Consider the following 57,671-nt stretch of genomic DNA (forward strand, 5'->3'; position numbering starts at 1 on the left):
AATTATCAAGACCCAGGCGCCGATCGCTACGAGCAAAAGTATCGGGAGCGAGTTGTGAAAGGTTTGTACCGGCGTGCGGCTGAGTTTGGCTTCACGCTACAACCGGCGAGTGGTGTTTCTTAGGAAGGCGGCGGTATTCTTTGCCAAAGAGTCCAGGTGAGATACGCCTTCGTCGCTGCTGAGCGGACTCAATACCCGGTGCGAGTGCTGTGTCGGGTAATGGAGGTCTCGGTTTCAGGTTTCTACGATTTCACGCACCGTCGGCTTCGTCCCGACCCAGACACTCAACTTCGCATTGATTTGCGCAGCATCTTTGTGGCCAGTCGAAATACCTATGGTCGACCACGGTTGGTGGCAGCCTTGCGCCAGAAATCGCATGCAGTCGGCCATAAACGGGTCAGACGATTGATGCACGAAGAGCGAATCCAGGCCAAATCCAAAGGCGGCTTCAGGCACTGTACTACTGACAGCCACCACTATTTGCCGGTCGCAAGCAATGTGCTGAATCGCCAGTTTTCCATCGATAACCCCACGCCGACCTGGGTCGGTGATATCACCTATCTGCCTACCAAAGAAGGATGGCTGTACCTAGCCATCGTTTTGAGCATTCAGACGCGCCAGATACTGGGCTACAGCCTCTCAGACCGGATGCCTGATACGTTGGTTGAGCGCGCCTTCCTGAACGCCTGGAGTACGTGCTCTGGCACGAGTGGAGCGGTCTTCCACTCAGATCAGGGCAGTCAGTACGCAAGCAGCAAGTTCCGTCTGACGCTCGCCAAAAAAGACTTCAAGCAAAGCATGAGTCGAAGGGGAAATTGCTGGGACAACGCGGTGGCTGAGAGCTTTTTCGCTACGCTGAAAAGAGAGGAGGCTCGTGGGGTCTACCCCACCAAGAAACAGGCACAGCTATCAATCGCTGGCTATGTGCATGGGTTTTACAACAGTAGTCGACTGCATTCAGCACTGGGGTATCGTTCTCCGAACGAATATGCAAAGTGCCTAAGGCAGGCGACTGAATAGCCTGCTTCTTGGCGTCCGTTGTCACGGTACAGGCCCATGCCCACTTTTGCCCCGACAAAAGTGGGTCGCCGTAAAGGCGAAACCAGCCAGTGGTGCCACCACATCAAACGGATATGCCCATCGACACACGAGCCTTATTCCGGTGCTCGCCCGCTAGCAGGCCCGGTGCGTAGTTCCCGGAATTCCGTGAACAACCAAAAAAAAGCCCGCAGTGTGAGCGGGCAAGGACCTACGAAGATTCTTCTAGCGACCAACTAGCTTCCACGATAGGTCGAGTAGCTGTACGGCGAGATCAACAGCGGAACGTGGTAGTGATCCTGTTCGGCGCTGATACCAAAACGCAGCACCACTACGTCCAGGAAGGCATGTTCCGGCAGTTGCACGCCACGGGCGCGGTAGTAGTCGCCGGCATTGAACTGCAACTGGTAAACGCCACTGCGATAATCATCACCCTGCAGCAGAGGCGCGTCGCAACGGCCATCGCTGTTGGTCAGGGTGGTATGTACCAACTCAAGCTGCTGGCCTTCAACCCGGTACAGCTCGACCTTGATCGAGCTGCCAGGGCAGCCATGAGCGGCATCCAGTACATGCGTGGTCAAACGTCCCATTGCTTGCGCGCCTCTGTTCTATCTATGGGCAAAAAAACCCGAACGGCACCGGCAGAAGGCTCGGCAGCGTACGGCTGTCGGATTATTAAGACATTTTAATGTAAAATTGTACACAATAATTCGGTATTCTTTCCTGGCATGCCTTCTACTCCCCGTAAATACGCCATCAGTCGCAAAACCATGCTACTGGCCGACGTCGGCGTCATTAACTGACCAAACAGGCAGGTTTCTTGCAAAGCCTTTACGGGTCGAAAAGTGTGAGAAATTCAAAAAAACAGGCTTACAAACCGCAAACAAAGTTGTATACAATCAATCCATCGTCGTGGGCATTACCCTGCACGGGCGCCACGCCATCCGTTTAAACGTATAAGAAGGAAGACTGCAGTGAGCGCTGATTATCCTCGCGACCTGATCGGTTACGGCAACACCCCACCACATCCGCGCTGGCCGGGGAATGCCCGCATCGCTTTGTCTTTCGTGCTCAACTACGAAGAAGGCGGTGAACGCAACATTCTTCACGGGGACAAGGAATCGGAGGCCTTCCTCTCGGAAATGGTCGCCGCCCAGCCTCTGCAGGGTGCTCGTAATATGAGCATGGAATCGCTGTATGAGTATGGCAGCCGTGCTGGGGTCTGGCGCCTGCTCAAGCTGTTCAAGGACACCGGCGTTCCGCTGACCATCTTCGCCGTGGCCATGGCCGCCCAGCGTCACCCCGATGTGATTCGCGCCATGGTCGAAGCCGGCCATGAGATCTGCAGCCACGGCTACCGCTGGATCGACTACCAGAACATGGACGAGGCGCAAGAGCGCGAGCATATGCTCGAAGCCATCCGCATCCTCACCGAGCTGACGGGCGAACGTCCACTGGGTTGGTACACCGGCCGTACCGGGCTGAACACTCGCCGCCTGGTGATGGAAGAAGGTGGTTTTCTATACGACAGCGACACCTACGACGACGACCTGCCTTACTGGGAACCCAACAACCCGACCGGCAAGGCGCACCTGGTTATCCCGTACACCCTCGACACCAATGACATGCGTTTCACCCAGGTGCAGGGCTTCAATTGTGGCGAACAGTTCTTCCAGTACCTCAAGGACGCGTTCGACGTGCTGTACGAAGAAGGCGCCGAAGCACCGAAGATGCTCTCCATCGGCCTGCACTGCCGCCTGATCGGCCGCCCTGCCCGCCTGGCTGCACTGAAGCGCTTCATCGAATACGCCAAGAGCCACGAGCAAGTATGGTTCACCCGGCGCGTGGACATCGCCCGTCACTGGCATGCCACCCACCCTTACAAAGCCGAGAACGCCTAATGACCGCTTTCAAAACCCTCAAGCCTTCGTCCCTGGAGCGCAGTGCTTTCGTTGAAGCCTTTGCCGATATCTACGAGCACTCGCCATGGGTAGCCGAGAAGGCCTACGACGTGGGCCAATTGCAGGAAGTCGATCAGATCGAGGCCCTGCACCAGCGCATGAGCGACATTCTCTTGAGCGCCGACCACGCCGCTCAACTGGCACTGATCAACGCTCACCCGGACCTCGCCGGCAAGGCCGCTGTCCAGGGTGAACTGACCGAATCGAGCACCAACGAACAGGCCGGCGCCGGTATCCACCAATGCACCGCCGAAGAGTTCGAGCGTTTCACTACGCTCAACGAAGCCTATAAAGAGAAGTTCAAGTTCCCTTTCATCATGGCGGTAAAAGGCAGCAATCGGCACCAGATCCTCGCCTCTTTCGAGAAGCGCATCCACAACTCGGTCGAGGCCGAGTTCAAGGAAGCCCTGGCGCAGATCAACCTGATTGCCTTGTTCCGCCTGCTGCAACTTTAAGGGAAGGCCCAGCCTTACCCTCCACAACACAGAATAAAGAGAATCCGCATGCGCACTTTAGTGATTGAGCCATTGACCAAAGAAGCCTTCGCCCCTTTCGGTGACGTGATCGAAACTGACGGCAGCGACCACTTCATGATCAACAACGGTTCGACCATGCGCTTCCACAAGCTGGCAACGGTTGAAACCGCCCAGCCCGAGGACAACGCGATCATCAGCATCTTCCGCGCCGACGCGCAGGACATGCCCCTGACCGTTCGCATGCTGGAGCGCCATCCGCTGGGCAGCCAGGCGTTTATTCCGCTGCTCGGCAACCCCTTTCTGATCGTGGTCGCGCCCGTTGGCGATGCACCTGTATCAGGTCTTGTCCGCGCCTTCATCAGCAATGGAAGGCAGGGCATCAATTACCATCGCGGCGTCTGGCACCACCCGGTGCTGACGATCGAAAAGCGGGATGACTTCCTGGTGGTTGATCGCAGTGGCACTGGCAATAACTGCGATGAGCATTTTTTCAATGAGGATGAGCAACTGATCCTCGCCCCCCACCAATAAGAGAAGGCCCGAGCACCCGACTACAGGGTGCCAGGGTAGAGGTAAAGACTGTGGAAGCACATCTGTTGGAATGGCTGAACCTGAGCGTGCGTTGGGTTCACATGATTACTGGCGTGGCATGGATTGGCGCGTCGTTCTATTTCGTATGGCTGGAAAACAACCTCAACCGCGCCAACCCGCGCGATGGTTTGTCCGGCGATCTCTGGGCGATTCACGGTGGCGGGATCTACCACCTGGAGAAGTACAAGCTGGCTCCGCCGAAAATGCCGGAGAACCTGCACTGGTTCAAATGGGAAGCCTACTTCACCTGGATGTCGGGTATCGCCCTGCTGTGCCTGGTGTTCTACTGGAACCCTACCCTGTACCTGCTGGCCCCAGGCAGTTCCCTGAGCGGCGCTGAAGGTATCGCTATCGGTGTTGGCTCGCTGATCGCAGGCTGGTTCATCTACGACTTCCTGTGCGACTCGCCACTGGGCAAGCGTCCTGGCCTTCTTGGCCTGGTGCTGTTCGTTCTGGTTATTGCTGCCTGTTACGGCTTCAGCCAAGTGTTCAGCGGCCGCGGTGCCTATCTGCACACCGGTGCGATCATCGGTACCATCATGGTTGGTAACGTGTTCCGCATCATCATGCCGGCCCAGCGTCAACTGGTAGCCGCTATCGAAGCCAACCAGACACCTGACCCGCTGCTCCCAGCCAAGGGCCTGTTGCGTTCGCGCCACAACAACTACTTCACCCTGCCGGTGCTGTTCATCATGATCAGCAACCACTTCCCGAGCACCTATGGCAGCCAGTACAACTGGTTGATCCTGGCCGGTATCGCAGTGGCTGCAGTATTGGTTCGTCACTACTTCAACACCCGTCACGACAGCAACAAGTACGCATGGACCCTGCCGGTCGGTGCCCTGTCGATGATCTGCCTGGCCTACGTCACTGGCCCTGCGCCAATGCCGACCGCACCTGAGCAGGCCGCCGCCAAAGTCGAGTACCAACCACTGCCGGAAACAGCATTGGGTGGCAAGACCGCTGCCGAAAAAGCTGCAGAGAAAGCCGCCGAGCCTGCCCAGGCTGCTGCGCCTGTCGAAGCCCCCGCTACTACCGTCGCCACACTCGACGACGCCGGCTTCAACAAGATCCACAGCGTGATCCAGGAACGTTGCGCCGTGTGCCATTCGGCCAAGCCGACCAGCCCACTGTTCAGCGCTGCGCCTGCTGGGGTAATGCTCGACACCCCGCAGCAGATCCAGCAGCAAGCTGCGCGTATTCAGGCACAGGCTGTTGCTACCCAGATCATGCCTCTGGGCAACATCACACAGATGACCCAGCAGGAACGTGAACTGATTGGCGCGTGGATCGCCAAGGGTGCACCAACAAACTAAGCAACAGGCTTTAAGCAACAAGCAACAAGCAACAAGCAACAAGCTGCAAGCCAAGCGCGCATTCCTGCTTCTACCCCAAGCATGGCGCTTGAGCTTGCAGATCTAAAGAATAAAAACAAAACCGAGGTGTTGCATGTCCGAGTCACGCAAGGCGTACATCCCTGTTGCGCCCCCACGACAGCCACTACCAATGTTCCAACTGTTCCTGGTGGGCCTCCAACATGTCTTGCTGATGTACGGGGGTGCGATTGCCGTACCGCTGATCATCGGCCAGGCCGCCGGCCTTTCTCGTGAAGAAGTCGCTTTCCTGATCAATGCCGACCTGCTGGTCGCTGGTGTCGCCACCATCGTCCAGTCGTTCGGCATTGGCGCAGTCGGCATTCGTATGCCGGTGATGATGGGCGCAAGTTTTGCTGCAGTCGGCAGCATGGTAGCCATGGCCGGTATGCCCGGTGTCGGCCTGCAAGGCATCTTTGGTGCAACCATTGCCGCCGGCTTCTTCGGCATGCTGATCGCCCCGTTCATGTCCAAAGTGGTGCGCTTCTTCCCGCCGCTGGTGACCGGCACGGTCATCACCTCGATTGGTCTTTCGCTGTTTCCGGTAGCGGTCAATTGGGCCGGTGGCGGCGCTGAAGCGGAAACCTTCGGCTCCCCTATCTACTTGCTCGTGGCCGCGCTGGTGTTGATCACCATCCTTCTGGTCAATCGTTTCATGCGCGGTTTCTGGGTCAATGTCTCGGTGCTCATCGGCATGGGCCTGGGTTACATCCTGGCCGGCTCGATCGGCATGGTCGATCTCTCCGGCCTCGACGAAGCGCCTTGGGTACAAGTCGTTACGCCGCTGCACTTTGGCATGCCGACCTTCAGCCTCGCGCCAATCCTGTCCATGTGTCTTGTTGTGGTAATCATCTTTGTCGAGTCCACCGGCATGTTCCTGGCACTGGGCAAGGTTACCGACCGTGAAGTCACCCCTGGCATGTTGCGCCGTGGCCTGATGTGCGATGCCGGTGCCTCCTTCGTCGCTGGTTTTTTCAATACCTTCACCCATTCCTCCTTCGCCCAGAACATCGGCCTGGTGCAAATGACGGGCGTGCGTTGCCGCTACGTCACGGTAGTTGCCGGCGGCTTCCTGATTCTGCTCAGCCTGCTGCCTAAAGCTGCGTTCCTGATCGCCTCAATTCCGCCTGCAGTACTGGGCGGGGCCTCGATTGCCATGTTTGGCATGGTTGCAGCCACCGGGATCAAGATTCTTCAGGAAGCGGACATCGCCGACCGCAGAAATCAGTTACTGGTCGCCGTCAGCGTCGGCATGGGCCTGATTCCGGTGGTCCGTCCGGAGTTCTTCGCGCAAATGCCACAGTGGATGGAGCCGATCACCCATAGCGGCATCGCCATGGCGACGGTCAGCGCGCTGATCCTCAACCTGTTGTTCAACATCCTCGGCGGCGCCGAGCGTGCGGCGCATAACGACGCCGCCCACCAGCACTGAGCCTTTGGGCGGCGCTTGCCGCCTGGTTTCACCCGAGCAACACGCAGGACCGTCGACTCGTGGGAGCGAGTCGACCGGGGCGCCTCGCGCCGAAACAACCCAAAACCAACAATAACAATGCCGGGAATCACAACATGAAAGGCATCACCACTTCCCTCCTGTTGGGTAGCAGTCTGCTGGCCGCTTTGCCAGCCACCGCAGGAGACCTGCTGCTCTGGCACACCGAAAGTCTGACGTATCTCTACGGCAAAGACTTCAAGGTCAACCCTGCCATCCAGCAGACCGTGACCTTCGAGCACGCCAACAAGTGGAAATACGGCGACACCTTCCTGTTCATCGACAAGATCTTCTACAACGGCGGAACCGACCGCAACAAGGGCAGTAACACCTACTACGGTGAATTCAGCCCACGTTTGTCGCTCGGCAAGATCTTCGATCGCAAATTTGAGTTCGGCCCGATCAAGGACGTGTTGATTGCCATGACCTACGAGTCTGGCGAAGGCGACAACGAGGCCTACCTGATCGGCCCCGGCTTTGACCTGGCGATTCCCGGTTTCAACTACTTCACCCTTAACATCATGCAACGCAACACCGAGGGCAGCCGCCCGGGTGACGGTGTCTGGCAGATTACTCCAACTTTTTCCTACACCATTCCAATGGGTAAGTCCGACATCCTGTTCGATGGCTACATCGATTGGGTAGTGGACAACGACGAGAGCCGACGTGGCACCTACCACGCCAACCTGCACTTCAACCCTCAGGTCAAATACGACCTGGGCAAGGCCTTGGACTTCGGTGCCAAGCAGCTGTACGTGGGTATCGAGTACAGCTATTGGAAAGATAAATACGGCATTGAAAACAACGGGCGCCTCGACACCAATCAGAACGTGACCAGCGCCCTGGTTAAGTTTCATTTCTAAAACCTGACCAAACGCACAGTTTTAGCTATACCTGCTCCATGACGGAGCACTTGAGGACCAGCGCGCAAGCCAGTAATCTGCGCGCCCTCTCGATCAGGGCAAGAGGGATCTTGCCTGCGTTTGCTGACCGCTCAGTCAATGAATTCGGGCGGTTGGCAAGCGTTACGCCAGCCTGAAATACCCCTTTTCATCTGTTCAGAACGATGTCGAGCAGGATTGTTGCGCCGTACGTGGAAAGTTGGCGCAGCTCTTGCCAAATAGTTGTGGGTAATCGAAAAAAACTGACTCAAAAGACAAGTATTTGAACCCAACGGTGCCACTCAGAGTACCGACCAACAGATTCAATCAAGGGAGCAACACAGCGATGCGCATGACCAATAGCCTGATTCTCGCCGGCAGCCTGCTGGCGGCCAGCACGGCCGCCACCGCCGGTGATCTGCTGCAATGGCAGAACAACAGCCTGACCTATCTGTGGGGCAAGAACTTTGCCGTCAACCCGGAAGTTCAGCAGACCGTGACCTTCGAGCACGCCGATGGCTGGAAGTACGGTGACAACTTCTTTTTCGTCGACAAGATCTTCTACAACGGTGACAAGGACTTCAACAACGGTCCAAACACCTATTACGGCGAGTTCAGCCCACGCCTGTCGTTCGGCAAGATCTTCGATCAGAAACTTGAATTTGGCCCGATCAAGGACGTGCTGCTGGCCATGACCTACGAGTTTGGCGAAGGCGATACCGAGTCCTACCTGATCGGTCCTGGTTTCGACCTGGCAATCCCGGGCTTCGATTACTTCCAGCTGAACTTCTACCAGCGCAATACCGAAGGCAGCCGTGCCGGTGACAATGTCTGGCAGATCACCCCGGTATGGTCCTACACCATTCCCGTGGGCAAATCCGACATTCTCATCGATGGCTTCATGGACTGGGTCGTCGACAACGATGCCACCAGCCGCCGTGGCACCTATCACGCCAACCTGCACTTCAACCCACAGGTCAAGTATGACCTGGGTAAAGCGCTGAACTGGGGTGAGAAGCAGCTGTACGTCGGTTTTGAATACGACTACTGGAAGAACAAGTACGGGATCAAAGACAGCGACGCCTTCGATACCGATCAGAACACCGCCAGTTTCCTGGTCAAAGTGCATTTCTGATAGCTGTACTCGCGGGGCAAGCCCCCGCTCCCACATCGAAACAATCGTTCCGTGTGAGAGCGGGCTTGCCCGCGATAGACGATCAGCCTTTCAGCGCTCGCCAGATCTTGCCGACCACAGCAACCACCGCCAGCACCGCGGCACCCGCCACGATTCCTACGCCGGCATTGAGCAAGGCCCCGGTCAACGCCCCGCCCCGCCCTTCACTGAATGCTTCGATGGCATGATGCAGGGGTGCAACGCCATGCACCAGAATCCCACCGCCGACCAGAAACATCGCTGCAGTACCAATCACTGACAGGCTTTTCATCATGTACGGTGCCGTGCGCAGGATACCGTTACCCAATGCCTTGGCCACGGCGGACGCTTTCTGGGTCAGCCACAAGCCCAGGTCATCGAGCTTGACGATGCCGGCAACCAGGCCATAGACACCGATGGTCATGACAATGGCAATGCCCGACAGCACGATGATCTGCTGGGTCAGTGGCGCGTCTGCCACGGTGCCCAGGGTAATTGCAATGATTTCTGCCGAGAGGATGAAATCGGTGCGAATCGCGCCTTTGATCTTGGTCTGCTCGAACGCCACCAGATCAACCGCAGGATCAGCCACTGCCTCGGCCAGGGCGGTGTGTTCGGCCTGATCCTGTTCCTTGCTGTGAAGAAACGTGTGCGCCAGTTTTTCAAAGCCTTCAAAACACAGGAAGGCGCCACCGACCATCAACAGCGGCGTGACGGCCCAGGGAATGAAAGCACTGATCAACAGCGCTGCCGGCACCAGAATCAGCTTGTTCAGGAATGATCCCTTGGCCACCGCCCAGACCACCGGAATTTCCCGCTCGGCGCGCACCCCGGTCACTTGCTGGGCGTTCAGGGCCAAGTCATCGCCCAGTACACCTGCGGTCTTTTTCGCTGCGACCTTGGTCATCACCGAAACATCATCGAGTACCGTGGCGATGTCGTCGATCAACACCAGAAGACTGCTTCCTGCCATGTTTGCTTGATTCCAGCGGGTTGAGAGGGAGTCAGTCTAGCTCAAAGTCGCTACCTTGAGCCCTTCACAAACGCGGTGCTACCATGCGCAACCGCCTTACAGGCCCGGCGCCGCCTACGGCCCGACACGAGGAACAGCGTTAACCATGAGCAGCATTCGCGAACGCAACAAAGAACTGATCCTGCGTGCGGCCAGTGAAGAGTTCGCCGACAAGGGCTTCGCCGCCACCAAGACCAGCGATATCGCGGCCAAGGCCGGGCTGCCCAAGCCAAACGTGTACTACTACTTCAAATCCAAGGAAAACCTCTATCGCGAGGTGCTCGAAAGCATCATCGAACCGATCATGCAGGCATCTACGCCGTTCAATGCCGACGGCGATCCGAAAGAAGTCTTGAGTTCCTACATCCGCTCGAAAGTGCGTATTTCCCGCGACTTGCCCTTTGCCTCGAAAGTGTTCGCCAGCGAGATCATGCACGGCGCCCCACACCTGAGCCCAAGCCAGGTGGAACAGCTCAACGTTCAGGCGCGGCACAACATCGACTGCATCCAGGCCTGGATAGACCGTGGGCAAATTGCCTCCGTCGATCCCCACCACCTGATGTTCAGCATCTGGGCGGCGACCCAGACCTACGCTGATTTCGACTGGCAGATATCGGTGGTCACTGGCAAGGCCAAGCTTGAGGACAGCGACTATGAGGCGGCTACGCAGACGATCATTCGCCTGGTGCTCAAAGGGTGCGAGCCGGATTTGTAAAGTTTTTTCGCGGGGCAAGCCCACTGCCAGAATGGAGGCGGGCTTGCCTGATGGTGGGTTTTAAGCCGCTACACCAGCATCCGCCGTCAATCCCGCCTCTTCGATCGCACTGATCGCGCACTGCTCATCGATATCCGATGTGTCGCCACTGATACCAATCGCCCCCAACACCACACCCTGCTGATTGCGAATCAGCACGCCACCGGGCGCCGGCACTACCGGGCTCTGACCCAGGCCATTGAGCGCAGCGAAGAACGCTGGGCGCTGCTGTGCGTCCAACGCCAGCAAGCGTGAGCCCTTGCCCAAGGCGATAGCACCCCAAGCCTTGCCCATTGCCACCTGCGGACGCAACAGGCTGGCGCCGTCTTCACGTTGCAGCGCCAACAGGTGGCCACCATTGTCGAGCACCGCCACCGTCAATGGCGCGGCGGATATCTTGCGACCCGCTGCCAGCGCGGTGTTCACCAGGCTGACAGCAACTTTCAGGGTCAATGCGTTCATGGAAAGGTCCTCTTATTGTTAGAAGCCCTGAGGGCAGGTGTGAAAGCAATAGAACAAATAGAACACAATGGCGAATATTTTTGTATACAATATTTACATCATGGCAAACCAATTCTGACGAAATGCCTTTTTTAAGGCGTTCCCGACGAAAGCACCTGCCGCTGATGAAAATGGATTGACCAGAGTCGCTTGGCGTGAATACACTCTGACGAAAAGCCACTTGTATACAATTACAAAATCAATGAGGCACAAAACCATGAGCAAAATGAGAGCAATTGATGCAGCCGTTCTGGTGATGCGCCGCGAAGGTGTTGAAACCGCGTTTGGTATTCCGGGTGCTGCAATCAACCCGCTGTACTCGGCACTGAAGAAAGTCGGCGGTATCGATCACGTCCTCGCTCGTCACGTTGAAGGCGCCTCGCACATGGCCGAGGGCTACACCCGCACCAAGGCCGGCAACATCGGCGTGTGCATCGGTACTTCCGGCCCTGCCGGCACTGACATGGTCACTGGCCTGTACAGTGCTTCTGCCGACTCCATCCCAATCCTGTGCATCACCGGCCAAGCGCCGCGTGCCCGTATGCACAAGGAAGATTTCCAGGCCGTCGACATCACCAGCATCGTCAAGCCGGTGACCAAGTGGGCGACCACCGTTCTGGAACCAGGCCAAGTGCCTTACGCGTTCCAGAAAGCGTTCTATGAAATGCGCTCCGGCCGTCCAGGACCGGTGTTGATCGACCTGCCATTCGACGTGCAGATGGCCGAGATCGAATTCGACATCGATGCCTACCAGCCGCTGCCAGTACAAAAGCCTGCGGCCAACCGTGTGCAGGTCGAGAAAGCCCTGGCCATGCTCGACACCGCCGAGCGTCCATTGCTGGTCGCCGGTGGCGGCATCATCAACGCCGATGCCTGCGACAAGCTGGTCGAGTTCGCCGAGCTGACCGGTATTCCAGTCATCCCTACCCTGATGGGCTGGGGCATCATCCCTGACGATCACCCACTGATGGTCGGCATGGTCGGTTTGCAGACTTCGCACCGCTACGGCAACGCCACCATGCTCAAGTCGGACGTGGTCCTGGGTATCGGTAACCGTTGGGCCAACCGCCACACCGGTTCTGTCGATGTCTACACCGAAGGCCGTCGCTTCATCCACGTCGACATCGAACCTACCCAGATCGGCCGGGTGTTCACCCCTGATCTGGGTATCGTCTCCGATGCCGGTGCAGCGCTGGATGTGTTCCTGGAAGTGGCGCGCGAGTGGAAAGCCGCTGGCAAGCTCAAGGATCGCGGCGCCTGGCTGGAAGATTGCCAACAGCGCAAGTCCAGCCTGCAACGCAAGACCCACTTCGACAACGTGCCAGTCAAGCCACAGCGCGTTTACGAAGAAATGAACCAGGTATTCGGCAAGGACACCTGCTACGTCAGCACCATTGGTCTGTCGCAGATTGCCGGCGCCCAGTTCCTGCACGTGTACAAGCCACGCCACTGGATCAACTGTGGCCAGGCCGGCCCGCTGGGCTGGACCATCCCTGCAGCCCTGGGCGTGGTCAAGGCCGATCCAAGCCGCAAGGTCGTGGCGCTGTCGGGCGACTATGACTTCCAGTTCATGATCGAAGAACTGGCCGTAGGCGCGCAGTTCAATCTGCCGTACATCCACGTACTGGTGAACAACTCCTACCTGGGGCTGATCCGCCAGGCTCAACGTGGCTTCGAGATGGACTACTGTGTGCAACTGGCGTTCGAGAACGTCAACGCACCGGAACTCAACGGCTATGGTGTCGACCACGTTGCGGTGGTCGAAGGCCTGGGCTGCAAGGCCCTGCGCGTCACCGAACCAAGCGAAATCGCCCCAGCCCTGCTCAAGGCGCAGAAGCTGGCCGAAGAGTTCAAGGTTCCGGTGGTGGTCGAGGTTATCCTCGAGCGCGTGACCAACATTTCCATGGGCACTGAAATCAACGCGGTCAACGAATTCGAAGACCTCGCCCTGGTCGGCAACGACGCGCCAACCGCGATTTCCATGCTCGACTGATCGCAGCAAAGGCCCTGTCGCGAAATGCACAGGGCCCACTTTTGCAAGGAGACAACCATGCCACGTTTCGCCGCTAACCTGTCCATGCTGTTCACCGAGCAGGACTTTCTCGCCCGTTTCAAGGCTGCAGCCGACGCCGGCTTCAGCGGTGTCGAGTACCTGTTCCCGTACGATTTCAGCTCGGCTGAAATCAAGCAGCAGCTCGATGCCCACGGCCTGACACAGGTGCTGTTCAACCTGCCTGCCGGTGACTGGGCCAACGGTGATCGCGGCATCGCGTGCGATCCGGCTCGCGTCGAGCAGTTCCGCGCTGGTGTCGACTTGGCCATTGCCTACGCTCAAGTGCTGGGCAACACCCAGGTCAACTGTCTGGCGGGTATTCGTCCTCAAGGCCCGGATTGCGCCACCGTGCGCAAGACCTTCGTCGACAACCTCAAGTACGCTGCCGACAAGCTGCAAGCCGCCGGGATCAAGCTGGTCATGGAAATGATCAACACCCGTGACATCCCGGGTTTCTACCTGAACACCACCAAGCAGGCCCTGGAGATCCAGGCCGAAGTGGGCAGCAGCAACCTGTTCCTGCAGTACGACATCTACCACATGCAAATCATGGAAGGGGATCTGGCCCGCACCATGGAAGGCAACCTGGCCAAGATCAACCACATCCAGCTGGCCGACAACCCAGGCCGCAACGAGCCGGGTACTGGCGAAATCAACTACCGCTTCCTCTTCGAACACCTGGACCGCATTGGCTACCAGGGCTGGGTGGGCTGTGAATACAAGCCGCTGACCACCACCGAAGCAGGCCTGGGCTGGTTGAAAACGCACAACGCGATCTAAGTACCCGCTCGCACCGGGTCACCCTATCGAACAATTACAAGAGGCATCTCTCATGGCTAAAATCGGATTTATCGGCACCGGCATCATGGGCCGCCCAATGGCGCAGAACCTGCAGAAAGCCGGTCACAGCCTGTTCCTGTCTACCCATCACGATGCTGCCCCGGCTGACCTGGTCGCCGCTGGCGCCGTCGCCCTGGCCAACCCGAAGGAAGTGGCGCAGGAAGCTGAATTCATCATCGTCATGGTGCCCGATACCCCACAGGTTGAAGCGGTACTGTTCGGTGACAACGGTGTCGCCCAGGGCGTGGGCCCGAACAAGGTCGTGATCGACATGAGTTCGATCTCCCCTACCGCCACCAAAGCCTTTGCCGAGAAGATCAAGGCTACCGGTGCTACCTACCTGGACGCCCCGGTTTCCGGTGGTGAAGTCGGTGCGAAAGCCGCGACCCTGAGCATCATGGTCGGTGGCTGCCCAAATGCCTTCGAACGCGCATTGCCGCTGTTCCAGGTCATGGGCAAGAACATCACCCGCGTTGGTGGTAGCGGCGACGGCCAGACCGCCAAGGTTGCCAACCAGATCATCGTCGCCCTGAACATTCAGGCCGTCGCCGAAGCCCTGCTGTTTGCCGCCAAGAACGGCGCAGACCCCGCCAAGGTTCGTGAAGCACTGATGGGTGGCTTCGCTTCTTCGAAGATCCTCGAAGTACACGGCGAGCGCATGATCAAAGGCACCTTCGATCCAGGCTTCCGCATCAGCCTGCACCAGAAAGACCTGAACCTGGCCCTGCAAGGCGCCAAAGAACTGAACATCAACCTGCCCAACACCGCCAACGCCCAGCAAGTGTTCAGCACCTGCGCGGCCATCGGTGGCGCCAACTGGGACCACTCGGCGCTGATCAAAGGCCTCGAGCACATGGCGAACTTCTCCATTCGCGGCGAAGAGTAAACAAAAGCGGCAAGCTTCATGCGGCAGGAAAAGGCAGGCCGCGCATCGATCTGCCTTTCTTGCAGCTTGGAGCTAGAAGCTAAAAGCGCACCACCGCCCCTGGGTATGCCTGCACGGAGGTCTGCCCAGGGGCGTTTTCGGTTTTGAAGAATAATAAGATGGGAGCCTGCCATGTCGGTCGATCCGCAACATTTTCTGCGCGAGCTGTTCGCCACGGCCATCGATGCCGCACACCCTCGCCAGGTGCTTGAAGCACATCTGCCCAGCGACCGCAGCGGTCGCGTCATTGTCATTGGCGCTGGCAAGGCCGCAGCGGCCATGGCTGAAGTGGTCGAACGCAATTGGCAAGGGCCGGTTTCCGGCCTGGTTGTGACCCGCTACGGGCACGGTGCCAGTTGTTCGAAGATCGAAGTAGTCGAAGCGGCGCACCCGGTTCCCGATGCCGCAGGCCTGGCAGTCGCCAAGCGTGTGCTGGAGATGGTCAGCAACCTCAGCGCTGACGACCGGGTCATATTCCTGCTCTCGGGTGGTGGCTCTGCCCTGCTGGCACTGCCCGCCGAAGGCCTGACCCTGACTGATAAGCAGCAGATCAACAAAGCGCTACTCAAGTCCGGCGCCACCATCGGCGAGATGAACTGCGTGCGCAAGCATCTCTCGGCGATCAAGGGCGGCCGTCTGGCCAAGGCCTGCTGGCCTGCAACGGTCTACACCTATGCAATTTCCGACGTACCTGGCGACCTGGCCACGGTCATCGCCTCCGGCCCTACCGTGGCCGACCCGAGCACTTCGGCCCAAGCGCTGGCAATCCTCAAGCGCTACAACATCGAAGCACCCGCTGCAGTCACCGCCTGGCTGAACAACCCAGCCTCGGAAACCGTCAAGGCTGATGATCCAGCATTGGCGCGCAGCCACTTCCAACTGATCGCCCGCCCCCAGCAGTCGCTGGAAGCTGCAGCGGTCAAGGCCCGCCAGGCTGGCTTCAGCCCACTGATTCTTGGCGACCTGGAAGGCGAATCACGGGAAGTCGCCAAGGTTCATGCCGGTATTGCCCGTCAGATCGTGCTACACGGCCAACCGTTGTCGCCGCCCTGCGTGATCCTTTCCGGTGGCGAGACCACTGTCACCGTACGCGGCAATGGCCGTGGCGGACGCAACGCCGAGTTCCTCCTGAGCCTGACCGAAAGCCTGAAAGGATTGCCCGGGGTCTACGCCCTGGCTGGCGACACCGATGGTATCGATGGCTCGGAAGACAACGCCGGTGCCCTGATGACCCCGCAAAGCTATGCGCGCGCTGCAGCCCTGGGGCTGTCGGCCAGCGATGAACTGGACAACAACAATGGCTATGGCTACTTCGCCGCGCTCGACGCCTTGATCGTCACCGAGCCGACGCGGACCAACGTCAACGATTTTCGCGCCATTCTGATCCTTGAGAGTGCCAAACCATGACGCCTGACAAAAAAGTCAAAATCCTCGCTACCCTGGGCCCTGCCATCAAGGGTATCGAGGACATTCGCCAACTGGTCGAGTCGGGAGTGAACATCTTCCGCCTCAACTTCAGCCACGGCGAGCACGAAGACCACGCCCTGCGCTTCCAGTGGATTCGTGAAGTTGAGAGCCAACTCAACTACCCGCTGGGGATTCTCATGGACCTGCAGGGTCCGAAGCTGCGCGTCGGCCGCTTCGCCGAGGGCAAGGTCCAGTTGCAGCGTGGCCAGGCCCTGCGCCTCGATCTGGACAGCACCCCCGGGACCCTGGAGCGGGTCAACCTGCCGCATCCGGAAATCATCGCGGCCCTGGAACCTGGCATGGACCTGCTGCTCGATGACGGCAAACTGCGCCTGCGCGTTACCGCCAAGCACGAAGACGCCATCGAGACCGAAGTGCTCAACGGCGGCGAGCTGTCCGACCGTAAAGGCGTCAACGTACCGCAAGCCGTGCTGGACCTCAGCCCCCTGACCGCCAAAGACCGCCGCGACCTGACCTTCGGCCTTGAGCTGGGTGTGGACTGGGTGGCACTGTCGTTCGTGCAGCGCCCGGAAGACATCGTTGAAGCACGTCAGTTGATTGGTGATCGTGCCTACCTGATGGCCAAGATCGAGAAGCCCTCGGCCGTCACTCAATTGCGCGCCATTGCCGAGCTCAGCGACGCAATCATGGTGGCCCGTGGTGACCTGGGTGTGGAAGTGCCGGCTGAAAGCGTGCCGCAGATCCAGAAAAGCATCATCAACACCTGCCGTGAATTGGGCAAACCCGTGGTAGTTGCCACGCAGATGCTCGAATCGATGCGGTTCTCCCCGGCCCCGACCCGCGCTGAAGTTACCGATGTGGCCAATGCTGTGGCGGAAGGCGCCGATGCAGTGATGCTTTCGGCGGAGACGGCCTCCGGCGACTACCCGCTTGAAGCGGTGCAGATGATGAGCAAGATCATTCGTCAGGTCGAGAACGGTCCGGATTATCAGGCCCAACTGGATGTGGGTCGACCCAAGGCAGAAGCTACGGTTTCCGATGCCATCAGCTGTGCGATCCGTCGCATCAGCGGCATTTTGCCGGTGGCTGTGCTGGTCAACTACAGCGAGTCGGGGGCATCGACCCTACGTGCCGCCCGCGAGCGGCCACGGGCACCGATCCTCAACTTGACCCCGAACCTGGCCACCGCGCGACGTTTGAGCGTGGCCTGGGGTGTGCATTCAGTGGTCAATGATCGCCTGCGTCAAGTCGATGAAATCTGCTCCACCGCACTGGAAATCGCCCAGGCCCAAGGCATGGCGAGCCGTGGCGATACCCTGTTGATCACTGCGGGTGTGCCTTTTGGCAAACCGGGGTCGACTAACACGCTGCGGATCGAAACCTTGGTCTGACGTAACAATCATCGCGCGGCAAGCCCGCTCCCATAGGCACTTGAAGCTTGCTGGGAACGGGCTAGCCCTGCGATGGCTACGACACACTACCTACGTGGGAAAACCCAGCCCGATAGAGGCCGCCCCACTCCACATCAACCCAGACTGCCCCCATGTACACCAAGAATTTCGTCAATCCGTGCCCCGACTGGGCCACGGCCTTGCTCAATGGCTTCAGCCAAGTGCTACTGCAGCGAAATCCGCTGTGCGGCCTGTCATGCCTGCTGGCCATCACCCTGACTGCCCCCGACCTGGTCGGTGGCGCCTTGCTCGGCGCCCTCGCCGGCCTGCTCACGGCCCAGCGTCGTGGCTACAACCGCACGGATCGCCAAGCCGGTCTGTATAGCTACAACGGCGTACTGATCGGCCTGCTGCTCAGCTACGCACTTCCCTGGTCGGCCATCCTGCCACCGCTGATCATCGCCGCTGGCGGCCTGAGCAGCATGATCGTGCATCAGTGGCTCAAGCGCGCCAGCTCCAACTTGCTACTGCCTGCCTACACCGCACCGTTCGTGTTGATCGGCTGGGCGGTGTTGTTGGTCAGCGAGCCGAGCAGCGCCGCTTCCAGCCCGATCGAGCACAACGCGCTTTATGCGCTGGCATGCGGTCTCGGACAGGTCTTCTTGCTGGACAGCCCTTTCGCCGGGCTGCTGATCGCCATCGGCTTGTTCATCTCCAATCGCTACGCCGCCACCTGGGCGTTACTCGGTGCAGCGCTGGGAGGAAGCGTCGCCCTGCTCGGTGGCGAGGCCAACGCAGCCTATGCAGGCCTATACGGCTTCAATGCCGCCCTCGCAGCCCTGGCCTTCAGCCAGACGCGCAAACAGCCGTGGCTGCCGCTGCTGGCGATTATCCTGGCAATCATCCTGCAACCGCTGGTTGCGCAACTGCCAGTGCCAGGCCTGACCGCTCCCTTCATTCTCGCCTGTTGGCTGGTGCTGATCGGCCAGCGCCTGACACGTCAGCCGCTCACCCGCAGGACCGGCCGCTTGCATAGCTGAAGCGCTGCCCCTAGGCTCAGCTGCATTGTGCAATGGAGCTGAGCATGGACACCCCTTCGAGCTGGCGTGAGCGGCTCTTCGTTATCGTTTTTCAAACCGACACCGTGGCCGGCCGACGTTTTGACAGCATCTTGTTGCTGATCATCCTGGCCAGCCTGATCACTGTAATCCTCGATAGCATTGATGACGTCCACCAGAACTACGCCGGACTCCTGGCCTTGATCGAGTGGGGTTTCACCGCCATCTTTCTGGCCGAGTACCTGGTGCGCTTGTATTGCTCACCCAAGCCGCTGCGCTATGCCTTCAGCTTTTACGGGTTGGTCGACCTGCTGGCCATCGTTCCGGGGATCATCGCCCTGTACTACAGCGACGCCCAGTACCTGCTGATCATTCGGGTCATCCGAATGCTGCGGATCTTTCGTGTGCTCAAGCTCAGTCCTTACCTCAAGCAAGCGCATTACCTGCTTTCAGCCCTGCAAGGCAGCAAGCAGAAAATCATCGTTTTTCTGATCAGCGTCTCTACCCTGGTGACCGTCTTTGGCACCCTGATGTATGTGGTCGAAGGACCTGAACATGGCTTTACCAGCATCCCCAAGGGTATCTACTGGGCGATCGTGACCCTGACCACGGTCGGCTTTGGCGACATTGTTCCGAAGACGCCACTGGGCCAGGTGATTTCCTCGATGGTGATGATCACCGGTTACTCGATCATTGCCGTGCCCACGGGTATTTTCACCGCTGAACTGGCCAATGCCATGCGTGGCGAGCAACTCAAGCACGATTGTCCGGTCTGTCGCAAAGGCCACCATGAACATGGCGCGGCCTTCTGCTCACGCTGTGGCAATGCACTGTTCAAGAAAATGGAATAAGCAAAGCACTTTTTAATCTTTTAGCGCCTAAGCTTCACCCGCTATAGTCGCTGGCATAATGCCTTTAACGCTAATTCGAACAAGGAATGCGCAGTGAAAAAACTCTTTAGTGCCTCGCTCCTGGCTGCCGGTCTTGCTGTCAGCGCCCTGGCTCAAGCCGCGCCGCCTCTGTTGAACGTTTCCTATGACGTAATGCGCGACTTCTACAAAGACTACAACGTCGCCTTCCAGAAGCACTGGGAAGCCGAGCACAAAGAGAAGCTCACCGTACAGATGTCCTTTGGTGGTTCGAGCAAGCAAGCGCGCTCAGTGATCGATGGCCTGCCGGCTGACGTCATCACCATGAATATGGCCACCGACATCAACGCCCTGGCTGACAACGGCAAGCTGGTGCCGGAGAACTGGGTAACCCGCCTGCCGAACAACAGCGCGCCGTTCACCTCGGCCACCGTGTTCATCGTGCGCAAGGGCAACCCCAAGGCCCTCAAAGACTGGCCTGACCTGCTCAAGGACGGTGTTCAGGTCATCGTGCCGAACCCGAAAACCTCCGGCAACGGCCGTTACACCTACCTCTCTGCCTGGGGCTATGTCCTGAAGAACGGCGGTGATGAGAATAAGGCCAAGGACTTTGTCGGCAAGCTGTTCAAGCAGGCCCCTGTACTCGACACCGGCGGTCGCGCGGCAACCACCACGTTCATGACCAACCAGATCGGTGATGTGCTGGTGACCTTCGAGAACGAGGCCGAGATGATCGCCCGCGAGTTCGGGCGTGATCAGTTCGAGGTGATCTATCCAAGCGTTTCCGCCGAAGCAGAGCCGCCAGTGACGGTGGTCGACAAGGTCGTGGACAAGAAAGGCACCCGTGCCACCGCCGAGGAATACCTCAAGTACCTGTGGTCGCCAGAAGCTCAGGAGATCGCCGCCAACAACTACCTGCGCCCGCGTGATGCAACCGTGCTGGCCAAGTACACCGACCGTTTCCCGAAAGTCGACTTTTTGTCGGTTGAGAAAACCTTCGGTGACTGGCGCACTGTGCAGAAAACCCACTTCAACGATGGTGGCGTGTTCGACCAGATTTACACCGGGCAGTAATGCCTGAACAGCACCGGCAAGGGCAGGCCCGCCCCTGCCGGTTGCGTCTGTAGCTGCATTGAAAAGTCCTTCAACGCTTCGCTATTTCCAACCTGTCGGCGTTCATTGACTACCCTTTCCGTGGTCCACGGTTTAAGGAGTACCCAGTGATCCGATCATTCCTCGCCTTTGTGCTTGGCTGCCTGCTGAGCCTCCAGCTGGCGACTGCCGCCCCTCTGCTGCCCGCCGCCGATAAAACCGCAAAGCCCGCCGAGCCAGTGGTTCAAGGGGGCTTGCTGGGGGCCATTGCCGATGGTTTGGATGATGTCAGTCAGGAACTGGATGTCGACAACCACCTGGTCGACAACTGGCGCCTGCGTGCCGATCGTGCCGCCGATGAAGTCGATCAATTGGTCAGCCAACCCTCAGGGCTCAGCTCACTGGAGCTGTGGCGCGATTTTGCCACCCTCACAGTTACCTGGCTGATCGCTTTTGTGGTGCTGACCAACTTGGGACGAGTACTCGCCCGCCTCTGCAGCCGCACCCGCCTGCTTCGGACCCGCCCGCGCCCCAGCCGCGTCTGCAAGGACCTGCTGGCCTACACCTTGCCCGCCCTGGCGAGCTTGGTGATAACCCTCTACGTCAGCCACTTTCTGGCCATATCGCCTGGACGTGCCTTGGGCATGAGCCTGGCCTACGCAACCAGCAGCGGGATTTTCTCGACCTCGATCATTCTTTGCCTGATCACCCTGTTCGACACCGGACACAAACGCACAGCTGTACGCATCATTCGGCGGTTGGGGCCGCGGCCGTTGTTCCTGATCGGCTTTCTCGCCGCCTGGAGCGATGCCCTGACCAGCCCGCAGATCGCACGCCAACTGGGCGGCAACATCACCAGCAGTATCGCCGCCTTCACCGGTTTGCTGGCGACCCTGGCCTTTGCTGTGTTGATACTCAAATTGCGTCGACCGGTGGCTCACCTGATTCGCAACCGGGCCCTGCCCGACCGCCTGCAACATCGCGCCGTGCAAGAGACGTTGAGGATCTTCTCGGCGTTGTGGTTCCTGCCGATACTGATGATGATCCTGGTGTCGGCGATTCACTTGATCGGCGCCGGCGAAGAGAGCCAGCGCGCCCTGCAAAAGGCCCTGCTGACTTCCATTCTGCTGATCGGCACGGTGTTTCTCAGCACTGTCCTGCAACGTATGTTCAAGCATGAGGAACAGAGCGATAACCGCCAACGCCTACGCCCCTATAAAGAATTGCTGCGCAACCTGGTCCATGCGCTGTTACGTATTGCCATGGCGATAGCGTTCATCGAACTGCTGGGGCGCATCTGGGGCTTTTCGGTGCTCGACTTTGCCCTGCGCAACACCCTGGGACGCGCGATCAGCGATTCGCTGAGCAGTATCGGTCTGATTTTGCTGGTCACCTGGCTGCTCTGGGTGGTTATCGACACCGCGATCCAGGAAGCGCTCAAACCCACACCCGGGCGGCGCACCTCGCGCCAACCCAGCACCCGGGTGCGGACCATCCTGCCGATGCTGCGCAACGCGATCAAAATTATCCTGGTGGTCATCTGCACCATCACCACCATGGCTAACCTTGGGATCAACGTTTCGCCGTTCCTCGCGGGCGCCGGGGTAGTAGGCCTGGCCATCGGCTTCGGCTCCCAGCAACTGGTACAGGATGTGATTACCGGCTTGTTCATCCTGATCGAAGACACCATCGCCATCGGCGATTGGGTGGTGCTCGATTCCGGCCATGCCGGTACGGTCGAAAGCCTGACTATCCGCACCCTGCGCCTGCGCGACGGCAAGGGCTTTGTGCACTCGGTGCCGTTCGGTCAGATCAAGGCGGTAACCAACCAGTCCAGACAATTCGCCTACGCGTTTTTCTCGGTGCAGTTCAGTTACGAGACCGACATCGACAGCGCCTTGAAATTGATTCGTGAAGTCGGTCACTCCATCAGCGAAGACCCGATGCTGCGCCACAGTCTGCAAGGCCCTCTGCAGGTGTTCGGGGTCGATAGCATGAACCTCAATGGCATTACCCTCACCGCACAGTTTCGCACCACATCCGGCGGGCAGTACGCCGTCAACCGTGCGTTCAACGAGCGTCTGAAAAAGCGGGTGGACCAGACTGACGATGTCAGCTTTGCACAATACAACCCACCCCCTGCGCGAGGCGCCGATGGCCCGGCCTGAATCGGCTTTCTTGTGCGCGAATATCAGTGCTAAAGTCGCGCCCATGAACGCCTCGCCCACCAACCGCCCATTGATTGCCTGGACCCTGTATTTCTGTGTCCTGTTCAACCTGTTCGCCTGCGGTATCGGTCACGGGCAAATGATGGGTTTGAAACTCAACGGCATCGGCGGCGCGTACTGCTCGGCCATGGGCAGCGCAGGGCCAACCCTGAAAAGTGATTTCAGTGACCAGTCGGTTGCTGGCTGGGACAGCATGCAAAGCTGTCCGGTATGCGCCGCCGCGGTGGTCTGCCTAGGGCTGCTACTGGTCATAGGCTGGCTCCTGGCGGCTGCACGCACCCGCCGCTACCACCGCGAACTGCGCAGCAAAGCGCCGCCGCGCTACTGCTGGCCTGCAGCCAATCCGCGTGCCTCTCCCTTTCTGGCTTGATCCATACAGCTGTCTGTAATCGGCCTTTTTGCCGTGCCTGACTGACACGCACGGCTGGCCGTTGGCTCAAATTCCAGAGTTCGACTCATGCCCTACTCCTATCACCTTTGCGGTTGCGCGACGCTGCTGTGTGCGCTGTCCTTCAATACCTCGGCACAAGTTCCGTTGACCCTGCCCGACCTGCGCATCGACGGCCGCGCCGAAAACGAAGAGGGCGTGCTCCTCGACACCCCCTCGCAAACCGGCTCGCGCCTGGGCTTGACCCCACGGGAAACACCCGCTTCGGTGAGCGTCGTCAATCGCCAGCAAATCGAACAGCGTGGCGCCCAGACCACCCAGGACATGCTTGCCGGGGTGCCAGGCATGACCGCTGCCTCACCTCCCGGCTCGGCCGGCTCGGTTGCCTATCGCGGCTTTTCCGGGGCACAGATCACCCAGCTGTTCAACGGCATCAGCGTGCAGTACGACGCCATTGCCGCCCGTCCGGTGGACAGCTGGATCTACGACCGTGTCGAAGCCATCGGCGGGCCTTCAAGCTTTCTCTTCGGAGCCGGCGCCGTGGGAGGCTCGATCAACTACATCACCAAGCTGGCCAGCCGCGACGAAGACTTCAACGAAGGACGTATCAAGTATGGCTCCTACGACAGCAGCGAAACCTCGTTTGGCTTCAACCATGCCCTCAATGAGGGTGACGGCATGCGCAATTACGCACGCCTGGACTTCAGCCATACCCACAGCAATGGCTACGTCGACCGTGAGGAACGGGACGCCTGGAGCGTGGCCTTCTCGCTGCTGACCGACATCAACGATCAGCTCTCCCATACCCTGGCGCTGGAGTATCAGAACGAGAGCGTCGACAGCCCCTACTGGGGCAGCCCGGTGCTCAACCCGCTTGGCGGAGAGATGAAGGTCGACGAGAGCCGACGCTTCGAAAACTACAACGTCGAGGACGGCCGCTACGAGCAACGCGTGCGCTGGCTGCGCTCGATTACCGAGTACCGCTTCAACGCCGATACCTCGCTGCGCAACACCCTTTATCACTACAACACCGAGCGCAACTTCCGAAATCTGGAGACCTACGCCTACAGCGCCGACAACAGCAAGGTGAACCGTTCCAACGCGCTGTTGCAGCGTCATGATCAGGAACTTAATGGCAACCGTATCGAACTGCTGCACCAGAACCAGTTGTTTGGCATGGACAGCCAATGGTCGAGCGGCGTTGACTACAGCCACAACGTGCAAACCAACTATCCGCGCTCGGTGACCGGTGTGTTCGACAGCGTCGATCCGGACAACTTCGACCCCGGGCATTTCTACAACTTGAAGGGCATGTTCCCGGGCTACCAGAAAAACCGCCAGAACACCGTCGATACCTGGGCAGCATTTGTCGAAAACCGCCTGCAAATCACCGAACGTCTGTCACTGCTGACGGGCCTGCGCTACGACCATATTGACCTTCAGGTCCACAATTATCGCGTCGTTGATGCCAATAATCCGCGCGACTTCAAACGCATCTACGAACCCACCACCGGACGCGTCGGCCTGGTCTATGAACTGACCCCCGCAGCCAACGTCTACGTGCAGTACAGCACCGCAGCCGACCCACCTGCCGGCATACTTACTACCGCCAGCTTCGCCCAGGTACGCGACTTCGACCTGAGTACCGGAAAGCAGGTCGAGGTGGGCAGCAAGTTCAGTTTTCTCGAAGGACGTGGAGCTGCCACGGTTGCCGCTTATCACATCGAGCGCAAGAACCTGGCCACTGCCGACCCTGCCAACCCTGGCACCACCCAGCCGGTGGGCAAGCAATCGTCACGCGGTATCGAACTGGCGGCGTCGCTGCGCGTCACGCCGAAGCTACTGGCAGAGGGCAACTTCGCCTATGTCGATGCCCAGTACGATGAATTCAACGAGAACGTCGGTGGCACCAGCGTTTCACGCAAGGGCAATACACCGACCAACATCCCCGAGCGCGTGGCGAATTTGTGGCTGATCTACGACATCGACCCCAGTTGGCAAGTAGGCGCCGACAGCCGCTACGTGTCGTCGGTATATGCCGATGCCGCCAATACTCGCCACGCACCTGCCTACACCGTGGTTGGCGCCTTTGTCAGCTACAAGGTCGACGAAGACACGCGTGTCAGCGCACGGGTGCGTAACCTCACCGATGAGGTCTACGCCCGCTGGACCAGTTCGAGCATGCTTTACCTGGGGGCGCCACGCACCCTGGAAGTAGCCTTGCAGACTCGTTTCTAGGACACGATCGATGAAACGCTACCTGTATCTCTGGCATCGCTGGCTTGGCATCGGCCTGTGTCTGTTCATGGCCCTGTGGTTTTTCTCGGGCATGGTCATGCTCTATGTCGGCTATCCAAAACTGACGCAAAAGGAGCGCCTGGCGCATTTACCCGTCCTGCGCCAGGCCGATTGCTGCGTAGACTTGGCCACTGCTTTGCGCGCCGCCGATCCACAGCGCAGCCCGGCGAGCATTCGCCTGAGTACGGTAGCGGGAGAACCGCGCTACCTGTTCAGTTACCCAGGACGCAATAATGTCGCGGTGGATGCTCGCACCGGCCTGCGAGTCGGCTTTACCGAGCCAAAGCAGGCCTTGGCTGCCGCCCACCAGTATGACCCGCTGGCATTGCCCAGCTATCAGGGGCCGGTACAGGAAGACCTCTGGAGCCATTCGCGCGCCCTGGACGCAGACCGACCGTTGCAACGGGTGCAGCTTGATGATGCCGAAGGCACCCTCTTGTATATCTCGGGGCACACCGGCGAAGTGGTCCGCGATGCCAGCTCGCTGGAGCGTGGCTGGAACCTGGTAGGTGCCTGGCTGCACTGGCTGTATCCACTGCGCGGCATCGGCCTGGACGGTTTGTGGAGTAACCTGGTGATCTACCTGTCGCTGGGGGCCACGCTCATGGCCGTCCTCGGCGCGGTGATCGGGGTACTGCGCTGGCGTATCAGAAAACCTTACCGCAGCGGTTCGCGCACGCCTTATCGTGGGTTTGCTCGCTGGCACCATATTGGCGGCTTGCTGTTCGGTGTGCTGGCTATCACCTGGATTTTCAGCGGTCTGATGTCGATGAACCCTTGGCGAATCTTCAGCAGTTCAACGCCTCTGGATACAGCGGCGTACCAGGGTGGACCGTTGCAAGCCAAGGCCTTTGCAATTTCCGCCCCCCAGGCACTTTCGCGCTTTGCCGATGAGGGACTGCTCGCGCGGGAATTGGAGTGGCGCTTGATTGGCGGCCAGGGCTACCTCATTGCACACGGCCGCAGTGGTCGCACCCGCGTACTTTCCATGGCCGACGGGCAAGTGCTTGAACGCTTGCCTGTAGAGGTACTGCAACACGCTGCGCAAGCAATCCGGCCGCAGGGAGCCATGCACAGCGAACAGCTGCAAGCCTATGACTTCTACTACTACGCCCGAGCTGAACACAGCATGCTGGGGCACCTGGAAAAACGCCTGCCGATGCTGCGGGTGCACGTTGATGATCCGCAACAGACCTGGCTGCACCTGGACCCTTACACGGGCGAAATAGTGGCGGTACTGGATCAACCCAAGCGGGCGTCGCGCTGGCTTTTCGCACTGTTGCACAGCTGGGACTGGCTACCGCTGCTGCAACGACGCCCAATCTGGGATGTATGGATGATCGCTTTCAGCGTCGGTGGCATGGTACTGAGTGTCAGCGGCATAGTGCTAGGCTGGCGGCGACTGAGCTCGAAAGCATTGAGCAACACCCGACCTCGCCGGTAGCAACGGGCTGGCCCCGCTCCCTGGCAGTTGTCCGCCGCCCCCCCCCTACTGATGGAACACCAACGCCTTGAGCCCACCTGCCGGATCGATATCGGGAAACTCCGGCGGGTTGGCCAGGCGCTCGACAAACTTCAGCACCGGGGCTTCCTCGGCCATGCCTTCGATGAGAAATTGCGGTCCGATGGCCGGGTCGTTCACGCAGGCCAGCACCGTCCCACCTTCATTCAACAGCTCAGGCAGGCGACGCAGAATCTTGCGGTAGTCCTGGGTCAACACGAAGCTGCCTTTCTGAAAGGTCGGCGGGTCGATGATGATCAAGTCGTACGGGCCGGACTTACGCACCTTGCCCCACGACTTGAACAACTCATGCCCAAGGAAACTCACCCGCCCCACCTCGTGACCATTGAGCCTATGGTTGTCGCGCCCACGACTCAGGGCCGAACGCGCCATGTCGAGGTTGACGACCTGCTCGGCGCCACCAGCAATCGCTGCCACGGAAAAGCCGCAGGTATAGGCGAACAGATTCAATACGCGCTTGCCCGCGGCCTGCTCGCGTACCCAGCGCCGCCCATAGCGCATGTCGAGGAACAAGCCGGTGTTCTGCTTCAAGCCAAGGTCGAGTTGATAGCGCAAGCCGTCCTCATCGATTAGCCACTGCTCGCTGGGTTCGCCCAGCAACCACTGGCCCGGGCTGTCTGGCAGGTAGCGATGCTGAATCAAAATGGCCTGCCCGCTCCAGCATGGGGCCTTGGACAAACCCGCCAACATCTGTTCCAACGCCGGTAATTGGCCTGCGGGCGGCTCGCGAAACAGGGACACCAACAGCACACCTTGCAACCAGTCCACAGTGATTTGCTCAAGCCCCGGCCAGCAACGGCCACGGCCATGGAACAAGCGACGGGTTTCGGCCGGCGCCGGGTCAAGCGCCAGCAGCAAATGTTGCGCGAGGGTGTCGATCACAGAAGTCATGGGCAGATTCAATACGGGAAAGCGCCCTATTCTACCCTGACCACACGCCGTCGGTGAGCCATCTCGAAGGTCGGCAGGCTGGTCTACACTGGCACTCCCTACTTACATTGCGGGACGACCATCATGAGCGAACTGCCGAAGTGGCAGCGCTGATCGATCGCGCAGCCGTCAGTCTGGCTTGACCGCAGCCACCTTCGCCCCAGGCTTGAACCACCAGCCTTGTTGCATGCCGGCGGCGGCCAACAGGATCGCCGCCACGCCCAACCACTGCAGTGGTTCCAGGCGATGACCGAAGGCGAACCAGTCAACCAGGATGGCTGCAATCGGGTAAATGAACGACAAGGCCCCGGTCAAGGCGGTGGGCAGTTTCTGAATTGCGCCATACAGCAACACATACATCACCCCGGTGTGAACGACCCCAAGGGTGATCAGCGAGGCCAGTGCGCCAGCTTCGCTCGGCAAGCCCGAGGTATTGGCCCAAGGCGCCAGCAGCAGGATGCCGGTGCACACCTGGATCAAGGCAATCAGATGAGGTGGTGTGCCGCTGAGGCGCTTGATGACCAATGCTGCAATTGCGTAGAGCAGCGCTGCCCCCAGCGCCAGGCCGATGCCCAGCAGGTAGTCACTGCCGCTGCCACTCTGACTACCGTGGGCACTGACAATTGCCAGCATTCCGATAAAAGACAGGGCAAGCCAGAACACCTTCTGCAGGGTGATTTTCTCGCCGAGAAACACCGCAGCCAGCCCTACCAGCATGAAGGGTTGCACGTTGTATACCGCGGTACCAATGGCAATCGACGCCCGCGAATAAGAGGCAAACAACAACACCCAATTCCCCACGATTGCCACGCCGCTGAGCACCGCCAGGGCGAAGGTCGCCAGCGTCAGAATCCCGGGCTTGAGCAAGCCCAGGGCCACGCAGATAAGCAACAACGTCGCGGCGCCGAACACGCAGCGCCAGAACACCACATCCAGCACCGCCTGTCCGGACACCAGGACGAACCAACCGATGGTCCCCGAAATCAACATGGCGGCGACCATTTCCAGCGAACCACGGCGTATTGAACTGTCCATCACTCACCTCCTCGACAATGGCTAAATTATGCGAGGCACAGGAGCGCCGCTCCAGCGTATAAATCAGGCTAAACTGCCAATCTACCTTTACTATCAAGGCAAATCGTAACCGTCGCCTAACGAGGCTAATATGACCGACGATATCGACCAGTTGTTGATCAAGGCGTTGATGGAAGACTCGCGCCGCTCGCTCAAAGCGTTGGCGCAATTGAGTGGCCTGTCCTCGCCCAGTGTCAGCGAGCGCTTGCGGCGTCTCGAAGAGCGCGGCGTGCTCAAAGGCTACACCGTGGAAATCGATCCACGCTGTTTTGGCTATCAGCTTCAGGCCATCGTGCGGGTGCGGCCATTGCCAGGGCAATTGCAGGTGGTCGAGCGCCAGATCATGGCCATTGCCGAATTCACCGAGTGCGACAAGGTCACCGGTGACGACTGCTTTATCGCACGCCTGCATGTACGCTCGATGGAGCAATTGGACACGTTGCTGGACAAGCTCAACAGCCATGCCGAGACCAACACCGCTATCGTGAAAAAGACGCCGGTAAAGCGACGCCTACCGCCGATGGCCTAAGTGCTGGCGAGCTAGCTCGGGCAGCTGTGCTCGCCATTGTTCAGGCCCTGCTTGTAGTTGCGACTGAGCAGACTGGCTTTGCCATCGTGCCAGGTCAGGGTGAGGACATACATGGAGTCGAAATCGCCGCCATCCCAATCTTCGGTGATGACCTGCTTCTCACCCACAGCCTTGCCAGCCACGGTATTGATCAACTCAGGCAGGTAGCCATGGGACCAGGCGGTGTACACGGTGGCGTTGCGGTATTTGTCTTGAAGCAGTTCGTCAGCCAATTCGCCCGTGTCATTGGCACCGAAGTCGATGTTCACCGGCAAACCGAGTTTGATTGCGCTGGGGCTGATAGTCATCAATGGACGAATGTAACTATAAGCGTCGTCCTTACTGCCCTCTTCAACATGACGAGAAGGGTTGGCAGCAAAGACGTAATCGGCTTTTCCGAACTTTTCCGGCAGCAAGGTGGCCAAGTCCAACGCGCGGTTCAAACCTTGGCAATTGAGCTGTCCGAGACCTTCGCCGGGTTTTTCGGCATGGCGTAGAAACACCAGGGTCTGGATACCGTCCACCGGTTCGGCGCGGCTTTCGACGGCCTCCAGGGCCAGCATGGTCACGCCACCGAGCAAGGCCAAGGAACACAAGGCGTGGCGGTGACGTTTGAACAGGGTCAACAACTTCATGGAGCGGGCTCTTCACGGCAAAAAGGGGGTGAGGCTGACCCGCCTGTGACACGCCGCGGCCGAAGCCGCGGGTGATCCCTGTCTGACGTTCCATCCGTGGAGCGGGCTAACTAAGAGTGCGTCAATCCCGTTTGGTTCGATCCCTGAATGCTCTACCCTGAGCAAGAGTGACTTTAGAGTCGTGGTGTTACCGAATTAAGACAAGGGCGAGTCAATCGTCGCGGGTAAGCACTTCCAGCAACTCGATCTCAAACGTCAGGTTCGAATGCGGGGTTATCGCCCCCATGCTGCGCTCGCCGTAGGCCAGGTGCGACGGCACCACCAGCTTGCGCTTGCCACCTACTTTCATGCCCATAAGGCCTAGATCCCAGCCCTTGATTACCCGCCCGGTGCCAATGACACACTGGAACGGCTTGCCGCGATCATGGGAAGAATCGAATTTGCTACCGTCCTCCAGCCAACCGGTGTACTGGGTGGTAATCAGGGCGCCCTTGACCGCCTCCTTGCCTTCACCCAGTTGGATGTCGGTAATTTGCAATTCGCTTCTCATGCTTGACCTCGTTGACGCGTGGACGCTGTTTCGTGGCAGCCTTTTCTCAAGAATGAACCGGTTTGGCAAGCGTCACTGGGCTGCCATGTTGGCGCATCGACCAACACACGCCGCCAATAACCAGAATGATCGCTGCTGCTTCCAGCACTGTCGGTGGACTTTGCCGCCAGATGAAGGCGTAGAGCAAGGCGAACAAGGTTTCAAAGACAATCAGTTGGCCACTCAAGGTCAATGGCATGCGCTTGGAGGCAGCATTCCAAAGCAATGCGGCCAACCACGAACCGAATACTGCGCAACCCAGGCTATATGCCCAGAACAACCACCAGCGTTCGCCGGGCGCTGCGACCTGCAGTTGCGCAGGCTGCCACAGGGCGATAATGACTACTAATGCCAGGCTGAATACGCCCGTCATCACCCCACACAATACTGACCATTGGTGGCTGTCAAAATGTCCGCACTGCTTGAGATAGCGGCTGTTATTCACCGCATACCAGGTCCAACACGCCAATGCCGCCAGGGCATAGAGCACACCGACGAGTTTGTCGCCTGTCTCGCCCGCTTCAACCGCGAAGGTCTGCAGGTTGATACACAGCATGCCGGCCAAAATCAGCAGCAAAGGCGCAAACAGCTGTTTGAGCGTAACGCCGCCGCTGTCATGGCGACCATACAGGGTGATGGTCAGCGGCAGGACACCAACAATCAATGAGGCCGGTGCCACCCCGAGCCGCTGGATTGCAGCCACCAGACAAATGAAATACAACACGTTGCCGATCAGCGCCAAGCGCCCAAGCATCCACAGGTCAGCGCAAGTCAGTCGACCCACCGCTTTACGCATTGGCACCGCCAATACCAGGGTCACCAGGCCAAACAGTATGAAACGCGCGCAAGTGAGCAGCACTGGACTGAACTCTGGCAACAATTGCGGCCCCATCAGCACCATTCCCCACATCGCGCCGGCTATCCCGGCGTAGGCCACACCCTGTTTCACTTGCCTGCTCCTGTTCGAATATGAGCGCAGGCTATCCTTTGGACCACATCGAAACAAAAGATCATTGGGCATGCAGGCATTCCCAGGGGGAATACCTTTGCGCATCAGGGCTTCGACTCTATGATGTAGCCATTCCTAAAGTCGGATCATCAGCATGAGTCGATTCAGCCGTCACCTGCCTCCATTGGACACTTTGATCGCATTTGAAGCCGTGGTGCGCACCGGCAGTTTCACCCGCGCCGCCAGTGAGCTTTACCTGACCCAAAGCGCTGTCAGCAAGCAGATCAAACTGCTGGAGGAGCATCTTGGCGCAGTACTGTTCGAACGTCGCGCCCGCGGTATCGCCCTGACGTCGGCCGGGGAAGGTTTCAGTGCGATCGTCGAACCGATGCTGGAGAGCCTGCTGAACAATGTGCTGCGCCTTAAAGCCGGTCACAGCAGCCGCAATGTCAGTGTCATCTGCACGCACGCCGTCGCCCAGTACTGGTTGTTCCCGCGATTGCTGCGTTTCAACGAGCAACATCCCGAACTGACCGTGAATATCCATGCCAGTAATGAAATCGGTGAGAGCAATATTGCCAACTACGACTTCGGCATTCTGTATGGCCATGGCCACTGGAGTTCACTGAAGGCCGACAAGCTCTTCGATGAGGCCATATACCCGATCGCCAGCGTCAAACGCCTCCTTCCTGAAGTCGATTCGCTCGAGCAACTGCGAACCTTGCCGCTCATACAACTGGATGCCTCCGCTTGGAACTGCCTGGACTGGCAGGACTGGTTCAGCCACCAGGGCCTTCGTTACCAGGCCCCTGTAGAGGCAGTGACGTTCAATCAGGTCAACCTGGTCTTCGAAGCAGTGCTGCAAGGCATGGGGGTGGGCTTGGGTTGGGAGTTCATGGCACGTGAGCGAATTGAACAAGGGGCAATCCGTCAGGTTTCGGCCTATGTCGTGCACACCGGGCAGGCCGACTATCTGGTGCACGACAAACAGGTGTCCCGATCGCCCGCCGCCCAGGTGTTCGCCGACTGGCTGCTGACGCTCAGTTGAACAGCGCCTCGACTTCGGCGCGGGTCATGGTCGGCGTGTCGTTGGCGAAGCAGTAATAGTTGGGCTTCTCGTCGATGTACACCTGCAGGTCGAAAATCCAATCGGTGTCACCTTGCAGAACGCCGACCGAAACAGAATCGAACTGGCCGTTTTTCAGTCGGTACAAAAGATGTGTGCCGCACTGGCCACAGAAGCAGCGCTCAGCCCATTCGGAAGAGCCATAAACCACCGGCTGACCGGCAGTGAAGGTTACCGGTTGCAAGCAGTGCACGGAAAACAACGGCCCTCCTCCCCACGTACGGCACATGCTGCAATGGCAAGTGCTGACGCTGGCTTTCTCCAGGTTGGCGCTCAGTTTAACGGCACCACACAAACAGCTGCCGTGCATTATCAGAGACATGGTCAGGGCTCCTTGCAGGGAAATGGTAGAGCACAGTCTAGCAGGGGTATCTGCTGCCAAAAGCGCCGTTACTGCGCCATTTAGCGCCCTATACCTAGCATTTTTGTCAGGTTACGAGGGAATGCGCCACGCGTATAAAAGACAGGAGCACCGCAAGAACGAAGACATAAACAACTATCGTGCACTTCTCAAAGGGCCCTGAAATGACCACTCATATTACTCCGCATAGCGGAGAACAATTACGAAGAACCGTCCAACTTGCCAGGCAAGAACGGCTTCGCCAGCAAAATCGCGATATTGGCACGCGAGCGCTTAGTGCGATTGTTTTACCTGACGCGCTGCCTAATGACGAAGGCACTGAAGAGAACCTGATTGAAACAGCCAAGTTATCAGAGGATCTCAACGCCCAAATTTCAACTGCCTGGAATGGAACGGGGCGTTCGAGGCTGCGGGTTTATTTCAACGAAGGGACAACACCATTTTTCAGCCAGGATTATGTGACGACGCCAAGTTTCCCTCTCGCGTTCACCTTACCTTCCAGTAATTTTCAGTCGGATGGGGTTTACAGTCTGCATTACACCTTGCAGAACAATGCAGGGCTCGAGGAGTCGGATCGTATTACATTTACCGTTGATAAAACCGATCCGAATAGAAACATTACACCCGCCGCGCTTCGGTTCAACACTGATCGGATCGATCTGCAGTATCTCACCGATAACAATGGCCTGCCCTTCACCTTACCAGTCTTCTCCCGCCCCCTACCTGGAGACCGTGCGGATATTTTCCTTCTGCCGCCAAATGGCGCATCTGCAGTCCTGGTGGCGCAGATCCCGGCTCGCCCCGTGGCAGGCTTCGACCCAACGACACCAATGGGAGGCATTATTGCCAAAGATAAATTCGTCGATGCCAATGGCGATCCGTTGTATCCCGATGGCGTCCTGCAGTTTTACTATTTTGCCTATTCACGGGCGGGTAATGAAACCCGGCGACCTGCCGACTCTATTCTTTCTGTAGCGTTCAAGCCGTTGCCGACTGGCCTGGCTGATCCGGTAATTCCATTGGCGGTTGAAACGACCCCATTGATCGACCGCGCCGACGCCATTGTCGGTGTCAATGTGCAGATTCCGGCATTTACCAACCATCAACCTAATGACGAAATCACCGTCATCTGGGGCAGCCGTAGCTTGGCGCCTTTTAAAGTCGGCACCAATCCGGTCTTTCCGCTGGAATCGCCACTCATTCCATACACCACTTTACTAAGTGAAGGCACAGAAACCGGAGAAGGCCCGAAAGATGTTACAGCCACCTATCGGGTTCTGCGTGGTCTACTGCCGTTTACCCCACCCGCAGGAGCGACTACGGAGGTAGATCTACGCATTCCAGGCCCGGAAAATCCTGGCCCTGGCCCAGAAAATCCCGCGCTCGGTGAATTAAAGGTGTTTGGCGGTGGTCCTTCGCCGGAAGAGAACAAGATTCGGGTGGAGGACATCAATCTTCCTGTCTCCGTTCGATTACCAGCGTACGCCCCATTAACGGCGGGCGAAGTGTTGCAGGTATTCTGGAACGATAAAGAGGTTCCGAGTGCATCGCACACCGTAATCGGTGACGAGACCGAGTTCGATATTGAGGTGCCCTTCGCGTTTGTCGCCGCGCAAGGCGATGGTCCGCGAATTCCCGTCTACATCCAGTTGACTTCCCCAGCCCTCCCCCCTGGCAATGCGCCAACTACCGTAAAAATCTATGTGGAAGTTGACACTTTTCAATTAGGGGCCATGACCCCGGCAGCATTCCCGGACATGGACGACTTCTTTATGTCTATCGGTTGCTGCGAACGAATCTGGGAAGGGGCTAAACTGCAAGTCCTCGGGGATCCTGTCAACTTTTCGAAAGACGACACTATTACGGTTTATTGGCAAGGCCGGGCCACAGATGACAGCGAGATCCCGGACACTTCAGGAAGCGAAGTATTTACATTAACCGAGCAACAGGCCACTGACGGATTCGAATATCGAATTGCGTTCAGTGAGTTTGTGCAACCCATCGCTGATGTCGACGGACAATTGCATGCTTGGTACACCCTGAAGAAAACCGGTGGGCAGACAGCCACGGCCGACCCCGTCAACACCGGCGTCGCATATGTTATGCCCAGTGGGTGCAAATGCACTGCTGCCGGGGCTTGCGACATTAGTCTCTGCCCGCCAACAGCGAAAAACGCGAATCGCTAGCCGATTTTCATTGTTGAAAAGTCCGCATCGGCATAGGAATTACCCTACATAACGGACGGACATCTCGCCTTATAGTTCTGGACACTTACGCGAGGCCAGGCATTGCCAGCTTTTGCAACGCCTGGCCTCCAATTCATGAGAAAAAGAAGGGACACTCCATGTCAACTCATTGTAAGTTGAAAGCAACTACCAAACTAAGGTTGAGACATGCAATATTGATTGGCCTCGCACTTTCAACCAGCCCTACCGTGGCGGATGAGTTACTTGATGGCGAACAAAAAACACTGCCAGCAGATACCGAGTCAACCAACTACAGTTTGATTAATGGTTCGGTCCTTACGGCGGATTCAAGTAATCTCCTCAACGTTCGCATGACAGACTCAACATTGAATTTCAGTAACGGCAGTGCCGGCACAATTTCCGGTATTGGCGCGACAGTCAACGTCAACAACGGTCAGTTGACTGGCAATGGTCAGTTTGAAGAGGCACTGTCGCTGACGGCAGGTACTGCGACCCTCAGTGGCTCGACCTTGATCAACACCGGCACCGAGGGTGCTGCGATGGCGGTGAACAGCAGCCTCGCCGGGGTAACCTCCTCCGTGCGGGCTACTGACAGCTCTTTACGCGGCGCCGACGAAGCCGTCAGAGTCACTGACCGTAGCTTCCTTGAACTGCGCGATACCACCCTCGACACCAGCTTGGAAACAGGCACTGGCTTGAACCTGTACGCCGCCAGCGCCAGCGCCATTGGCGGCAGAATAGAGGGTGGCCTGCACGGTGTGGATTTCCATACCGGACGCAACGACACTAACGACAGTACACTGACACTGACAGGCACCGCAGTCGTCGGACGCAATGGCTCGGCCATCCGCGTTTCCGAGGGTAGCGCGGCGACAATCGACTTGGTCGACGGCGCCACGCTTGCCGGCAAGAACAATCACATCATTGAAATCGCAGAGGCATCGACAGCGGCAGTCAACACCCGCAACAGTGGACTTCAAGGCAATATCACCGTGGTCGGCAGCAGTGCTGCCACCTTCGCCTTTGATGGCGGGTCGCTGAAGGGCAACATCGATAACGAAGCCGGCAGTACCACCGACGTCAGCTTGAGCAACGGATCTGGACTGACCGGCACGCTGAGCAATGTTTCCAGCCTGACCATCAATGATAGCCAGTGGCAGATGAACGGCGACAGCAGCGTTGGTGCGCTTGCACTCGGCAACGGTACAGTCAACCTCGGAGAAGCGGGAGAGTTCTATCGTCTGTCGATGGAGTCACTTTCGGGCAACGGCACCTTCGTCATGTCCGCCGACTTCTCCCAGCAACAAGCCAGCTTCCTCGACATCAGTGGCACCGCCACTGGCGACCATACGCTGGTGGTACGCAGTACAGGCGCCGACCCACTCGCAGATACCCGCCTACAGGTAATCCATGCCGAAGCGGGCGATGCGCAGTTCGCGCTCGCAGGAGGCACAGCTGATCTCGGCGCCTGGTCGTACAAATTGGTGCAGGACGACAACGGCAAGGACTGGTATCTGGACGGCAGCACTCGCACCGTAAGTCCCGGTACTCGCACGGCCATGGCGCTGTTCAATACCGCACCGACCGTGTGGTACGGCGAGCTTGCCTCCCTGCGCAGCCGCATGGGCGAGCTGCGCTACAGCGATGGCCGCAATGCCGGCGTCTGGATGCGCACCTACGGCAACAAATACAACGTCGCAGATACCTCCGGCGTGGGCTACAGCCAACTCCAGCGCGGTATCTCGTTCGGCGCCGACGCGCCGTTGCCCTTTGGCGATGGCCAATGGTTGGTGGGCCTGCTGGCAGGTCACAGCCGCTCCGATCTCGATCTGACGCGCGGCTCCTCCGGGTCGATAGACAGCTACTATGCCGGCGCCTACACCACCTGGCTCGACGCCAAAAGTGGCTACTACTTCGATGCAGTGCTCAAGTTCAACCGCTATCAAAACAACGCCAAAGTGATGTTCAGCGATGGTGCCCGGAGCAAAGGCGACTATGACAACCATGGCCTTGGCACCAGTGTGGAGTTTGGTCGTCACATCAAATTCGACCAGGGCTACTTTGTCGAACCCTATGCACAATTGTCGGCGGTTTTCGTGCAGTCCAAGGACTACGCGTTAAGCAATGGCCTGGAAGCCGAAAGCGATCAGACCCGCTCCTACCTGGGCAAACTCGGCGCCAGCGCAGGACGTCGCTTCGATCTCGACGAAGGACGCAGCCTGCAGCCCTATGTCAAAGCGGCCTATGCCCATGAGTTCGCCAACAACAACAAAGCACGAATCAACGACAACGTGTTCAACAACGATCTGTCCGGCTCGCGAGCGGAGCTTGGGATCGGGGTTGCAGCACAGCTTTCACGAAGCGTTCAGGTGCATGCCGACTTCGACTACAGCAACGGAAAACATATCGAACAACCTTATGGCTTGAATGTGGGCTTGCGTTATTTCTGGTGATTCAAACCCTGAGCACGGCGTGCTCAGGGTAGCTCAGTGCGCCGCCCCGACAGCCGTGATTCTTCAGGAAATGCATAATGTCCAACACCTACCGCGATGGAACCAGCGCTGCGCTGATTGCTCCCTCGCTCCCCGACACCTTAGCGCCGCTGCCAGGCGAAACCTCGTTTGTGCTACCGGTAGTCAAAAGAGCAGGACCGCTGAAAGTCGTCATCGAGAAAATCTGGCCGGGATACATGGCGCGTAACCGAGTGACCTTCTTCAGAGCGCATCAGGCCATACAGACACTCGAGGTTATCAACCCCGATCCAACTCAGTTCCCCATGACCTTCAACGTTACTCAGATCGCCCTCACCATGGGCGGCCTGCACGAACTGTTCTATACAGTAGAGACTTCAGGCGGGATAAGCACTTCGGATAGCGTCCACCTCGACCTCGACAATATCCCGCCTAACCTGGGAGTGCGCCCCAACTCACTTCAGTTTCCGCTCGAAATTATTGAGCATGGCGTAACTCAGCAGTACCTCGACACCAATGGCGACCGCGTCACCGCAACGGTTACATCCTGGCCTGACATCAAGCTTGGGGATGAACTCTGGTTTTATTTACAGGCCTCGGCCAAAACCGGTAATAGCACGGCCGCTGAAGCAGGACGCAAAATCATCACCGCCTCGGACCTGGCCTTACCTGAGATCGAGGTAGCGTTCGCCGGGGATGTCTTCCGCGCCTTGGGCAAAGTCAATTGTTATGGCTACTACTTCCTCAAGGACCGCGCTGGCAATGAAGGCCCGAACAGCTACGACAGTCCCATCTTCCCGATCCACGTAGACCCGCCACTACACTTGCTGGCACCACAAGTGCCGCTCTACGATCAACATGGCCTCATCGATGAACAGATTGCCCGCACCCCCGTCCAGGTGGTGATCGCGGGGATGACAGGCATTGCTCCGAATGACCAGATCCAGGTTCATTGGGGGGCTGTGGATTTACCATTGCAACCTGTGCTCGACCCGGCGGCAAATCCGCTAGTGCGCTTGAACGTGCCTTATAGGGTGGTTCAAAACGCCGGAGATGGCACGATTCTGGTCAGCTATGACCTTTGGCGCGGCGGCGCCTCTATCGGGCACTCCCCCGCCACCCGGGTACTTGTCGACATCACGCTGCCCGCAGGGCCAGATCCAGACCCGGAAACACCTGAGCATGAAAACCTCATGCTCCCCACGGCCTTGGGCGAAAGCGGCGTACCCAATGTGATTTCGCCCGCAGATCAGGAGCAACCCGCAGAGGTGATCATCGAGTGGTATGGAGCAGATGGAACTGAAGTTTTCATGGTGGGTGACGAAATCGTCGCCAATTGGGCGACGGTCGCCCTGCTGCACACAGTCGATGCAGGGGAAGCCGTTGCCAAACAGCCGCTGCGCCTCCCGATCAGTAGCCCCCAGATCAAGCAAGCAGGGCAAGGCACCCTGCAACTGCGCTACAGCGTAACCCGTGAGTTGCCGGGGCATCCGGGTTATAGCAATACGGTTTATTCAGCCTCGCAGGTTCTCCTGGTCTCGGACGGCACAGAATTACCTGGCGGTGGAGACGAGCTGTCCGCTGGAGACTTTCCCGAGAAGAACCAGAACAATGCAATCAACAACGACGCCGCCATCGATGGCACGCCTTACGAGGTGAAACTGGACTACCGCAATGCCGCAGTAGGCGACATCATCACCTTCAAGTTTCGCGGCCATCTTGGATTTGGCGACGATCCGGCACTGGAGCCCGGCCGACCAATTGCCGGTTCGTACACCGAGGGGCAGCATGTGGTCACCCAGGAAGACCTTGATCATGGCAGTTACGCTTTTACAGTCGAACGTCAGTACCTTGCCGCCATCCGTCAGGCCTCCGCCAATGGTTACCACTGGATCCGCAACTACGCAGGCGAGACACCTGCAGCGTATTACCATGTGTTCGTCGATGTGACCCTAGCCCACTGATGCGTTCATCAACACCGTCGACCACAAAGAGGCCGAACAGCGTCAAGCCACTCAATGAACCGGCGTAAGCACCGGTTCTCCAGCGAAGAACGCCTGCAGGTTGGCCAACACCAAGCTAACGGTGTCGCGCGCAGCCTCAGGCGACTGACCCGCAACATGGGGAGTCAGCACCGTATTGGTCAGGGTCTTCAGTGCAAGGGGAACATCGGGCTCGTCATCGAACACATCCAATGCCGCCCCGGCGATACCGCCCTTTTGCAATGCCTGCACCAGCGCCTCGGTATCTACCACGCTGGCGCGGGCGATATTCACCAGGTAGCCTTCACCGCCCAGTGCTTCGAGCACTCCAGTATCCACCAGATGCTCAGTGCCCGCTCCGCCCGGCGTTGCAACCACCAGTATATCCACGGCTTCAGCCAGCTTCAGCGGGCTTTCGTAAAAGCTGTAGGGCACAGCCTCACGCGGGCTGCGGTTGTGATAGCTGACACGCATGTCAAAGCCTAGCGCCGCACGTTTGGCAATGGCCAGACCAACCGCGCCGAGACCGATAATGCCCATGCGCTTGCCCGATACCGATGGGCTGATCACCCGATTCCATTCGCCTCGTCGGGTACTGGCATCCGCGCGTGGAATGTCTCGCAGCAGCGCAAGCAGCATGGCCATGGCATGGTCGGCCACTGCCGTGGCATTGGCGCCCGCACCATTGGTGACGGTAATGCCCCGGGCTGCAGCGGCGGCAAGATCCACCTGTTCATAGCCGGCGCCGATTACACAGATGATTCGCAGCCCCGGCAATGCGCCGATTTCCGCAGCGGTCAACCCTAATGGACCGCGGGTCAGTACGGCGTCGATTTCGTGGCCGTGGCGGATAACAGCGTCGGCGCGCAGCGGGGGCGTCTGGGCACGAATCAGTCGATAGCCTGCCTGCTCCAGCAAGGGCAGGTAATCGTCAACAGTTTCTACCAGTACCAGGACTGTCTTGCTCATGCCACCCTCCGGATCAATGCGAAGGGGCATTATGCGGGCTTGTGGTTACTGGGCGAAAGCCCGTCCCAAACCACCTGGAACACCACTGCTGTCGGTTTCCTGCCAAGGGCCGTTGAGATTGGTCGACCAGCTCCAACCGTTGTTCCAGCGATAGTAGGTGCGCTGGCGGTAGAACGTGTTGGTCTGGCCTTCGAGCACGTAGACGCCCATGCGCGGATCCCAGTGGCTGGTACCTCCAGGTGGTGGCGCAAAGCTTGCCGAAGTTCGTGGCATGGGCTTGGGCGCCGGGGTAGCGACCGGTGGTTTGCTCGGCACCGTGCTTGGGCGCGGCGCCGGTTGGGTACCGGGTCCCGGCGGCAACCTTTCGATCGGCGGTGTCGTCGGTTCCGAGGGCTGATGAACAGTACACGCACTCAGGCCTACGGCCAGTGAAATAAGGGCAAGGCGAGCGATACTGTTCATAGTGGTTCTCTTACTGGTCCGGGCTGTCGATGGTCAGGTGCTGCGCCGCGGTAGTGCTGCTGGCCAGCGGGCTGCTTTGACCGATCCACTCACCCTGGGTCGGCTGGCCAGCGCGAGATACGCGCGCAACCAGTTGGACTTCAGGGAAGCTCGACAGTTTCATGCTCGGCATCATTGCGTCACTGTCGCCAAGCTCCACCTCGATGGGCAGTTGGGCAACGGTCACACGCTTGGCCGCCAGCGGCATGGGTGGACCGGAGCTGGCACGGGCGAAGATAAACACCGTGTCGTCCGGCTTGACCTTGTCCTTGAGCGCGGCTGCAAGCTCCACGCGTACCTTGAGCCTGGCTCCCGTTGTCGCTACTGCCGGCGCCGTTGTCGGTGCTGCTTGAGCAACTTCGCCTTCACCCGCCTTGAGCTTGTCCTGGGCGCGCTCTATACCGCCTTGCAAGGCAGCGCGTGATGCATCGCCTTCAGGTAACTGCGCCAGTAAACGGTTCCAGTAATCGATAGCCTGCTGGAAGTGCTCACTCTCGAATGCTGCAATACCGAGCAGGCCAAGGCTGGTGACCTCGTTTGGATCGGCCTTCAGTGCCTCATCGGTAAGCGATTGCAGTTGCTCGTTCCATTGTTTGCCATTGGCAAAATACAACGCCTGGGCCCATTGCCCGAGCAGTTCCGGTTGGCGACCTGCAAGGTTGGCGGCACGCTTGAAGACTTTGGCGGCATCGGCTGGACGCTCCTGGGCCATGTAGGCTCGACCGAGGAAGTACAGACCTTCAGCCGAATCGGGTTGCATCTCGACCGCCCGCTCAAGGCGCGCGGTGATCTCCTCCATGGACTGCGGGGCCTTGGCAAACTGCTGGGTCAACTCGACCTGCGCGCTGGAGCCAAAATGCAAGTACAAGCCCAGGCCCATCAAGGGCACCAGCACCGCAGCCAGCAACGGCAGTGGCTTACCCAGGCGCCCCAGACGCTGGGGTTCGGCATTTTCGGTATCGCTCAACAGCTCCCGAGCTGCTTCGTCGCGCCCTTTAGCCAACTGAGCGTCATCGAGCACGCCGGCGACATGTTGCGCGGTCAGTTCAGCGACCCGCTCCTGGTACAGCGCAACGTTGAGTGCGGTGCGGTCTTCTTCCAGTTGCGCACGACGGCCACGCAACACCGGGATCAGCAAAAAGCTCAGGGCCACCAGCAACAGCAGGCCTGCAGCAAGCCAGAAATCAGTCATGGGTCTGTTCTTTGTCCAGCAATTTGGCGAGGCGCTCACGCTCCTCGGGGGAAAGGTCGACAGGGCCACCAGCGCTCTGCGCCCGACGCTTGCGCACGATCAGCGCCAACAAGCCGAAGCCGCCAACCAGCAATACGCCAGGGCCGAACCACAGCAACCAGGTCCGCGCAGTCAATTCAGGCTTGTAGCGCACAAAATCACCATAGCGATCGACCATGAAGTCGATGATCTGCTGATTACTCTTGCCCTCGCCAAGCATGCGGAAAATCTCCCGGCGCAAGTCGGCGGCAATCGGTGCATTGGAGTCAGCGATATCCTGGTTCTGGCACTTGGGGCAGCGCAACTCCTTGGTCAGGTCGTGATAACGCGCGCGCTCGGCATCATCGGCGAACTGATAAGTGTCGATGGCAGCCTGGGTCACTCCGGCCAGGCTCAAGCCCAGCACTGCTGCAGCTAGCCAGCGCTTCATGGTTTGGCCTCATCGACCAGTCCCTGGTACATAGGCGCCAATTGCTCGCGCCAGACCGTCGCATCGACGACACCGACGTGCTTGTAACGAATGATGCCCTTGGCGTCGATCAGGAAGGTTTCCGGCGCCCCGTACACGCCCAGGTTCAAGCCCAGCGAGCCCTGATCATCCTCGATATTGAGCCGATAGGGGTTGTGGAACTCGGCCAGCCATTTGATCGCAGCGGCGTTGTCGTCCTTGTAGTTGACCCCATGGATAACCACGCCCTGCTCGGCCAGTTTATTCAGATACGGATGCTCGACCTTGCACGATGGGCACCAGGTGGCCCAGACGTTGACCAATGCCGGCTTGCCAATCAGGTCTGCCTGGGTAAGCGCCTTGCCGTCCTGCACCGATTTAAGCGCAAAGTCCGGGAACGGCTTGCCGATCATTGCCGATGGCAGCTCGGTGGGATCGAGGAACAGGCCCCGGTAGAGAAACACTGCCACCAGCAGAAACACTGCCAGCGGCAGCACCATGATCCAACGCTTCATGCCGTTGCTCCAGACATGCCCAGTACTTCACGCACGCGGGCTTTGACCTTGACTCGATAACGTCCGTCCATGGCCGCCAGCAGGCCACCCAGGCCAGTCAGCAGGCCGCCCAGCCAGATCCAGCGCACGAATGGCTTGACGTGTACACGCACCGCCCAGGCACCGTTGTCCAGCGGCTCGCCAAGGGCAACATAAAGGTCTCGGGTGAAGCCGGCGTCGATGCCCGCTTCCGTCATCATCGATTGCTGCACGGTATACAAGCGTTTTTCCGGATGCAGCACGCTGATCTCGCGGCCATCCTCGATCACCCGTACCGTGCCCTTGTCGGAGGTGAAGTTCGGCCCTTCGAAGTGCTTGGCGCCTTCGAAGACGAACTGGTATCCCCCCAGCTCAACCGACTCGCCCGGTGCCAGGCGCAGGTCACGCTCGGCGCTGTTGTTGCTCGACAACACCACACCCAGCGCACAAACCGCCAGGCCCAGATGCGCAACATGCATGCCCCAATAGCTGCGATTTAGGCCACGCAGCCCCTTGAACAGCCCTTTGTGACGGGTCTTGTCGAGGATGTCCCGAGCACCTGCAAGCACGATCCACGCTGCCAGGGCGAAGGTGGTCAGTACTTGCCAATCGAAGTCATCGACCAACAGGCCACCAACCGGCGCCAGTACGGCGCTGCCAATCAGCACGGGAGTAAGCATGCCCAGCAGCCATTTGCTCGGGGTGTCTTTCCAGCGCACCAGCACACCGATTGCCATGACCACCATGAGCAACGCCATGAGCGGGATGAACAACGCATCGAAGTACGGCGGGCCGACCGAGAGCTTGGCGCCGGTGAGCGCATCGAGGATCAACGGATACAGCGTGCCAAGCAGAATCATCGACGCCGCGACAACCAACACGATGTTATTGGCCAGCAGCAATGTTTCTCGCGACCACAAGGCAAAGCCAACCTGGCTCTTGACCACCGGCGCGCGCATGGCGAACAGCGTCAGCGAGCCACCGACGACAAACAGCAGGAAGATCAGGATAAACACGCCGCGTTCCGGGTCGGAGGCAAAGGCATGCACCGACGTCAGAACCCCGGAACGAACCAGGAAGGTGCCAAGCAGGCTCAATGAGAACGCGGCGATGGCCAGCAACACAGTCCAGCTTTTGAACACCCCACGCTTTTCCGTGACGGCCAGCGAGTGAATCAATGCTGTGCCCACTAGCCACGGCATGAACGAGGCGTTTTCCACCGGGTCCCAGAACCACCAGCCACCCCAGCCCAGCTCATAATAGGCCCACCACGAGCCCAGCGTGATACCGATACCCAGGAATGCCCAGGCGACCAGCGTCCACGGCCGCGACCAGCGAGCCCAGGCGGCGTCCAGGCGACCGCCAAGCAAGGCGGCAATGGCAAAGGCGAAGGCAACGGAGAAACCTACATAGCCCATGTACAGCATCGGCGGGTGAACGATCAGGCCAATGTCCTGCAACAGCGGGTTGAGGTCAGCACCGTCGGTCGGCACCTGCGGCAGCAAGCGCTGAAAAGGGTTGGAGGTGACAATCAGAAACGACAGGAAGCCGACGCTGATCATGCCCATGACGGCCAGCACCCGCGCCAGCATGACCTGTGGCAACTGCCGGGAAAAGATCGACACAGCGAACGTCCAGCCACCGAGGATCATTGCCCAAAGCAGCAGCGACCCTTCGTGGGCACCCCATACAGCACTGAACTTGAAGTACCAGGGCAAAGCACTGTTGGAGTTGTTGGCAACATAGGCGACAGAGAAGTTGTCAGTCATGAACGCATGGGTCAGACAGCCAAAGGCAAACGCCAGGAACGCGAATTGCCCCCAGGCTGCCGGTCGTCCCAGGCTCATCCACAGACTGTCGCCGCGCCAGGCGCCGAGCAACGGTATCGTCGCCTGCACGCAAGCGAAGCAGATGGCCAGAATCATCGCCAACTGGCCAAGTTCCGGAATGATCAGCGCCGCGTTCATGGTTTGACTCCAGCATCGGTAGCAATCTGGCCACTTTCCTGCAGCGCCTTGGTCACTTCCGGTGGCATGTATTTTTCATCGTGCTTGGCCAGCACTTCATCGGCCACCACTACGCCATCAGCGTTGAGTTTGCCCAGGGCAACAATGCCCTGCCCTTCACGGAACAAGTCCGGAAGAATGCCGCGGTAGGTAATCGGCACCGACTTGCTGAAGTCGGTCACTACAAAACGTACATCGAGCGAATCGCCCGAACGTTGCAGCGAACCCTTCTCGACCATGCCGCCCGCCCGAATGCGGGTATCGAGCGGTGCCTCGCCATTGGCGATCTGGGTCGGGGTATAGAACAGGTTGATGTTCTGCTGCAGGGCGCTCAAGGCCAGGCCCACAGCGATGCCTACCCCGGCCAGCAGGCCGAGGATGATGAACAGGCGCTTCTTGCGTTGCGGATTCACTGTTTGTTCTCCCGGCGCAAGCGACGCGCCTCTTCTTGCAGGTAACGGCGCCGGGCTTGCAAAGGCATGGCAACGTTCAAGGCCAAAACCAACAGGCAAATGCCGTAGGCCGACCAGACGTACAGGCCGTGATGGCCCATGGCGAGAAAATCACTGAAAGAGGCAAAACTCATCGTGCCATCTCCCGACCCAGGCTGTTCATTACCTCCTCCCTGACCCAACTGGTGCGCGCCTCGCGCTTGAGCACTTCAAGGCGCATGCGCAGCAACAGCACCGCACCGAAGAAACAGTAGAAACCCAAGACCGTCAGCAGCAGTGGCAGCCACATTTCCGCTGGCATGGCCGGTTTCTCGGTAAGGGTGAAGGTGGCGCCCTGGTGCAGGGTGTTCCACCACTCCACCGAGTACTTGATGATCGGAATGTTGATCACCCCGACAATCGCCAGGACCGCGCAAGCCTTGGCAGCGCTTTCGCGATTGGTGATGGCATGGCCCAGGGCGATGAGGCCAAAGTACAAGAACAGCAAAATCAGCATCGAGGTCAGCCGGGCATCCCAGACCCACCAACTGCCCCAGGTCGGCTTGCCCCAGATGGCACCGGTGACCAGCGCCACCGCAGTCATCCAGGCGCCAATCGGCGCTGCGCACTGCAAGGCTACGTCGGCAATCTTCATCTTCCATACCAGCCCAACCACACCGGCCACGGCAAGCATCACGTAGCAGGACTGCGCCAGCATGGCAGCCGGTACGTGAATGTAGATGATGCGAAAGCTGTTGCCTTGCTGATAGTCCTGGGGGGCGAAAGCCAGTCCCCAGATGACGCCAATACCGATCAACAGGATCGCAGCAACCGCCAGCCAGGGCAGCATGCGGCCGCTGATGGAATAGAACCACTTGGGCGAACCCAGTTTATGAAACCACGTCCAGCTGATTACGCTGCTTTTCATCACGGTACATCCAGGGTCTTTGCTGGGCGGGGCCCAGACCTCATTATTCGCCGACGCTGATCTTCAGGCCAGCGGCTATTGCAAAGGGTGCCAGAGTTACTGCCAAGGCGGTCAGGCTGCCAAGCCAGAGCAGATAACCGGTCGCCGGCATAGCTTGCAGCGCCGCCTGCAAAGCGCCACTGCCCAGGATCAATACCGGGATGTATAGCGGCAAAATCAGCAGCGCCAGGAGCAATCCGCCACGTTTCAAACCGACTGTCAGGGCCGCACCTACAGCGCCCAACAGGCTCAGCACCGGGGTACCGAGCAACAACGATGCCAACAGGACCGGCAGGCAAGCCGAGGGCAAACCTAGCATCAGCGCCAGCAAGGGTGCCAACAATACCAGTGCCAGCCCGGAAAAGGCCCAGTGTGCCAGTACTTTCGCCAGTACCAGAAGAGGGAGGGGGTGCGACGAAAGGACCCACTGCTCCAGCGATCCATCCTCGAAATCACTGCGAAAAAGCCCGTCCAGCGAGAGTAAAACCGACAAAAGTGCCGCTACCCAGACCAGCCCTGGAGACAAGGTTTGCAACAATTGAGTCTCAGGACCGACCGCCAGTGGAAACAATGCGACAACAATTGAGAAAAATACCAGGGGGTTGGCAAGCTCCGCCGGGCGCCGGAACAACAGTCGCGCTTCACGGCGCAACAACAAGACGAAGACACTCATGCGGCCCACTGCCCCAAATTCAGTTCACGGTAACCAGACGGCTTGCGCGCCAGGGTGTGATGGGTGGTCAGCACGACCATTCCGCCTTGCTCGCAATGGGCAGCCAGGTGTGCCTCAAGCTGGGCCACGCCCTGCTTGTCGAGGGCAGTGAAAGGCTCATCGAGAATCCACAGAGGCGGGCTGTCCAGGTACAGGCGCGCCAAGGCCACGCGGCGCTGCTGGCCAGCCGACAAGGTATGGCACGGCACGTCTTCAAAACCGCGCAGGCCGACGGTCTCAAGGGCCTTCCAGATGGCCGCAGGCTCGGCGGGGGTATGCAGGGCGCAGAGCCAGGCAAGGTTTTCTTCCGGGCTGAGCAGATCCTTGATACCAGCAGCATGGCCAATCCAGATCAGGATCCGCGCCAGCTCGCTGCGTTGTTCAGCCAGAGGCTTGCCGTCGAGGCGAATCTCTCCGGCAGTGGGGCTCATGAGCCCTGCCAGCAGGCGCAACAGGCTGGTTTTGCCGCTGCCATTAGGGCCGCTGATCTGCAGCATGTCGCCTGCGCTCAGGTGCACTTCGAGATTTTCGAACAGCATTCGCCAGTCGCGCTCGCAGGCCAGGCCCACGGCTTGGAGATGAGGGGTCACAGTTTCGCCTTATGCTAGGGATGCCTGTCTCAAGTCGGTCCCGGCCCTGCCGTTATACTGGCAGTGGAGATACAGCCCGGCCGCTCGGATCGCGAAAGATCGGGCGGCATTATACATGCGATGTCCTACTGCAAAGAGGGCTATTTCAATAGGTTGCGAGCTGATGACAGGCGAAATCAACAACCTTGGCACGCAGACTCCAGCGTCCACCCAGTTGCGCCCGGCAATGACCGGCGAACTACTACGCCTGTTGCAACCGCAACAAGCCCTGCTCGCCCCTGGTGAAACCGCCAAGGCCGAAGTATTGGCGTTGCGCCAGGTCGGCCAGGACTTCCAGATGCTGCTCAAGCTGACTCAAGACAACGGCAAGCAAGTCAACGTCCAGGCCAGCAGCAATCAACCCCTGGCCCAAGGCAGCCTATTGGCGGTAAGCCAAAGCAGCGCCTCGAACCTGACCATTACTGTGCAGCAAGCTCTCGCCAACAGCATCGCCAGCCTGACCCGCATCGATACCCGGGAAATGCCTGTTGGCACCTTGCTTCAAGGCAAAGTCTTGACCAGCCAGGCGCTGCCAGCGACCGGTGGGCAACTGGCGCAGTTCCGCTCGCTGGTAACCCTGCTTACCGGCACCCAGGCCGGCGCCACCTTGACCATCGACAGCCCTCGCCCACTGGCGGTAGGCAGCCTGCTCAGCGCAAGGGTCGATGGCAACCAATCGCTAAGCTTCATCCCATTGAGCGGGCGCAAGGACCAATTGGCAATCTCGCAGCAGTTAACTACCCAGCAAACACGCCAAGCGTCGCTGCAAGGCTTGCTCGGCGCGCTGCAGCAGCTACGCCAAAGCACTGAAGCGCCCGACGAACTGCGCGCCACGGTGGACAAACTGCTGTCCAGCCTGCCGGACGTACGCCAACTCAGCGATCCCAAAGGTGTGGCCCAGGCCATGAACAACAGCGGCGTTTTCCTCGAGGCCAAGTTGTTGGCGGGCCTGCCCACCAACCTTGCCGCCGATCTCAAGGCTCAGGTGGTACGCCTGGTAGCCCAGTTGCTGCCGGGGTCGCCGGGAAACATGCCGTTCAACCCAGGCGTTGCAGCCAGCACCCTTGCCCAAGTAATGCCTGGCATGGTGCGTACTGCCCTCGGCATGCTCGGTCAGGTCAGCCCGCGCCCACATCCTGGCGGCTTTCCCCTGCCCTCGCGATTACTCAAGAGCCAGGAGGGTGAAGCAGACCTCGAACATCTGCTGCGCCTGGCGGCCTCGGCCATCTCCAGGCTGCAGAGCCACCAGTTGGCAAGCCTGGAGCAAACCGGCACCACCGCCGATGGCAACCTGCAAACCACCTGGCAACTAGAGATTCCGCTGCGCACCGGGCAAGACTTCATGCCCGTGCAAATGAAATTACAGCGCGAAGAAACGCCCGAACAGCAAAGCGATCCAGAGCGTGAACACCGCGATCCGCTGGAAATGCTCTGGCGCGTGGAATTGTCATTCGACTTGCACCCGCTGGGGCCCTTGCAGGTTCAGGCGCAGATATGCCAAGGCAGCCTTTCAAGCCAACTGTGGGCAGAACTGCCAAATACCGCTCGACTGATTGAGAGTCAGCTTGGCAACCTGCGCGAACGCTTGCTTGCACGCGGCCTGAGCGTCGGCGAGCTGCATTGCCACCAGGGAACACCACCACAAGGGCCGCGTACGCGCCTGGAGCAACGCTGGGTAGACGAAACAGCATGAATAATCAGAATCCGCGCCAGGCCATTGCCCTGAGCTATGACGGCCAACAGGCCCCGACACTGACCGCCAAAGGCGACGACGAACTGGCCGAGGCGATCCTGGCGATCGCGCGCCAGCACGAAGTTCCCATCTACGAAAATGCCGAATTGGTGCGCCTGCTCGCACGCATGGAACTGGGCGACCAGATTCCTGAGGTGCTGTATCTGACCATCGCCGAAATTATCGCCTTTGCCTGGCAACTTCGCGGCAAAGTGCCGGAGGGCTTCAACGCCAGCCCTGTATCGGAACGGGATATCTCCCTGCCTCGATTGAGCCCGCCGGCGCCATAGCACTATTTAATACCTTGAGCCCCATGCCGGGGGTGAGGCTGTAGGTCCCACACATCAAGGTGACCGACATGCCCACAACCTGCATCAACTCCGCTGGTATCCAATACATTCGCGACCACCTGGCACACCTTCCTCGCCCGGACCGCGAAGCCGCGCGCGCTATCCAGAGCTGGATCACCAGCAACAACCTGACGCTTGACGCCGATCAGCTCGATATCGTGACCCTGCACTACCACCCGGATGGCCCAAACGGTTACCAGACCGTGATTGCCAACCGCTTGAGCCTGACAGAGGCAGTGCTGTCCAACTGGAAAGGTGAATCCAATAACGACGTGTTTGGTTCATTGTTTTCTACACCCTGGGCCGGGGCCTTTCCGAATGGCTCGGTGAGGATTGTCGAGCAGTTACCCGAGGCTGACTTGATCCACTATGGCGCCCCGTTTCTGGTCTTCAACGGGTTGTTCCGGCGCACCGAACCTGCGCGCTATGACGCTTCGACGCACGTACAGTTTCCCACCGAGGACTTCCAGCTGTTTATCGAGAAGCTGGACTTTCATCACCATTACAAAGCCACCCTGGACACCTATTGGCACGATCACCTGGAAAGCCATCGTTTGTCGGCCAAGCTCAATTTTGTGGCGGCCTGCAACAAGCAGGTTGCCGAGGGCAGTCTGAGTGAGGCGGCAAGAAAACTTGTCTGGCGAGTTGCCGGGCTGAGCCCTCGCGGCCGCAAGCTGCGTTTGAGCACCCTGAGTGTCTACGGCTATGCAGCCACCGACCTGTTGTACATCAACGATGTAGGTAGCGATCTGACCGTTCTCTACATACCTGGCAACAGCTCCCCCTTGCTCGAATTCGCCAGCCAAACACTGTTAAAAGACTGGGTTGGACAGCAATGCCAGGACCCACGCAAACGCCAGGCACTCAAACAGCACTTCAACATGGCCGATGGCCCTGACGGACTGGATTTCAGTGGCCTTGATACCGCGCTGGCAGGGCTGGGCGATTACCCAGCCGTGCACCGCCTGCCACCTGAGCGCCCTGGCTTTACCACCGATGGGCGCTGGGCGCCGCGCGACTACGTCAATTACCGGCCCAGGAAATACAACCCGAAACTCTCCGGCGATGTATTCCAGGCCCTGGCAGAGCGCCAGCGCGCGCGGAGCTTCGCCGATGCCGAGTTCATCATCACCAGTAACAGCGAAGTGACCAAGGCCAGATGGCGCGGATACCTCACCTCGACGCTCAACCTGCTGACGCCGCTGGCCTTCGTGATGCCGGAGCTGGGGCTATTGCTTGCCATTGGTGGGATTGCTCAGATGGGCCTGGGCCTGGACCAGACAATCAATGGCAGAACCGCACAAGAACAGGCCGATGGCGTAGGCGATGTTGTCTACGGGCTGTTCAATACGGCGCCCCTCATTGCGCAGGAACTGGGCAAGGGGGGAACATTGTTCCGCGTTCAAAGCGAAGGCTTCGTTCCACCGCTGCGCATCAACGAACAATGGGGCTATCCGCTAGGCCCCATTGATCCACCGCGCCTGCCACAATTGGATATCGCTCCTTACTTCCATTCCCCCAACCGTATCCTGCCTTTGGAAAATAGTGATATCGCGGTCGCCAATGCAGTGAAAAGGCGCCCACGATACAGCCGTAGCCTCGACAGGCTAAGCGGGGTTTACGAGCCACAACCCGGGTATGGAATAAATCTGGAGCTAGTTTATGACATGGAGTTCGACTTGTTTCTCGATGCAACAACCGAGAATGAGGTGCAACCGTCCTACTTCACCGTCAATACCGAAAGCCACACGTTGCAACGTGCGAATCCGCAAGCACGTGCAGTGACCAATCAGATGCGCACCGCCACCCTCCGCGCCCTGGGCATTGATATGCCATTACCGGCGCAACTTCCGGTACTTACACAAGACATCCGTCCGATTCCAAAAACCATCACCTCGCTGTGGGTGGGTGACAAAGTGATCAATTCCGAGCTGCTGGCCAATCTTGCGCAAAACGTGGATCGGTTGAAAAACAGCGCATATCAATACCGTCTATACCTGTCCAAGTTGAACCCGAGCGCCTACGCCGAAAATGTACGTCAGCTAAGCGCCCAGGTACCAGGCCTGACCGTGCTGCCGTTGGAGGAGCAGCCGTTTTTCAGTGCTTTCGAACAAAGTAAGAATTTCGACCAGTATCAGGCGGCGCTCGATGGCAATGGTGGGGTAGCCACCAACTACGCCTCTGCTTCAGACGTCCTGCGTTTTTCGATGTTGCACCACGAGGGTGGCCTGTACATGGACGTCGACGACCTGTTGCTCGAAGCTGGCGCAGCCGATCCGGCTTGCGCAGCTTCGCAGCCCGTGTGCGTGAACGAGGCCATCGACGAGGTGGCATTGACCACCACCGAGGCGGGATTGCTTCTACACCCGCCCATGTCCAATGAAAGACTTGGCATGAACCAACTGTTCAATAACAGCATGATCGGCAGTCATCCTGGCAACCCCACGCTGATCGCCATTGCCGATGAAATGCATGGACGCTACCAGAGCACAAGCGATTTCTACCACTATAAGCCGAGCCAGGCTGACGATCCGAAAGGCTTTGCCGAATATGCCCATCGTTTGAGTTGGTTAACCGGCCCTGCCATGTTGACCGACATAGTCGATCGCCTGCTGCCGGATCTAGGTCGGTTACGCCAGTTCCGGAACCTGTACACCATGCCACGCACCAAAAGCTGGCTGTACCTGGACCTGGATGCCTGGAAGTTGGCCGAACATGAACTATTACCTCTGGACCGTTTCGCCAAGGTCGGCGGCCAGCATTCGTGGGCACACACCTGAGCGAAAAAAGGCGACCTGAGTGGGTCGCCTTTTTGTCATTCGCTACGATGCACCTTGCTCATCAGCTCTGCCTCGGCCTGAGTCAAGCCGCAGGACTGCGTCAGCTCATCGACACTGGCGCCCATTCCCACCAAGCGCGCAGCTTGCGCGAATGACAGGCTGTTGGGGTCACGCTGCTCCAGTTGCAGTAGCTTGTCTGGCAAGGGCGCGACAGCTGCGCGCAGCTCATGCAACGCTTCGCCCATGCGCACGCTGCCGTTCTGGTAATCGTCCAGGCGCTTGGCCAGGTCTTTGATGCGCTGGTCACGCAACGCATCGCCCTGGGCCTGCTGGGCTGCCAGCTCACGCTGGCGCTTACTGTAGCTCAGGAAGAACCACAGGCTTAGCGCCCAGAGAAGCGCCAGAAATATGACTGCAACCTCAAGGATCAACTCAGATGTTCTCCAGCTCGGACCACTCTTCCTCGGTCATCATCTTGTCCAGCTCGACCAGGATCAGCAGTTCGTTGTTCTTGTTGCACACGCCCTGAATGAATTTGGCTGACTCTTCGTTACCTACATTCGGCGCGGTTTCGATTTCCGACTGGCGTAGGTAAACCACTTCGGCAACGCTGTCGACCAGAATACCGACCACTTGCTTGTCGGCTTCGATGATCACGATGCGGCTATTGTCGGTGATCTCACTCGACATCAGGCCAAAGCGCTGACGGGTATCGATCACCGTGACCACGTTGCCACGCAGGTTGATGATGCCCAGAACATAGCTGGGAGCACCCGGGACCGGGGCGATCTCGGTATAGCGCAGAACTTCCTGCACCTGCATGACATTGATGCCGTAGGACTCGTTGTCCAGCTTGAAAGTTACCCACTGCAGGATCGGATCTTCGGAACCTTGTGCAGACGATTTTTTCATTCCCCTATCCCTCAAAATCCGCCATCGACGGTGTGCTCAGTGCGGTCGCAGGCGCGACCGATTATTTATGTGCGGCGTGCATCTGTTTGACGGCGCCACTGGCGATCAACTCGGCCAGTTCGGCAACATCCAGCAGTGCACACATGTGTTCGATTACGGTTCCGGCCAACCAGGGCCGCTGGCCGCGCTGGCTTCGCCATTTGATCTCGTTGGGGTCAAGGCGCAGCGAGCGGCTGACCTGATGCACGGCCAATCCCCACTCATAGCCCTGGACCGATATCACGTACTGCAAGCCCTGGCGAAAATCCTCGCGGTAGCGATCCGGCATGACCCAACGTGCGGTATCCAGCACCTTGAGGTTGCCACCCTGGCTCGGCAAGATGCCTAGAAACCAGTCGGGTTGGCCAAACAACGGCGTCAGCTCATGACCGGCCAGCGAGTAGATCGAGCCTAGGCACACCAATGGCACTGCAAGGGTCAACCCGGCAACGTCGAACAGCAGGCATTCGAACGGCTCGGCGGCCCATGCCGGGCGCCCGTCAACGGTTGCTGGCGGCACGGGTTGGTCAGATGCTAGGGGCAGATGGACTTCAACCAGCGGCTCGACCGGGGCAAGCTGCTCGGGCGCACCTTCCTGCGGTTCAGGCTCGATCACAGGTGCAGGTGCTGCCGTTGGCATCACCGTCGGCAGGACCACGCCAGCAGGATCGGCGTAGGGTAACGGCGCCAATTGCACCGCTACCGGCTTGGGCTGATGCGCGACCCGCGCATCACGTGCCTGCTCTTCGCGTACGGCAGCCTCGAACTCATCGTTCGCCACTGTAGGTTGCAGTGACTCGAGCACTTCAGTGGCTTCGTGGAGCAAACCATCGAGGTATGACTGCAACGCCAGTTGTGGGCCTGTGGCAAGTTTTTGCGGACGATTCATCAGGCCACCTGCTGGGCGAGGTTATGCGTCAACAAATGTTTGAGCAGGGCGCGGTAAGCCACCACGCCGCGGCTCTTGCCATCGAATTGCGAGGGTGTAAGCCCTGCACGGCTGGCATCACGCAGGCGCGTATCGACCGGGATATACCCTTGCCAGATGTTCTGTGGATAGGCATCGCGCAATACCCGCAAGGTGCCCATCGAGGCCTGGGTGCGACGGTCGAACAGCGTTGGAATGATGTGATAGGGCAATGCTTGCTTGCGTGAGCGATTGACCATGGCCAGGGTACTGACCATGCGCTCCAGGCCCTTGACCGCGAGGTACTCGGTTTGAACCGGGATCACCAACTGCTGGCTGGCTGCCAGCGCGTTGACCATCAGCACCCCGAGCAGCGGTGGGCTGTCGATGATGGCGTAGTCGAAATCCTGCCATAACTGCGCCAGAGACTTGGCGATCACTAGGCCCAGGCCACTCTGCCCTGGCGACTGACGCTCAAGTACAGCCAGCGCCGTGCTGGAAGGCAGCAGCGATATTTTCTCGTCACTGGTCGGCAGCAGCAATTGACCTGGCAGGCCCTCCGGGACCGTGCCCTTGTGCAGGAACAGGTCGTAGCAACTGTGCTCCAGCAGGTCCGGGTTGTGTCCGAAGTAGCTGGTCATGGACCCGTGTGGATCAAGGTCGACTACAACCACGCGCTTGCCCGCCTCGGCCAGCAAGCCGGCAAGGGCGATGGACGTGGTGGTCTTACCGACGCCACCTTTTTGATTGGCTACTGCCCAGACTCTCATTGCGTTGCTTCCTCCCGACCGGCAAAAGGCCTGACCGGGAATGGTTATAGGGTCGGTGACGGTGGATTGACGCGATTGCCCCCCGCCGTCGGTGATACCGCTGGCGGTGCAGTTTGTGTGCCAGCCCGCTTCATTGCTGCATCCGGTGTTGCATTGGCGCTGCCAGTCCCGGTCAGGCTGCGGCGCACTTCAAGGTTGCGCGAAATAACCAACACCACCCGACGATTACGCGCGCGCCCCTCGGCGGTGTCGTTGCCTGCTATAGGCTGGAACTCGCCATAACCCACCGAGGCCATGCGCGCAGGGTTAACCCCTTCCATCGCCAGCAAGCGGACAATGCTGGCAGCACGTGCCGACGACAGCTCCCAGTTGGTGGGGTACTGTGCGGTGCGGATCGGTAGGTCATCGGTAAAGCCTTCGACATGCACCGGGTTGGCGAACGGCTTGAGGATGTTCGCTACCTTCTCGATGATGCTGAAGGCAACATCGCTGGGCATGGCATCGCCGCTGCCGAACAGCAAGGCGGAGTTGAGTTCGATCTCGACCCAAAGCTCATTGCCGCGCACCGTCATCTGGTCGGACTTGATCAGATCGCCAAAGGCATCGCGCACATCATCGGTGATGGTTTTAAGCGGATCGCTGCTGGTTTGGGCGAGCCCGGCATCAACCTGCTCGCTGTCCTTGATCAACGGCTCTGCGGGCTTCACCGACAGCGGCCGTTCCTCGCCGATAGGGATCGGTCGCATGCTTTTGTCCGGGTCGTTGAACACCCCGATCAGCGCCTGGGAGAGGATCTTGTACTTACCCTCGTTGATCGAGGAAATTGAATACATGACCACGAAGAACGCGAACAGCAAGGTAATGAAGTCAGCGTAGGACACCAGCCAGCGTTCGTGGTTTTCATGTTCCTCGGGTTGTCGACGGCGCGCCATGTATTACTCCATGAAGCCCTGAAGCTTCAGCTCGATCGAGCGTGGGTTCTCACCTTCGGCAATCGACAGCAAACCTTCGAGGAGCATTTCCCGGTAGCGCGACTGGCGCAAGGCCAACGCCTTGAGCTTGTTGGCAATCGGCAACAGGATCAGGTTGGCGCTTGCCACACCGTAGATAGTGGCAACGAAGGCCACGGCAATGCCATTACCCAACTGCGAAGGGTCGGCCAGATTGCCCATGACATGAATCAGCCCCATCACCGCACCGATGATACCGATGGTCGGCGCATAGCCGCCCATGCACTCGAATACCTTCGCCGCCTGGATATCACGGCTTTCCTGGGTGTAGAAGTCCACCTCCAAGACGCTGCGAATGGCTTCGGGCTCAGCACCATCGACCAGCAGTTGCAAGCCTTTGCGCGCATAGGGGTCGGGCTCGGCATCGGCCACGCCTTCCAGGCCTAGCAGGCCCTCCTTGCGCGCAGTCAGGCTCCAGTTCACGACCCGATCAATGCCACCGGCCAGGTCCACGCGTGGTGGGAAGAGAATCCAGCGCACAATTTGCAGCGCGCGCTTGAAGGCGCTCATCGGCGACTGCAGCAATGCCGC

General features: G+C 59.0%; 55 protein-coding genes (1 of these 55 running past the window's edge). 29 read left to right on the forward strand and 26 right to left on the reverse strand.

Annotated elements, in window-relative coordinates:
• The first annotated feature begins 135 nt into the window (after positions 1-135).
• Positions 136-1,020, forward strand: coding sequence for an IS3 family transposase (locus H8F21_RS23505; protein WP_328824535.1), 885 nt, complete (start codon positions 136-138; stop codon positions 1,018-1,020).
• Between the two features lie 254 nt (positions 1,021-1,274).
• Here H8F21_RS23505 and uraH read toward each other — a convergent pair whose 3' ends face one another.
• The gene (gene uraH / locus H8F21_RS23510) at positions 1,275-1,628 is read right to left on the reverse strand and encodes a hydroxyisourate hydrolase (RefSeq protein WP_038613230.1); all 354 of its coding nucleotides are present in this window, start codon (positions 1,626-1,628) and stop codon (positions 1,275-1,277) included.
• A gap of 384 nt (positions 1,629-2,012) precedes the next feature.
• Between uraH and puuE the strand changes: the two genes are divergently transcribed.
• The 7 genes from puuE (at position 2,013) to H8F21_RS23545 (ending at position 8,944) form a co-directional block, all read left to right on the forward strand.
• Entirely contained in the window at positions 2,013-2,939 is a 927-nt protein-coding gene (gene puuE, locus H8F21_RS23515; protein ID WP_136477452.1) for an allantoinase PuuE, read from the forward strand.
• Entirely contained in the window at positions 2,939-3,454 is a 516-nt protein-coding gene (gene uraD, locus H8F21_RS23520) for a 2-oxo-4-hydroxy-4-carboxy-5-ureidoimidazoline decarboxylase (RefSeq protein WP_203475702.1), read from the forward strand. Before puuE ends, uraD begins: the two co-directional genes overlap by 1 nt.
• Positions 3,455-3,502: 48 nt before the next feature.
• A complete protein-coding gene (locus H8F21_RS23525) occupies positions 3,503-4,006 on the forward strand; it encodes an ureidoglycolate lyase (RefSeq protein ID WP_136477454.1) in 504 nt (167 codons plus the stop codon).
• A 50-nt stretch (positions 4,007-4,056) separates the two neighbouring features.
• Positions 4,057-5,382 (forward strand): urate hydroxylase PuuD, encoded by a 1,326-nt coding sequence (locus H8F21_RS23530; protein ID WP_203585438.1) that lies wholly within the window; start codon positions 4,057-4,059, stop codon positions 5,380-5,382.
• A gap of 133 nt (positions 5,383-5,515) precedes the next feature.
• Positions 5,516-6,871, forward strand: coding sequence for a nucleobase:cation symporter-2 family protein (locus tag H8F21_RS23535; RefSeq protein WP_203475704.1), 1,356 nt, complete (start codon positions 5,516-5,518; stop codon positions 6,869-6,871).
• Between the two features lie 134 nt (positions 6,872-7,005).
• The gene (locus H8F21_RS23540; protein WP_136477457.1) at positions 7,006-7,791 is read left to right on the forward strand and encodes an outer membrane protein OmpK; all 786 of its coding nucleotides are present in this window, start codon (positions 7,006-7,008) and stop codon (positions 7,789-7,791) included.
• 364 nt (positions 7,792-8,155) lie between these two features.
• A complete protein-coding gene (locus H8F21_RS23545) occupies positions 8,156-8,944 on the forward strand; it encodes an outer membrane protein OmpK (protein WP_136477458.1) in 789 nt (262 codons plus the stop codon).
• Positions 8,945-9,026: 82 nt separating this feature from the next.
• Here H8F21_RS23545 and H8F21_RS23550 read toward each other — a convergent pair whose 3' ends face one another.
• Positions 9,027-9,935 carry a DUF808 domain-containing protein gene (locus tag H8F21_RS23550; protein ID WP_203475705.1) on the reverse strand — a complete coding sequence of 303 codons (909 nt, stop codon included), beginning with the start codon at positions 9,933-9,935 and terminating at the stop codon, positions 9,027-9,029.
• A gap of 145 nt (positions 9,936-10,080) precedes the next feature.
• Here H8F21_RS23550 and H8F21_RS23555 point away from each other — a divergent pair, with 145 nt between their 5' ends.
• On the forward strand, positions 10,081-10,689 hold the full coding sequence (locus H8F21_RS23555; protein ID WP_203475706.1) for a TetR/AcrR family transcriptional regulator: 609 nt from the start codon (positions 10,081-10,083) through the stop codon (positions 10,687-10,689).
• Between the two features lie 60 nt (positions 10,690-10,749).
• Here H8F21_RS23555 and H8F21_RS23560 read toward each other — a convergent pair whose 3' ends face one another.
• Positions 10,750-11,190, reverse strand: a complete 441-nt coding sequence (locus H8F21_RS23560; protein WP_136477461.1) for a GlcG/HbpS family heme-binding protein — start codon at positions 11,188-11,190, stop codon at positions 10,750-10,752.
• A gap of 256 nt (positions 11,191-11,446) precedes the next feature.
• Between H8F21_RS23560 and gcl the strand changes: the two genes are divergently transcribed.
• The 12 genes from gcl (at position 11,447) to H8F21_RS23620 (ending at position 27,243) form a co-directional block, all read left to right on the forward strand.
• The gene (gene gcl, locus H8F21_RS23565; protein WP_136477462.1) at positions 11,447-13,222 is read left to right on the forward strand and encodes a glyoxylate carboligase; all 1,776 of its coding nucleotides are present in this window, start codon (positions 11,447-11,449) and stop codon (positions 13,220-13,222) included.
• Positions 13,223-13,279: 57 nt separating this feature from the next.
• Positions 13,280-14,062, forward strand: a complete 783-nt coding sequence (gene hyi / locus H8F21_RS23570; protein WP_136477463.1) for a hydroxypyruvate isomerase — start codon at positions 13,280-13,282, stop codon at positions 14,060-14,062.
• Positions 14,063-14,114: 52 nt separating this feature from the next.
• Positions 14,115-15,008 (forward strand): 2-hydroxy-3-oxopropionate reductase, encoded by an 894-nt coding sequence (locus H8F21_RS23575; protein ID WP_045200397.1) that lies wholly within the window; start codon positions 14,115-14,117, stop codon positions 15,006-15,008.
• Between the two features lie 171 nt (positions 15,009-15,179).
• Positions 15,180-16,454, forward strand: coding sequence for a glycerate kinase type-2 family protein (locus H8F21_RS23580; protein WP_203543916.1), 1,275 nt, complete (start codon positions 15,180-15,182; stop codon positions 16,452-16,454).
• Positions 16,451-17,866: a pyruvate kinase gene (pyk, locus tag H8F21_RS23585; RefSeq protein WP_203475708.1), complete on the forward strand. Its 1,416-nt coding sequence runs from the start codon at positions 16,451-16,453 to the stop codon at positions 17,864-17,866. The genes H8F21_RS23580 and pyk overlap by 4 nt, the downstream gene beginning before the upstream one ends.
• 152 nt (positions 17,867-18,018) lie before the next feature.
• Positions 18,019-18,906: an urea transporter gene (locus tag H8F21_RS23590; protein ID WP_203585439.1), complete on the forward strand. Its 888-nt coding sequence runs from the start codon at positions 18,019-18,021 to the stop codon at positions 18,904-18,906.
• Between the two features lie 44 nt (positions 18,907-18,950).
• A complete protein-coding gene (locus H8F21_RS23595; protein WP_203585440.1) occupies positions 18,951-19,775 on the forward strand; it encodes an ion transporter in 825 nt (274 codons plus the stop codon).
• Positions 19,776-19,868: 93 nt separating this feature from the next.
• Positions 19,869-20,867 carry a sulfate ABC transporter substrate-binding protein gene (locus H8F21_RS23600; RefSeq protein WP_136477468.1) on the forward strand — a complete coding sequence of 333 codons (999 nt, stop codon included), beginning with the start codon at positions 19,869-19,871 and terminating at the stop codon, positions 20,865-20,867.
• A 146-nt stretch (positions 20,868-21,013) separates the two neighbouring features.
• Complete coding sequence (locus H8F21_RS23605) at positions 21,014-23,053, forward strand: mechanosensitive ion channel family protein (RefSeq protein ID WP_203543917.1); 2,040 nt, start codon at positions 21,014-21,016, stop codon at positions 23,051-23,053.
• A 43-nt stretch (positions 23,054-23,096) separates the two neighbouring features.
• On the forward strand, positions 23,097-23,483 hold the full coding sequence (locus H8F21_RS23610; protein ID WP_203475712.1) for a DUF2946 domain-containing protein: 387 nt from the start codon (positions 23,097-23,099) through the stop codon (positions 23,481-23,483).
• A gap of 87 nt (positions 23,484-23,570) precedes the next feature.
• Positions 23,571-25,739 carry a TonB-dependent receptor gene (locus H8F21_RS23615; protein WP_203585441.1) on the forward strand — a complete coding sequence of 723 codons (2,169 nt, stop codon included), beginning with the start codon at positions 23,571-23,573 and terminating at the stop codon, positions 25,737-25,739.
• A gap of 10 nt (positions 25,740-25,749) precedes the next feature.
• Positions 25,750-27,243 carry a PepSY domain-containing protein gene (locus tag H8F21_RS23620; RefSeq protein ID WP_203585442.1) on the forward strand — a complete coding sequence of 498 codons (1,494 nt, stop codon included), beginning with the start codon at positions 25,750-25,752 and terminating at the stop codon, positions 27,241-27,243.
• 45 nt (positions 27,244-27,288) lie between these two features.
• Here the strand turns inward: H8F21_RS23620 and H8F21_RS23625 are convergent, their stop codons facing one another.
• Both H8F21_RS23625 and H8F21_RS23630 read right to left on the reverse strand, forming a co-directional pair.
• Complete coding sequence (locus H8F21_RS23625) at positions 27,289-28,212, reverse strand: class I SAM-dependent methyltransferase (RefSeq protein WP_203585443.1); 924 nt, start codon at positions 28,210-28,212, stop codon at positions 27,289-27,291.
• Between the two features lie 168 nt (positions 28,213-28,380).
• On the reverse strand, positions 28,381-29,286 hold the full coding sequence (locus H8F21_RS23630; RefSeq protein WP_203585444.1) for a DMT family transporter: 906 nt from the start codon (positions 29,284-29,286) through the stop codon (positions 28,381-28,383).
• 130 nt (positions 29,287-29,416) lie between these two features.
• Between H8F21_RS23630 and H8F21_RS23635 the strand changes: the two genes are divergently transcribed.
• A complete protein-coding gene (locus tag H8F21_RS23635) occupies positions 29,417-29,854 on the forward strand; it encodes an Lrp/AsnC family transcriptional regulator (RefSeq protein ID WP_136477475.1) in 438 nt (145 codons plus the stop codon).
• Between the two features lie 11 nt (positions 29,855-29,865).
• On the opposite strand, the gene H8F21_RS23640 is transcribed toward H8F21_RS23635, so the two are convergent.
• From H8F21_RS23640 to H8F21_RS23650, 3 genes are all read right to left on the reverse strand, one after another.
• Positions 29,866-30,528 carry a histidine phosphatase family protein gene (locus H8F21_RS23640; RefSeq protein WP_203475718.1) on the reverse strand — a complete coding sequence of 221 codons (663 nt, stop codon included), beginning with the start codon at positions 30,526-30,528 and terminating at the stop codon, positions 29,866-29,868.
• Positions 30,529-30,739: 211 nt separating this feature from the next.
• On the reverse strand, positions 30,740-31,078 hold the full coding sequence (locus tag H8F21_RS23645) for an FKBP-type peptidyl-prolyl cis-trans isomerase (protein WP_203585445.1): 339 nt from the start codon (positions 31,076-31,078) through the stop codon (positions 30,740-30,742).
• Positions 31,079-31,124: 46 nt separating this feature from the next.
• Positions 31,125-32,066, reverse strand: a complete 942-nt coding sequence (locus H8F21_RS23650; protein ID WP_203585446.1) for a DMT family transporter — start codon at positions 32,064-32,066, stop codon at positions 31,125-31,127.
• A gap of 154 nt (positions 32,067-32,220) precedes the next feature.
• On the opposite strand from H8F21_RS23650, the gene H8F21_RS23655 reads away from it, so the two are divergent.
• A complete protein-coding gene (locus H8F21_RS23655; RefSeq protein ID WP_203475721.1) occupies positions 32,221-33,114 on the forward strand; it encodes a LysR substrate-binding domain-containing protein in 894 nt (297 codons plus the stop codon).
• On the opposite strand, the gene H8F21_RS23660 is transcribed toward H8F21_RS23655, so the two are convergent.
• Positions 33,107-33,514 carry a GFA family protein gene (locus H8F21_RS23660; RefSeq protein WP_203585447.1) on the reverse strand — a complete coding sequence of 136 codons (408 nt, stop codon included), beginning with the start codon at positions 33,512-33,514 and terminating at the stop codon, positions 33,107-33,109. The two genes, H8F21_RS23655 and H8F21_RS23660, sit on opposite strands and share 8 nt — an antisense overlap.
• A 203-nt stretch (positions 33,515-33,717) precedes the next feature.
• Here H8F21_RS23660 and H8F21_RS23665 point away from each other — a divergent pair, with 203 nt between their 5' ends.
• The 3 genes from H8F21_RS23665 to H8F21_RS23675 all read left to right on the forward strand — a co-directional run bounded on the left by H8F21_RS23665 (position 33,718) and on the right by H8F21_RS23675 (position 40,195).
• Positions 33,718-35,739, forward strand: coding sequence for a hypothetical protein (locus H8F21_RS23665; protein ID WP_203585448.1), 2,022 nt, complete (start codon positions 33,718-33,720; stop codon positions 35,737-35,739).
• Positions 35,740-36,125: 386 nt separating this feature from the next.
• A complete protein-coding gene (locus H8F21_RS23670; RefSeq protein WP_236043194.1) occupies positions 36,126-38,213 on the forward strand; it encodes an autotransporter outer membrane beta-barrel domain-containing protein in 2,088 nt (695 codons plus the stop codon).
• Between the two features lie 77 nt (positions 38,214-38,290).
• Positions 38,291-40,195: a hypothetical protein gene (locus tag H8F21_RS23675; protein ID WP_203585450.1), complete on the forward strand. Its 1,905-nt coding sequence runs from the start codon at positions 38,291-38,293 to the stop codon at positions 40,193-40,195.
• A 51-nt stretch (positions 40,196-40,246) separates the two neighbouring features.
• On the opposite strand, the gene H8F21_RS23680 is transcribed toward H8F21_RS23675, so the two are convergent.
• From H8F21_RS23680 to ccmA, 11 genes are read right to left on the reverse strand one after another with little or no spacing between them, the layout of a single operon-like run.
• Entirely contained in the window at positions 40,247-41,182 is a 936-nt protein-coding gene (locus H8F21_RS23680; protein ID WP_203585451.1) for a 2-hydroxyacid dehydrogenase, read from the reverse strand.
• Positions 41,183-41,227: 45 nt separating this feature from the next.
• Positions 41,228-41,644: a hypothetical protein gene (locus H8F21_RS23685; RefSeq protein WP_203585452.1), complete on the reverse strand. Its 417-nt coding sequence runs from the start codon at positions 41,642-41,644 to the stop codon at positions 41,228-41,230.
• A 10-nt stretch (positions 41,645-41,654) separates the two neighbouring features.
• Positions 41,655-42,875 carry a c-type cytochrome biogenesis protein CcmI gene (ccmI, locus tag H8F21_RS23690; RefSeq protein WP_203585453.1) on the reverse strand — a complete coding sequence of 407 codons (1,221 nt, stop codon included), beginning with the start codon at positions 42,873-42,875 and terminating at the stop codon, positions 41,655-41,657.
• The gene (locus tag H8F21_RS23695; RefSeq protein WP_203475729.1) at positions 42,868-43,344 is read right to left on the reverse strand and encodes a cytochrome c-type biogenesis protein; all 477 of its coding nucleotides are present in this window, start codon (positions 43,342-43,344) and stop codon (positions 42,868-42,870) included. Before H8F21_RS23695 ends, ccmI begins: the two co-directional genes overlap by 8 nt.
• On the reverse strand, positions 43,341-43,877 hold the full coding sequence (locus tag H8F21_RS23700; protein ID WP_203585454.1) for a DsbE family thiol:disulfide interchange protein: 537 nt from the start codon (positions 43,875-43,877) through the stop codon (positions 43,341-43,343). The genes H8F21_RS23695 and H8F21_RS23700 overlap by 4 nt, the downstream gene beginning before the upstream one ends.
• The gene (locus tag H8F21_RS23705) at positions 43,874-45,847 is read right to left on the reverse strand and encodes a heme lyase CcmF/NrfE family subunit (protein WP_203585513.1); all 1,974 of its coding nucleotides are present in this window, start codon (positions 45,845-45,847) and stop codon (positions 43,874-43,876) included. The genes H8F21_RS23700 and H8F21_RS23705 overlap by 4 nt, the downstream gene beginning before the upstream one ends.
• 11 nt (positions 45,848-45,858) lie before the next feature.
• Positions 45,859-46,314: a cytochrome c maturation protein CcmE gene (gene ccmE / locus H8F21_RS23710; RefSeq protein ID WP_203585455.1), complete on the reverse strand. Its 456-nt coding sequence runs from the start codon at positions 46,312-46,314 to the stop codon at positions 45,859-45,861.
• Complete coding sequence (gene ccmD / locus H8F21_RS23715) at positions 46,311-46,487, reverse strand: heme exporter protein CcmD (RefSeq protein ID WP_136477488.1); 177 nt, start codon at positions 46,485-46,487, stop codon at positions 46,311-46,313. Before ccmD ends, ccmE begins: the two co-directional genes overlap by 4 nt.
• Positions 46,484-47,260, reverse strand: a complete 777-nt coding sequence (locus tag H8F21_RS23720; RefSeq protein WP_203543927.1) for a heme ABC transporter permease — start codon at positions 47,258-47,260, stop codon at positions 46,484-46,486. The genes ccmD and H8F21_RS23720 overlap by 4 nt, the downstream gene beginning before the upstream one ends.
• Positions 47,261-47,303: 43 nt before the next feature.
• A complete protein-coding gene (gene ccmB, locus H8F21_RS23725; protein WP_136477490.1) occupies positions 47,304-47,972 on the reverse strand; it encodes a heme exporter protein CcmB in 669 nt (222 codons plus the stop codon).
• Positions 47,969-48,601: a cytochrome c biogenesis heme-transporting ATPase CcmA gene (ccmA, locus tag H8F21_RS23730; protein WP_203543928.1), complete on the reverse strand. Its 633-nt coding sequence runs from the start codon at positions 48,599-48,601 to the stop codon at positions 47,969-47,971. Before ccmA ends, ccmB begins: the two co-directional genes overlap by 4 nt.
• A gap of 163 nt (positions 48,602-48,764) precedes the next feature.
• On the opposite strand from ccmA, the gene fliK reads away from it, so the two are divergent.
• The 3 genes from fliK to H8F21_RS23745 all read left to right on the forward strand — a co-directional run bounded on the left by fliK (position 48,765) and on the right by H8F21_RS23745 (position 53,502).
• Positions 48,765-50,333, forward strand: a complete 1,569-nt coding sequence (fliK, locus tag H8F21_RS23735) for a flagellar hook-length control protein FliK (RefSeq protein ID WP_203585456.1) — start codon at positions 48,765-48,767, stop codon at positions 50,331-50,333.
• Positions 50,330-50,662 (forward strand): EscU/YscU/HrcU family type III secretion system export apparatus switch protein, encoded by a 333-nt coding sequence (locus H8F21_RS23740; RefSeq protein ID WP_203543930.1) that lies wholly within the window; start codon positions 50,330-50,332, stop codon positions 50,660-50,662. Before fliK ends, H8F21_RS23740 begins: the two co-directional genes overlap by 4 nt.
• 68 nt (positions 50,663-50,730) lie before the next feature.
• On the forward strand, positions 50,731-53,502 hold the full coding sequence (locus H8F21_RS23745; RefSeq protein ID WP_203585457.1) for a dermonecrotic toxin domain-containing protein: 2,772 nt from the start codon (positions 50,731-50,733) through the stop codon (positions 53,500-53,502).
• 35 nt (positions 53,503-53,537) lie between these two features.
• Here the strand turns inward: H8F21_RS23745 and H8F21_RS23750 are convergent, their stop codons facing one another.
• The 6 genes from H8F21_RS23750 to H8F21_RS23775 all read right to left on the reverse strand — a co-directional run.
• Complete coding sequence (locus H8F21_RS23750) at positions 53,538-53,933, reverse strand: DUF2802 domain-containing protein (protein WP_203543932.1); 396 nt, start codon at positions 53,931-53,933, stop codon at positions 53,538-53,540.
• A 1-nt stretch (position 53,934) separates the two neighbouring features.
• A complete protein-coding gene (locus H8F21_RS23755; RefSeq protein ID WP_028945467.1) occupies positions 53,935-54,414 on the reverse strand; it encodes a chemotaxis protein CheW in 480 nt (159 codons plus the stop codon).
• 61 nt (positions 54,415-54,475) lie between these two features.
• On the reverse strand, positions 54,476-55,342 hold the full coding sequence (locus H8F21_RS23760; protein ID WP_203543933.1) for a CheW domain-containing protein: 867 nt from the start codon (positions 55,340-55,342) through the stop codon (positions 54,476-54,478).
• Complete coding sequence (locus H8F21_RS23765) at positions 55,342-56,130, reverse strand: ParA family protein (RefSeq protein ID WP_203585458.1); 789 nt, start codon at positions 56,128-56,130, stop codon at positions 55,342-55,344. The genes H8F21_RS23760 and H8F21_RS23765 overlap by 1 nt, the downstream gene beginning before the upstream one ends.
• 44 nt (positions 56,131-56,174) lie before the next feature.
• Positions 56,175-57,062, reverse strand: coding sequence for a flagellar motor protein MotD (motD, locus tag H8F21_RS23770; protein WP_203543935.1), 888 nt, complete (start codon positions 57,060-57,062; stop codon positions 56,175-56,177).
• A 3-nt stretch (positions 57,063-57,065) separates the two neighbouring features.
• Positions 57,066-57,671, reverse strand: the 3' portion of a protein-coding gene (locus H8F21_RS23775; RefSeq protein WP_136477499.1) for a flagellar motor protein. Its footprint extends 135 nt past the window's final position; the window shows 606 of its 741 coding nt (coding positions 136-741); the start codon falls outside the window, past its right edge — the gene reads right to left on this strand; the stop codon is at positions 57,066-57,068.

Source organism: Pseudomonas arcuscaelestis (assembly GCF_016881005.1).
In the GTDB taxonomy this organism is placed as follows: domain Bacteria; phylum Pseudomonadota; class Gammaproteobacteria; order Pseudomonadales; family Pseudomonadaceae; genus Aquipseudomonas; species Aquipseudomonas arcuscaelestis.

Excerpts from the sequence above, each read along its gene's own strand:
- H8F21_RS23755 (WP_028945467.1), bottom strand. The coding sequence starts at position 54,414 with ATGAAAAAATCGTCTGCACAAGGTTCCGAAGATCCGATCCTGCAGTGG.
- H8F21_RS23590 (WP_203585439.1), top strand. The coding sequence starts at position 18,019 with ATGTACACCAAGAATTTCGTCAATCCGTGCCCCGACTGGGCCACGGCC.
- pyk (WP_203475708.1), top strand. The coding sequence starts at position 16,451 with ATGACGCCTGACAAAAAAGTCAAAATCCTCGCTACCCTGGGCCCTGCC.
- H8F21_RS23525 (WP_136477454.1), top strand. The coding sequence starts at position 3,503 with ATGCGCACTTTAGTGATTGAGCCATTGACCAAAGAAGCCTTCGCCCCT.
- H8F21_RS23685 (WP_203585452.1), bottom strand. The coding sequence starts at position 41,644 with ATGAACAGTATCGCTCGCCTTGCCCTTATTTCACTGGCCGTAGGCCTG.
- H8F21_RS23635 (WP_136477475.1), top strand. The coding sequence starts at position 29,417 with ATGACCGACGATATCGACCAGTTGTTGATCAAGGCGTTGATGGAAGAC.
- H8F21_RS23555 (WP_203475706.1), top strand. The coding sequence starts at position 10,081 with ATGAGCAGCATTCGCGAACGCAACAAAGAACTGATCCTGCGTGCGGCC.
- H8F21_RS23560 (WP_136477461.1), bottom strand. The coding sequence starts at position 11,190 with ATGAACGCATTGACCCTGAAAGTTGCTGTCAGCCTGGTGAACACCGCG.
- H8F21_RS23625 (WP_203585443.1), bottom strand. The coding sequence starts at position 28,212 with ATGACTTCTGTGATCGACACCCTCGCGCAACATTTGCTGCTGGCGCTT.
- H8F21_RS23655 (WP_203475721.1), top strand. The coding sequence starts at position 32,221 with ATGAGTCGATTCAGCCGTCACCTGCCTCCATTGGACACTTTGATCGCA.
- H8F21_RS23765 (WP_203585458.1), bottom strand. The coding sequence starts at position 56,130 with ATGAGAGTCTGGGCAGTAGCCAATCAAAAAGGTGGCGTCGGTAAGACC.
- H8F21_RS23610 (WP_203475712.1), top strand. The coding sequence starts at position 23,097 with ATGAACGCCTCGCCCACCAACCGCCCATTGATTGCCTGGACCCTGTAT.
- H8F21_RS23645 (WP_203585445.1), bottom strand. The coding sequence starts at position 31,078 with ATGAGAAGCGAATTGCAAATTACCGACATCCAACTGGGTGAAGGCAAG.
- motD (WP_203543935.1), bottom strand. The coding sequence starts at position 57,062 with ATGGCGCGCCGTCGACAACCCGAGGAACATGAAAACCACGAACGCTGG.
- H8F21_RS23760 (WP_203543933.1), bottom strand. The coding sequence starts at position 55,342 with ATGAATCGTCCGCAAAAACTTGCCACAGGCCCACAACTGGCGTTGCAG.
- H8F21_RS23575 (WP_045200397.1), top strand. The coding sequence starts at position 14,115 with ATGGCTAAAATCGGATTTATCGGCACCGGCATCATGGGCCGCCCAATG.
- hyi (WP_136477463.1), top strand. The coding sequence starts at position 13,280 with ATGCCACGTTTCGCCGCTAACCTGTCCATGCTGTTCACCGAGCAGGAC.
- H8F21_RS23700 (WP_203585454.1), bottom strand. The coding sequence starts at position 43,877 with ATGAAGCGTTGGATCATGGTGCTGCCGCTGGCAGTGTTTCTGCTGGTG.
- H8F21_RS23620 (WP_203585442.1), top strand. The coding sequence starts at position 25,750 with ATGAAACGCTACCTGTATCTCTGGCATCGCTGGCTTGGCATCGGCCTG.
- H8F21_RS23675 (WP_203585450.1), top strand. The coding sequence starts at position 38,291 with ATGTCCAACACCTACCGCGATGGAACCAGCGCTGCGCTGATTGCTCCC.
- H8F21_RS23680 (WP_203585451.1), bottom strand. The coding sequence starts at position 41,182 with ATGAGCAAGACAGTCCTGGTACTGGTAGAAACTGTTGACGATTACCTG.
- gcl (WP_136477462.1), top strand. The coding sequence starts at position 11,447 with ATGAGCAAAATGAGAGCAATTGATGCAGCCGTTCTGGTGATGCGCCGC.
- fliK (WP_203585456.1), top strand. The coding sequence starts at position 48,765 with ATGACAGGCGAAATCAACAACCTTGGCACGCAGACTCCAGCGTCCACC.
- H8F21_RS23545 (WP_136477458.1), top strand. The coding sequence starts at position 8,156 with ATGCGCATGACCAATAGCCTGATTCTCGCCGGCAGCCTGCTGGCGGCC.
- H8F21_RS23550 (WP_203475705.1), bottom strand. The coding sequence starts at position 9,935 with ATGGCAGGAAGCAGTCTTCTGGTGTTGATCGACGACATCGCCACGGTA.
- H8F21_RS23630 (WP_203585444.1), bottom strand. The coding sequence starts at position 29,286 with ATGGACAGTTCAATACGCCGTGGTTCGCTGGAAATGGTCGCCGCCATG.
- H8F21_RS23640 (WP_203475718.1), bottom strand. The coding sequence starts at position 30,528 with ATGAAGTTGTTGACCCTGTTCAAACGTCACCGCCACGCCTTGTGTTCC.
- H8F21_RS23615 (WP_203585441.1), top strand. The coding sequence starts at position 23,571 with ATGCCCTACTCCTATCACCTTTGCGGTTGCGCGACGCTGCTGTGTGCG.
- H8F21_RS23720 (WP_203543927.1), bottom strand. The coding sequence starts at position 47,260 with ATGAAAAGCAGCGTAATCAGCTGGACGTGGTTTCATAAACTGGGTTCG.
- H8F21_RS23535 (WP_203475704.1), top strand. The coding sequence starts at position 5,516 with ATGTCCGAGTCACGCAAGGCGTACATCCCTGTTGCGCCCCCACGACAG.
- H8F21_RS23745 (WP_203585457.1), top strand. The coding sequence starts at position 50,731 with ATGCCCACAACCTGCATCAACTCCGCTGGTATCCAATACATTCGCGAC.
- ccmI (WP_203585453.1), bottom strand. The coding sequence starts at position 42,875 with ATGACTGATTTCTGGCTTGCTGCAGGCCTGCTGTTGCTGGTGGCCCTG.
- H8F21_RS23595 (WP_203585440.1), top strand. The coding sequence starts at position 18,951 with ATGGACACCCCTTCGAGCTGGCGTGAGCGGCTCTTCGTTATCGTTTTT.
- ccmB (WP_136477490.1), bottom strand. The coding sequence starts at position 47,972 with ATGAGTGTCTTCGTCTTGTTGTTGCGCCGTGAAGCGCGACTGTTGTTC.
- H8F21_RS23665 (WP_203585448.1), top strand. The coding sequence starts at position 33,718 with ATGACCACTCATATTACTCCGCATAGCGGAGAACAATTACGAAGAACC.
- H8F21_RS23540 (WP_136477457.1), top strand. The coding sequence starts at position 7,006 with ATGAAAGGCATCACCACTTCCCTCCTGTTGGGTAGCAGTCTGCTGGCC.
- H8F21_RS23740 (WP_203543930.1), top strand. The coding sequence starts at position 50,330 with ATGAATAATCAGAATCCGCGCCAGGCCATTGCCCTGAGCTATGACGGC.
- uraH (WP_038613230.1), bottom strand. The coding sequence starts at position 1,628 with ATGGGACGTTTGACCACGCATGTACTGGATGCCGCTCATGGCTGCCCT.
- H8F21_RS23660 (WP_203585447.1), bottom strand. The coding sequence starts at position 33,514 with ATGTCTCTGATAATGCACGGCAGCTGTTTGTGTGGTGCCGTTAAACTG.
- H8F21_RS23695 (WP_203475729.1), bottom strand. The coding sequence starts at position 43,344 with ATGAAGCGCTGGCTAGCTGCAGCAGTGCTGGGCTTGAGCCTGGCCGGA.
- ccmD (WP_136477488.1), bottom strand. The coding sequence starts at position 46,487 with ATGAGTTTTGCCTCTTTCAGTGATTTTCTCGCCATGGGCCATCACGGC.
- H8F21_RS23580 (WP_203543916.1), top strand. The coding sequence starts at position 15,180 with ATGTCGGTCGATCCGCAACATTTTCTGCGCGAGCTGTTCGCCACGGCC.
- uraD (WP_203475702.1), top strand. The coding sequence starts at position 2,939 with ATGACCGCTTTCAAAACCCTCAAGCCTTCGTCCCTGGAGCGCAGTGCT.